Annotated in this window: 55 protein-coding genes and 1 tRNA gene (2 of these 56 cut by a window edge); 34 read left to right on the forward strand and 22 right to left on the reverse strand. The window is 37.1% G+C overall.

Annotated elements, in window-relative coordinates; all coding sequences use genetic code 11:
• From ygiD to FNW07_RS08015, 4 genes are all read right to left on the reverse strand, one after another.
• Positions 1 to 739 carry the 5' portion of a 4,5-DOPA dioxygenase extradiol gene (gene ygiD, locus FNW07_RS08000; RefSeq protein WP_126742967.1) on the reverse strand. Its footprint begins 92 nt before the window's first position, so the window shows 739 of its 831 coding nt (coding positions 1-739); it begins with the start codon at positions 737 to 739; its stop codon lies beyond the left edge, outside the window.
• A 14-nt stretch (positions 740 to 753) separates the two neighbouring features.
• Positions 754 to 1,611 carry a S1 RNA-binding domain-containing protein gene (locus tag FNW07_RS08005; protein WP_126742968.1) on the reverse strand — a complete coding sequence of 286 codons (858 nt, stop codon included), beginning with the start codon at positions 1,609 to 1,611 and terminating at the stop codon, positions 754 to 756.
• A 54-nt stretch (positions 1,612 to 1,665) separates the two neighbouring features.
• Entirely contained in the window at positions 1,666 to 3,327 is a 1,662-nt protein-coding gene (gene menD, locus FNW07_RS08010) for a 2-succinyl-5-enolpyruvyl-6-hydroxy-3-cyclohexene-1-carboxylic-acid synthase (protein WP_126742969.1), read from the reverse strand.
• A gap of 104 nt (positions 3,328 to 3,431) precedes the next feature.
• Positions 3,432 to 4,106, reverse strand: a complete 675-nt coding sequence (locus FNW07_RS08015) for a hypothetical protein (RefSeq protein ID WP_126742970.1) — start codon at positions 4,104 to 4,106, stop codon at positions 3,432 to 3,434.
• 240 nt (positions 4,107 to 4,346) lie between these two features.
• Here FNW07_RS08015 and FNW07_RS08020 point away from each other — a divergent pair, with 240 nt between their 5' ends.
• Positions 4,347 to 4,844: a GNAT family N-acetyltransferase gene (locus FNW07_RS08020; protein WP_126742971.1), complete on the forward strand. Its 498-nt coding sequence runs from the start codon at positions 4,347 to 4,349 to the stop codon at positions 4,842 to 4,844.
• Between the two features lie 55 nt (positions 4,845 to 4,899).
• Here FNW07_RS08020 and FNW07_RS08025 read toward each other — a convergent pair whose 3' ends face one another.
• From FNW07_RS08025 to FNW07_RS08045, 5 genes are all read right to left on the reverse strand, one after another.
• Positions 4,900 to 5,487 carry a glutathione peroxidase gene (locus FNW07_RS08025; protein WP_126742972.1) on the reverse strand — a complete coding sequence of 196 codons (588 nt, stop codon included), beginning with the start codon at positions 5,485 to 5,487 and terminating at the stop codon, positions 4,900 to 4,902.
• 46 nt (positions 5,488 to 5,533) lie between these two features.
• Positions 5,534 to 7,747: a TonB-dependent receptor gene (locus FNW07_RS08030; protein WP_126742973.1), complete on the reverse strand. Its 2,214-nt coding sequence runs from the start codon at positions 7,745 to 7,747 to the stop codon at positions 5,534 to 5,536.
• 7 nt (positions 7,748 to 7,754) lie between these two features.
• On the reverse strand, positions 7,755 to 9,050 hold the full coding sequence (locus FNW07_RS08035; RefSeq protein ID WP_126742974.1) for a lipopolysaccharide assembly protein LapB: 1,296 nt from the start codon (positions 9,048 to 9,050) through the stop codon (positions 7,755 to 7,757).
• Between the two features lie 71 nt (positions 9,051 to 9,121).
• The gene (locus FNW07_RS08040) at positions 9,122 to 9,667 is read right to left on the reverse strand and encodes a DUF4331 family protein (protein WP_255512738.1); all 546 of its coding nucleotides are present in this window, start codon (positions 9,665 to 9,667) and stop codon (positions 9,122 to 9,124) included.
• 73 nt (positions 9,668 to 9,740) lie between these two features.
• Positions 9,741 to 10,388 carry a DUF4331 family protein gene (locus FNW07_RS08045; protein ID WP_126742976.1) on the reverse strand — a complete coding sequence of 216 codons (648 nt, stop codon included), beginning with the start codon at positions 10,386 to 10,388 and terminating at the stop codon, positions 9,741 to 9,743.
• Positions 10,389 to 10,608: 220 nt separating this feature from the next.
• Here FNW07_RS08045 and FNW07_RS08050 point away from each other — a divergent pair, with 220 nt between their 5' ends.
• Positions 10,609 to 11,139, forward strand: coding sequence for an RNA polymerase sigma factor (locus FNW07_RS08050; RefSeq protein ID WP_126742977.1), 531 nt, complete (start codon positions 10,609 to 10,611; stop codon positions 11,137 to 11,139).
• Positions 11,140 to 11,925: an anti-sigma factor domain-containing protein gene (locus FNW07_RS08055; protein ID WP_126742978.1), complete on the forward strand. Its 786-nt coding sequence runs from the start codon at positions 11,140 to 11,142 to the stop codon at positions 11,923 to 11,925.
• A gap of 73 nt (positions 11,926 to 11,998) precedes the next feature.
• Here FNW07_RS08055 and ccsA read toward each other — a convergent pair whose 3' ends face one another.
• Positions 11,999 to 15,193, reverse strand: a complete 3,195-nt coding sequence (ccsA, locus tag FNW07_RS08060; protein WP_126742979.1) for a cytochrome c biogenesis protein CcsA — start codon at positions 15,191 to 15,193, stop codon at positions 11,999 to 12,001.
• Positions 15,194 to 15,382: 189 nt separating this feature from the next.
• Here ccsA and FNW07_RS08065 point away from each other — a divergent pair, with 189 nt between their 5' ends.
• The 17 genes from FNW07_RS08065 (at position 15,383) to FNW07_RS08145 (ending at position 32,644) form a co-directional block, all read left to right on the forward strand.
• Positions 15,383 to 16,153 carry a Rossmann-like and DUF2520 domain-containing protein gene (locus tag FNW07_RS08065; protein WP_126742980.1) on the forward strand — a complete coding sequence of 257 codons (771 nt, stop codon included), beginning with the start codon at positions 15,383 to 15,385 and terminating at the stop codon, positions 16,151 to 16,153.
• Entirely contained in the window at positions 16,137 to 16,664 is a 528-nt protein-coding gene (locus FNW07_RS08070) for an HAD family hydrolase (RefSeq protein WP_126742981.1), read from the forward strand. The genes FNW07_RS08065 and FNW07_RS08070 overlap by 17 nt, the downstream gene beginning before the upstream one ends.
• 27 nt (positions 16,665 to 16,691) lie before the next feature.
• Positions 16,692 to 17,624: a geranylgeranylglycerol-phosphate geranylgeranyltransferase gene (locus FNW07_RS08075; protein ID WP_126742982.1), complete on the forward strand. Its 933-nt coding sequence runs from the start codon at positions 16,692 to 16,694 to the stop codon at positions 17,622 to 17,624.
• Positions 17,614 to 18,198: a Maf-like protein gene (locus FNW07_RS08080; RefSeq protein ID WP_126742983.1), complete on the forward strand. Its 585-nt coding sequence runs from the start codon at positions 17,614 to 17,616 to the stop codon at positions 18,196 to 18,198. Before FNW07_RS08075 ends, FNW07_RS08080 begins: the two co-directional genes overlap by 11 nt.
• Before the next feature lie 10 nt (positions 18,199 to 18,208).
• Positions 18,209 to 18,742 (forward strand): mechanosensitive ion channel family protein, encoded by a 534-nt coding sequence (locus FNW07_RS08085; RefSeq protein ID WP_126742984.1) that lies wholly within the window; start codon positions 18,209 to 18,211, stop codon positions 18,740 to 18,742.
• A 186-nt stretch (positions 18,743 to 18,928) separates the two neighbouring features.
• A complete protein-coding gene (locus FNW07_RS08090; RefSeq protein WP_126742985.1) occupies positions 18,929 to 20,134 on the forward strand; it encodes an AI-2E family transporter in 1,206 nt (401 codons plus the stop codon).
• 10 nt (positions 20,135 to 20,144) lie between these two features.
• Positions 20,145 to 20,981 (forward strand): ABC transporter permease, encoded by an 837-nt coding sequence (locus FNW07_RS08095; RefSeq protein WP_126742986.1) that lies wholly within the window; start codon positions 20,145 to 20,147, stop codon positions 20,979 to 20,981.
• Positions 20,978 to 21,763, forward strand: a complete 786-nt coding sequence (locus FNW07_RS08100) for an ABC transporter ATP-binding protein (RefSeq protein ID WP_126742987.1) — start codon at positions 20,978 to 20,980, stop codon at positions 21,761 to 21,763. Before FNW07_RS08095 ends, FNW07_RS08100 begins: the two co-directional genes overlap by 4 nt.
• Before the next feature lies 1 nt (position 21,764).
• Entirely contained in the window at positions 21,765 to 22,520 is a 756-nt protein-coding gene (locus tag FNW07_RS08105) for an MlaD family protein (RefSeq protein ID WP_126742988.1), read from the forward strand.
• Positions 22,521 to 23,166: 646 nt separating this feature from the next.
• Positions 23,167 to 23,448: a YtxH domain-containing protein gene (locus FNW07_RS08110; RefSeq protein ID WP_126742989.1), complete on the forward strand. Its 282-nt coding sequence runs from the start codon at positions 23,167 to 23,169 to the stop codon at positions 23,446 to 23,448.
• A 9-nt stretch (positions 23,449 to 23,457) separates the two neighbouring features.
• Positions 23,458 to 23,820, forward strand: a complete 363-nt coding sequence (locus tag FNW07_RS08115; RefSeq protein ID WP_126742990.1) for a hypothetical protein — start codon at positions 23,458 to 23,460, stop codon at positions 23,818 to 23,820.
• Positions 23,807 to 24,199, forward strand: a complete 393-nt coding sequence (locus FNW07_RS08120; protein WP_126742991.1) for a hypothetical protein — start codon at positions 23,807 to 23,809, stop codon at positions 24,197 to 24,199. The genes FNW07_RS08115 and FNW07_RS08120 overlap by 14 nt, the downstream gene beginning before the upstream one ends.
• A 147-nt stretch (positions 24,200 to 24,346) precedes the next feature.
• Complete coding sequence (locus FNW07_RS08125) at positions 24,347 to 25,585, forward strand: AI-2E family transporter (protein ID WP_126742992.1); 1,239 nt, start codon at positions 24,347 to 24,349, stop codon at positions 25,583 to 25,585.
• Between the two features lie 23 nt (positions 25,586 to 25,608).
• On the forward strand, positions 25,609 to 27,438 hold the full coding sequence (locus FNW07_RS08130; protein WP_126742993.1) for a hypothetical protein: 1,830 nt from the start codon (positions 25,609 to 25,611) through the stop codon (positions 27,436 to 27,438).
• 224 nt (positions 27,439 to 27,662) lie between these two features.
• The gene (locus FNW07_RS08135) at positions 27,663 to 28,166 is read left to right on the forward strand and encodes a hypothetical protein (RefSeq protein WP_126742994.1); all 504 of its coding nucleotides are present in this window, start codon (positions 27,663 to 27,665) and stop codon (positions 28,164 to 28,166) included.
• 149 nt (positions 28,167 to 28,315) lie between these two features.
• A complete protein-coding gene (locus FNW07_RS08140) occupies positions 28,316 to 30,811 on the forward strand; it encodes a PIG-L family deacetylase (protein WP_126742995.1) in 2,496 nt (831 codons plus the stop codon).
• 135 nt (positions 30,812 to 30,946) lie between these two features.
• Positions 30,947 to 32,644: a sodium:solute symporter gene (locus FNW07_RS08145; protein WP_126742996.1), complete on the forward strand. Its 1,698-nt coding sequence runs from the start codon at positions 30,947 to 30,949 to the stop codon at positions 32,642 to 32,644.
• A 54-nt stretch (positions 32,645 to 32,698) separates the two neighbouring features.
• Here FNW07_RS08145 and FNW07_RS08150 read toward each other — a convergent pair whose 3' ends face one another.
• Positions 32,699 to 33,544: a DUF2911 domain-containing protein gene (locus tag FNW07_RS08150; protein WP_126742997.1), complete on the reverse strand. Its 846-nt coding sequence runs from the start codon at positions 33,542 to 33,544 to the stop codon at positions 32,699 to 32,701.
• A 138-nt stretch (positions 33,545 to 33,682) separates the two neighbouring features.
• Here FNW07_RS08150 and FNW07_RS08155 point away from each other — a divergent pair, with 138 nt between their 5' ends.
• Positions 33,683 to 34,165: an SRPBCC family protein gene (locus tag FNW07_RS08155; protein WP_126742998.1), complete on the forward strand. Its 483-nt coding sequence runs from the start codon at positions 33,683 to 33,685 to the stop codon at positions 34,163 to 34,165.
• Positions 34,162 to 35,448, forward strand: a complete 1,287-nt coding sequence (locus tag FNW07_RS08160) for a deoxyribodipyrimidine photo-lyase (protein ID WP_126742999.1) — start codon at positions 34,162 to 34,164, stop codon at positions 35,446 to 35,448. Before FNW07_RS08155 ends, FNW07_RS08160 begins: the two co-directional genes overlap by 4 nt.
• Positions 35,449 to 35,451: 3 nt before the next feature.
• Here the strand turns inward: FNW07_RS08160 and FNW07_RS08165 are convergent, their stop codons facing one another.
• The 4 genes from FNW07_RS08165 to FNW07_RS08180 are packed head-to-tail and all read right to left on the reverse strand — an operon-like array spanning position 35,452 to position 38,062.
• Positions 35,452 to 36,105 carry an HAD family phosphatase gene (locus FNW07_RS08165; RefSeq protein WP_126743000.1) on the reverse strand — a complete coding sequence of 218 codons (654 nt, stop codon included), beginning with the start codon at positions 36,103 to 36,105 and terminating at the stop codon, positions 35,452 to 35,454.
• Between the two features lies 1 nt (position 36,106).
• Complete coding sequence (locus FNW07_RS08170; RefSeq protein WP_126743001.1) at positions 36,107 to 36,817, reverse strand: ThiF family adenylyltransferase; 711 nt, start codon at positions 36,815 to 36,817, stop codon at positions 36,107 to 36,109.
• Complete coding sequence (locus FNW07_RS08175; RefSeq protein WP_126743002.1) at positions 36,801 to 37,460, reverse strand: TatD family hydrolase; 660 nt, start codon at positions 37,458 to 37,460, stop codon at positions 36,801 to 36,803. Before FNW07_RS08175 ends, FNW07_RS08170 begins: the two co-directional genes overlap by 17 nt.
• The gene (locus FNW07_RS08180; protein WP_126743003.1) at positions 37,460 to 38,062 is read right to left on the reverse strand and encodes a DUF1684 domain-containing protein; all 603 of its coding nucleotides are present in this window, start codon (positions 38,060 to 38,062) and stop codon (positions 37,460 to 37,462) included. The genes FNW07_RS08175 and FNW07_RS08180 overlap by 1 nt, the downstream gene beginning before the upstream one ends.
• A 115-nt stretch (positions 38,063 to 38,177) precedes the next feature.
• Between FNW07_RS08180 and FNW07_RS08185 the strand changes: the two genes are divergently transcribed.
• The 5 genes from FNW07_RS08185 to FNW07_RS08205 all read left to right on the forward strand — a co-directional run bounded on the left by FNW07_RS08185 (position 38,178) and on the right by FNW07_RS08205 (position 42,211).
• A complete protein-coding gene (locus FNW07_RS08185; protein ID WP_126743004.1) occupies positions 38,178 to 39,392 on the forward strand; it encodes an MFS transporter in 1,215 nt (404 codons plus the stop codon).
• 101 nt (positions 39,393 to 39,493) lie between these two features.
• Positions 39,494 to 39,850: a BlaI/MecI/CopY family transcriptional regulator gene (locus FNW07_RS08190; RefSeq protein WP_126743005.1), complete on the forward strand. Its 357-nt coding sequence runs from the start codon at positions 39,494 to 39,496 to the stop codon at positions 39,848 to 39,850.
• Positions 39,851 to 39,854: 4 nt separating this feature from the next.
• The gene (locus FNW07_RS13875; RefSeq protein WP_199745214.1) at positions 39,855 to 41,627 is read left to right on the forward strand and encodes a M56 family metallopeptidase; all 1,773 of its coding nucleotides are present in this window, start codon (positions 39,855 to 39,857) and stop codon (positions 41,625 to 41,627) included.
• Positions 41,628 to 41,754: 127 nt separating this feature from the next.
• Entirely contained in the window at positions 41,755 to 41,985 is a 231-nt protein-coding gene (locus tag FNW07_RS08200) for a hypothetical protein (protein ID WP_126743006.1), read from the forward strand.
• An 85-nt stretch (positions 41,986 to 42,070) separates the two neighbouring features.
• Positions 42,071 to 42,211, forward strand: coding sequence for an SsrA-binding protein (locus tag FNW07_RS08205; protein WP_126743007.1), 141 nt, complete (start codon positions 42,071 to 42,073; stop codon positions 42,209 to 42,211).
• Here the strand turns inward: FNW07_RS08205 and FNW07_RS08210 are convergent.
• The gene (locus FNW07_RS08210) at positions 42,208 to 42,720 is read right to left on the reverse strand and encodes an adenine phosphoribosyltransferase (protein ID WP_126743008.1); all 513 of its coding nucleotides are present in this window, start codon (positions 42,718 to 42,720) and stop codon (positions 42,208 to 42,210) included. The genes FNW07_RS08205 and FNW07_RS08210 overlap by 4 nt on opposite strands.
• A gap of 115 nt (positions 42,721 to 42,835) precedes the next feature.
• Here FNW07_RS08210 and FNW07_RS08215 point away from each other — a divergent pair.
• Both FNW07_RS08215 and FNW07_RS08220 read left to right on the forward strand, forming a co-directional pair.
• Positions 42,836 to 42,909, forward strand: a tRNA-Arg gene (locus tag FNW07_RS08215).
• A gap of 69 nt (positions 42,910 to 42,978) precedes the next feature.
• Positions 42,979 to 43,548 carry a pentapeptide repeat-containing protein gene (locus FNW07_RS08220; protein ID WP_126743009.1) on the forward strand — a complete coding sequence of 190 codons (570 nt, stop codon included), beginning with the start codon at positions 42,979 to 42,981 and terminating at the stop codon, positions 43,546 to 43,548.
• Positions 43,549 to 43,552: 4 nt separating this feature from the next.
• Here FNW07_RS08220 and FNW07_RS08225 read toward each other — a convergent pair whose 3' ends face one another.
• The 3 genes from FNW07_RS08225 to glyA form a co-directional block, all read right to left on the reverse strand.
• Positions 43,553 to 44,047 carry a GNAT family N-acetyltransferase gene (locus tag FNW07_RS08225; protein WP_126743010.1) on the reverse strand — a complete coding sequence of 165 codons (495 nt, stop codon included), beginning with the start codon at positions 44,045 to 44,047 and terminating at the stop codon, positions 43,553 to 43,555.
• Between the two features lie 24 nt (positions 44,048 to 44,071).
• Positions 44,072 to 44,665 (reverse strand): tRNA-(ms[2]io[6]A)-hydroxylase, encoded by a 594-nt coding sequence (locus FNW07_RS08230; RefSeq protein ID WP_126743011.1) that lies wholly within the window; start codon positions 44,663 to 44,665, stop codon positions 44,072 to 44,074.
• 115 nt (positions 44,666 to 44,780) lie between these two features.
• Positions 44,781 to 46,055, reverse strand: a complete 1,275-nt coding sequence (glyA, locus tag FNW07_RS08235) for a serine hydroxymethyltransferase (protein ID WP_126743012.1) — start codon at positions 46,053 to 46,055, stop codon at positions 44,781 to 44,783.
• Positions 46,056 to 46,166: 111 nt separating this feature from the next.
• Between glyA and fahA the strand changes: the two genes are divergently transcribed.
• The 4 genes from fahA (at position 46,167) to FNW07_RS08255 (ending at position 51,459) form a co-directional block, all read left to right on the forward strand.
• Positions 46,167 to 47,450 carry a fumarylacetoacetase gene (fahA, locus tag FNW07_RS08240; protein WP_126743013.1) on the forward strand — a complete coding sequence of 428 codons (1,284 nt, stop codon included), beginning with the start codon at positions 46,167 to 46,169 and terminating at the stop codon, positions 47,448 to 47,450.
• Between the two features lie 177 nt (positions 47,451 to 47,627).
• The gene (locus FNW07_RS08245) at positions 47,628 to 48,812 is read left to right on the forward strand and encodes a hypothetical protein (RefSeq protein ID WP_126743014.1); all 1,185 of its coding nucleotides are present in this window, start codon (positions 47,628 to 47,630) and stop codon (positions 48,810 to 48,812) included.
• 80 nt (positions 48,813 to 48,892) lie between these two features.
• Positions 48,893 to 49,738, forward strand: a complete 846-nt coding sequence (locus FNW07_RS08250) for a hypothetical protein (RefSeq protein WP_126743015.1) — start codon at positions 48,893 to 48,895, stop codon at positions 49,736 to 49,738.
• Positions 49,739 to 49,749: 11 nt separating this feature from the next.
• Positions 49,750 to 51,459, forward strand: a complete 1,710-nt coding sequence (locus tag FNW07_RS08255; protein ID WP_126743016.1) for an N-acetylmuramoyl-L-alanine amidase — start codon at positions 49,750 to 49,752, stop codon at positions 51,457 to 51,459.
• Positions 51,460 to 51,524: 65 nt separating this feature from the next.
• Here the strand turns inward: FNW07_RS08255 and ytxJ are convergent, their stop codons facing one another.
• Positions 51,525 to 51,914, reverse strand: a complete 390-nt coding sequence (gene ytxJ / locus FNW07_RS08260) for a bacillithiol system redox-active protein YtxJ (RefSeq protein WP_126743017.1) — start codon at positions 51,912 to 51,914, stop codon at positions 51,525 to 51,527.
• Positions 51,915 to 52,031: 117 nt separating this feature from the next.
• Between ytxJ and clpB the strand changes: the two genes are divergently transcribed.
• The gene (gene clpB, locus FNW07_RS08265) at positions 52,032 to 54,668 is read left to right on the forward strand and encodes an ATP-dependent chaperone ClpB (protein ID WP_126743018.1); all 2,637 of its coding nucleotides are present in this window, start codon (positions 52,032 to 52,034) and stop codon (positions 54,666 to 54,668) included.
• Positions 54,669 to 54,743: 75 nt separating this feature from the next.
• On the opposite strand, the gene FNW07_RS08270 is transcribed toward clpB, so the two are convergent.
• On the reverse strand, positions 54,744 to 55,277 hold the full coding sequence (locus FNW07_RS08270) for a hypothetical protein (RefSeq protein ID WP_126743019.1): 534 nt from the start codon (positions 55,275 to 55,277) through the stop codon (positions 54,744 to 54,746).
• A 322-nt stretch (positions 55,278 to 55,599) separates the two neighbouring features.
• A protein-coding gene (locus FNW07_RS08275) for a M1 family metallopeptidase (RefSeq protein WP_126743020.1) crosses the window boundary here: on the reverse strand, positions 55,600 to 57,671 show its 3' portion. The gene runs 199 nt beyond the window's last position; the window shows 2,072 of its 2,271 coding nt (coding positions 200-2,271); its start codon lies off the right edge, out of view; its stop codon occupies positions 55,600 to 55,602.

A 57,671-nucleotide genomic window follows, 5' to 3' on the forward strand; every position in this document is an offset into this window, starting at 1 on the left:
AAGAATATAACAGCGGATAATAGTGATCAGGAGTGGGAATCGCCAATTTTGCTGCCGCTCCCAGTTTTTCATAATTAATCAATGGCTGAAAATCCCCATTTGCTATTTTTTCCTTAAAAAGAGTGTTCATTTCAATGGCCCAATCAAATCCATAATCAGAATCCTGAAGTTTATCCCAGGCGATCATGCGCAGATTATGCACCATATTCCCACTTCCAATGATTAAAACTCCTTTTTTGCGAAGTTCTTTCAATTGTTTGGCCAAATCAAAATGGTATTGCGGTGGTTTGTTATAATCTATGCTCAATTGAAGAACAGGAATGTCGGCATTGGGATACATATGACGAACGACGGTCCATGTACCGTGATCCAATCCCCAATCGTGGTCCAGTCCCACATTTGTCGTATGGATTAGATTTGCCGTTTCCTGAGCAAGGGCCGGACTGCCTTCTGCCGGATATTGCACCGCGAACAACTCTTGCGGAAATCCTCCAAAATCGTGAATGGTTCTTGGGTTCTGCATGGCCGTAACATGGGTGCCGTTAGTAAGCCAATGCGCCGAAATCACCAAAACAGCTTTTGGTTTCGGAATTTCATTTCCGAATTTGGTCCAGGTTCTTGAAAATTCATTGTCTTCAATTCCATTCATTGGTGACCCGTGACCGATAAATAACACGGGATGCATCTGCTCCAGTGGTTTTAAATCGTCCGACCAATTTTTGAACTGATGTAAAGACATGATTTTTATATTAGTTATACCTCTTTTACCAGATGGATTCCGTCTTCCTTGATTTCAATCAGTTTCTCTCTATACAGGGCTCCAACGGCCTTTTTGAATGTTTTTTTACTCATTTTAAGCACCGTTTTGATATCTTCCGGATGACTGTTGTCATTCAGACGAAGAAATCCACGATTTGCTCTGAGTTCGTCCAGGATTTTCTCAGCATTAGGTTCAATGCTTTGATATCCCTGAATCTGAAGTGCTACATCTATCTTATTATCAGGTCGGATGGTTTTAATATAACCCCGTAAACGATCGCCGGTACGAATGGCATCATCATAAACCTCATCTTTGTACAACAGACCCTTATGACGTTCGTTAATAATAACATTAATCCCTAATTCGGTAATATGTGAAACAATTAAATCAACTTCCTCCCCTTTTTCAACGGTAAGTTCGTCATTCTTCAGGAACTGATTGGTTTTGCTAGATGCTACCAGACGATTGGTTTTCTCGTCCATATACAGGTAAACCAAATACCGTTTTCCTTTTTCCATCGGGCGTGCCTGTTCTTTGAATGGTACCAGGATATCTTTTTCCATACCCCAATCCATAAATGCTCCTACCTGATTGGTATAATTGACACGCAGAAGTGCAAATTCATTCAGTAATATATAGGGTTCCAATGTAGTGGCAACCGGGCGTTCTTCGTGATCCAAATATACGAAAACAATAAGCTCCTCGCCTATTTCAAATTCGTTGGGAACATATTTATTAGGTAAAAGTATATCATGGATTCCTTCAGAATCATTAACGGGGTCGCCCAAAAAGAGTCCGACTTTTGTATCACGTAAAATGGTAAGCGTATTGTATTTTCCTATTTCGATCATTTTCTTATTTTCTAAAGTGCAAAGGTACGAAGATTAAGAGAAGAATTAAAGGTACTAAACCAACTCGTTAAAATACTGCAATAAAATCTTATCGTTTGTCAGGGTCGGTGTAAAAATTTCCAGAATTTGCGGTTTATTATTCTCTTGATAAAAAGCACCCAGACTATTTTCGAGGCTTATTTCATCACTGGCAGTTGAATATTTGAAGCCGTACATTTTAGCCAATTGTTCCCCAGTAAGGCAATGGGAAGTTTCAAAAAATTTATTGAACACTATATTTTCTTCATGGCCGGGTAAAATCCTGAAAATGCCTCCACCGCCATTATTGATCAAAATAATCTTGAAATTCCTCGGAATGTATTCGTTCCATATGGCATTACTGTCGTATAAAAAACTAATATCACCTGTAATCAGTATCGTTTGTTTTTCTTTGGCCACAGCCGACCCTACCGCTGTAGAAGTACTTCCGTCAATACCGCTGGTCCCCCGGTTGCAAAACACTTCCACCGATGGATCAAGATTAAACAATTGCACATACCGAATGGCGGAACTGTTGCTTAAATGCAGGCTGCTTCCCTTTGGAATGGAAGGCATAATTTTTTCAAAAACCTTAAAATCCGAAAATGGGGCTTTCGCAGCATACACCTGATGTTTTTCTTTGCGAAGCTTTACAATTCGCTGTAAAGAGTTACGGTAATCACTTTCGATTTCGTTGGTGAAAGGTAAAAACTGACTGAAGAACGAATTGGGATTATCTTCAAAATGCTTCGTCAGGCAGCCAAAAGTATCATAGGCTCTCAAAGAATCAATATGCCAATGGTGTCTGGGTTTGTACTTTCGGAGAAATGCTTTTATTCTTTTGGAAACCACCATTCCACCGAAAGTTATCAGGATATCAGGATTTAATTGCTTAAAATCTTCATCAGAGAAAGGCGTAATTATCGTATCAATATTGTTTATAAAGGATGGATGATGCAAATTAGAAGTCGTTTCCGTCATCACGACAACCGAATTATCATTGGCTAATTTTTCAATAATTTCGGGGTTAACAGTATCCGGATCGTTTACACCAACCAACACCAATTTCTTTATCGACTTGTTCCAAATATTGGTGTGCGCAATGATTTCATCAGCAGACACAGTATCAAATGTTTTGTCGAAAGGTAAAATCAGCGGATCAACAGAAAGTTGTTCTGTTTTTTGATACAAAGGCTCTTCGAAAGGTGCATTGATATGTACAGGTCCTTTTTTGGCCACAGCCTTGTTTATTGCCTCATTGATTTTGACATCATTTTCTGGCGAAGCCTCTTCGGTCAGATTTGCATTGTACAAAGAATGGTTCACAAACACATTTTCCTGTCGAATCGTTTGTCCGTCGCCAATATCAATCTTATCATGCGGACGGTCAGCCGAAATTACAATCAAAGGAATCTGGCTGTAAAAAGCTTCAGCAAAAGCCGGATAATAATTCAATAATGCCGAACCTGAAGTACATACAACGGCTACCGGCTTTTTTACTTGTTGGGCTATTCCCAATGCAAAAAAAGCGGCACAACGCTCATCAGCAATACTATAACAGTGAAATTCGGGATTATTGACAAAACCAATGGTTAAGGGTGCGTTTCGGGAACCTGGGGAAATTACAATATGGTGGATTCCTTTTGTTAGGCAAATTTGGATTATGCTTTGCGCTAAAGGTATTTTCGGATAAATCATTTTCATCTTTTCAAAGTATCAAAGATACAAATATACTGAGTTGTAAAAGCGTAAAGTTGTTTTTTATAAGCCGAAATCCTTCCAATAAAACAACTGAAACCTTTCTATCTCTCTTCTTCATTCTTAATCATGAATTTATAAAACGTATAATGGGAAATTCCGTAAAAAATAATGCCGAGTTGTAAAAATAACTGTTGCCTTAAATAGAATTTATTAATTAAAAACATTCCTATTTGAATAACAAATAATAAGCAGCTTATTAATAACCAATAACTTTTTTTATCGTCCTTAAAATAATAGTTTCCTACAGATAGTCCACCCAAAAAAGCCGTTAAAAACCCATTGAGCAGCCAAGGATACAAATCATTTGAAAGAGAATCTTTAACTAGATCAACCAGATATAAATATGCCCACAGAAATGGCAAGGAGGCGATGATGATCATAACCCATTTTTTTTCTTCAATAGCTTTGTAAACTAACACAACCAATAAGAAACGAAATAACACCGAAGCTATAGCGCCATAAAACAAGCTGCTTCCGGCATCTTTGCTTAATAATAACGAAGCTATTTGATAAAAAAACAAAGCTAAAAAATAGATAAAATTTCGCTCTTTGGATGAATAGAAATAAAGAATCATTAAAACCGGGATTCTAATAAATCCTAAAGCAAATTTTAAAGGTTGATATCCTATAAAAACATCTATACTATAAAGTATAATAATTGTGAAGTATAAAATACTTAAACCAGCCGTGATTTTATTTAAACCTTGATAACCCATCCATTAAAGTTATAAATTATTTTATTATTATAATAGTTTTTTTATTTTTAAAGTGTCTGAATAGTTTTTCTAAGAAATTCTAGAAATTTAAACGGTGCAATAATAAAACACTTTTTAAAATTTAGACAGAAAAGGGAGATGTTTTTTGATAAAGTTGCGGTCATTTTTAGCACCTTTGAACTTAAAAACTGGTTAAAAATTTTTATCTTTGATAGATACTTCTAAGTAATATCTTCCGCCATGAATGTAAAAATAAGACCGGCCGTTTTTTCCGATTTGGATACCATATTGGAAATAATTAATCATGAGATACTTAACAGTACTTCCATTTATGATTATGAGCCGCGGGACTTTGAAACCCACAAATTATGGTTTGAAGAAAAGCAAGCTAAAAATTTACCGGTAATTGTAGCCGAGCACGACAACGCACCTATCGGATTTGCCACCTATGGTCCTTTTCGCCAAAAAGAAGCCTACCAATTTACAATAGAACATTCTGTATATGTATCGGAAGAATTTATCGGGAAAGGCGCCGGCAAATTGTTATTGTCGCACCTCATCCGTCTGGCAAAAGAACAGGGATATCATACGATGATTGGTGCTATTGATGCAGAGAATCTGGACAGCATCGAATTCCATAAAAAATTTGGCTTTGAAGAAACTGGCAGATGCAAGGAAGTCGGTTTCAAGTTTGAGAAATGGCTTGATTTGTCGTTTATGCAGTTGATGCTAAAATAGAAAAAGGACTTCCAGTTTTACTGAAAATCCCTTTTATGTAAAAATATGGTATACTTTATCCTTTAATCCAATTTACAACTTCTGGATCTGTCGGCAATGTTTTTGGAGAAATGACTTTTTCTAATTCCCCATTCTCATTAATCAGGTATTTTTGAAAATTCCATGTTACTTCACTATCCTGTAAACCATTTTTGCTCTTTTCTGTCAAGAATTGATATATCGCATGCATATCATCACCTTTTACCGATATTTTTTCCATCATTGGAAAAGTTACTCCGTAATTTCTTTGGCAGAAAGTAGCTATTTCCGCATTGGTTCCTGGTTCCTGTGCTCCAAAATTATTGGCTGGAAAACCTACAATCACAAAGTTTCTGTCTTTATACGTTTCATATATATTCTCTAAATCCTTGTATTGCGGTGTTAGTCCACATTCGGATGCCGTATTTACAATTAGTATTTTTTTTCCTTTCAAGGAAGCAAAATCAAATTCACTTCCTGATAAATCTTTTACCTTAAATTGGTGAATGCTTTGTTTTGTCATAACTGTCGATTTTGTATTTGAATTGCTTTTGCTTGTTTGAGCCTGGTTTTTACAACTAAAAAGTAATACCATACAACTCGCCAAAAATAAGAGATTTTTCATGATTATATTTTTATAAAACTTTACAAAATTAAACAATTTAAGGACACTAAAATTTATAACTGATTTTTGCTTTCATAAAAAAGGGAGTTCCAGGTGTAAAATGAATTTCTTCCACACCAGCCGATTCGTTTTGTAATCTGGATTCGGTGGCAAACTGGGTTTCGTTCCATTCGGTATTGAATATATTTTCTACTGCTATTCCAAAAGTAAAATTTTTAAAATCATAATTGATATTGAAATCCGACACAAAATAGCCTTTTGCTACAATCGAATTGTCTTCATTTGCCGGACGGTTTTTTAAATACCGATAACGCAATCCTCCTGAAAAACCTTTAAAATTCTGAAAACTCAATCCCCCGGTTGATGTGAAATCAGGTGCCAGAGGAATGTAATCCTGTCCTTTGGGTTCATCAATACTTCGGGCATACGTATAATTGACATCGGTATCAAAATACAACCAATCATTCAGCTGGTAACGCAATCCTAAGTCCATACCGATGCGTTTCGACTTTCCGCTGGGCTCGATAATTCCGGCATCTCCTACATAAACGAATTCCTGCTCAAGATACAAATACCATAAAGCCGTGTTCACAATTAGTTTCGGGAACGGTTTAAAAATCATCCCTAAATCGGTACCAATTGCTGTTGGCAGGGTCTGCTTCCCATTATTAGCAACAACAACCCTTGTATCATTGGAATGGAAACCAAATCCTGATTTCAGAAAGAACTGTAAGCTGTTATTCTGCGAATAGATGAAATTCAATTTTGGAGAGATTTTTACTTTATTTTCAGACTGTGTTTTATATTCCGGGGAAAGTTTGTCCTGGTAATTGAATTTAAAATAATCCAATCGAATTGCAGGATTGATAACTAATTTACCAAAAGAAAATTCCGAATTCAAATAGGTAAACAAGTTTGATTCATCAATATCACCCAGCTTTTTAAACTCTAAAACAGTATCTCGGTTCAGTGTATGGGAAAGTTCGGTATCCTTGGTGGCATCTGCGCGGAATCCTACTCCCCATTGGAAAGCCAAATCCAGATTGTTTTGTTTTATTTTTTTATTTAATTCGGCATTCATTCCGTAAATGTTTCTGTTTTCTTTCTGACGGATCTGATCGCCATTGATTGGATCATCCAGGAAAAAAGTGAAATTTGAATACAATTCAAATTGATAATGGGAATAAAAAGCATTGGCTTTCACGAACGTACTCTCGTTTATGGTTTTACTTAGCGTAGCATTTATATTATTTCGCGAAGTGTTTCCTCCTTCGGTATCGTCTACAGAACCAAAACGCGATATAGAACCATTATCCACCAATCGCTGCGGAATTTGTCCTGATGCATCCCATTTACTCGAAAAACGCGAGATCATCACAGAAAATTTACTGTTAACATCCAAAATGGCCGAATATTTACCCAACAAATTGATTCTGTTGAAATTTTGAGGAGAATCAAATGGCCCATCGGTTAGGATATATTCGGTAGCTAAGTAGGCGCTTTGTTTTTTCTGGTTACCCAAAAGATTAAACAATCCCACAGTTCTGATTGTATTAAATTGCCCGGCCTCAATAGTAATACTACTTTTTTCTATTCTGTCTTTGGTTTGAAAAGCAACATAACCTGCGGTGGCAAAATTACCTTTATTAGCATAATACGTTCCTTTCCCAAAATCTATTTTATCTACTGCTTCCGGAATCAGGAAATGCAAATCGGCATAACCCTGACCATGCGCATGCGAAACCATATTTACCGGCATGCCGTCAACAGAAATGGCAATATCAGTTCCGTGATCAATATCAAAACCTCTTAAAAAAATCTGTTCAGCCTTTCCTCCTCCTGCATGCTGACCAATGAATAATCCGGGTACTTTCCGTAAAATTTCCTGAGAAGAATTAACAGGTGTGGTTTGCAAATCTATTTTTGAAATCACATTCATAGCGTATAGTTTCGACTGTATTACGATTTCATCCAGCCTGAAAATGTCTTCATCTAATGAAATTGTTGTTTCTGATGAAGTAAGCGTATAATTGATTTTTTTATAACCGACGGCATTTATTTTCAACACGTTCCCTAATTCGGTTTTCTCTATGCTGAAAACCCCAAACTCGTCAGTATGTGCATGAGTCTCTGAATTCACATTATAGATATAGGCATTTTCTATTGGATTATCACTACTATCGACTACGGTTCCTTTGTGAATTTGACTGTGTGCAAGCAAACTTACGAAAGCGGTTAGTATTAGAAAAACACCTTTCATATTGTAATTATAATTGATTTACTTTCTTATCATAGTCTGGACCTAATTCATATATACTTGAAATCAGTTCTTCTTTGATAGGTTTTGCTTTTTCAGTAAGATTGTTTGCGTTGTAAATCATGGCCAAATGGTATTGTACCTTTGGTTCGAATGATTTTCCAATCACATGTTTTTGCGCAATTTCCAATGCCAGTTTATTTTGTCCCAAATTCAGGTACGACCAAGCTAATAAATCATAAGAATCCGGTGTGGGCCTATGTTCCACTTCTATTTCGGCAATTTCCAAAGCTTTTAAAGCCGTACTTTTATCATCTGCAAAAAGCAAAACATTGTATTTATTGTACATCGCTCCGTAATTGTTTTCGTTCAGCATTTTCAGATACGAATTCCTATTGGACTTTGCCTCCACTTTATTCCCCGCAAACTGTGCGATTTGTGATTTCAATAAATAAAAGTCCGGGGTGTTGTGTGTTTTTTCTATAGCTTCAATGATTCTTTTGGCCTCTGATATGTTTCTTTCATGTGAAAAAACAATCCATGCAATTCCTTTTAAGGCATACGAATAATTGGGATCGATGGCCAATGTTTTCAAATAACTATCGTAGGATTCCTGAATTCTTCCGGCATGACCGTAAAAATCTCCGAGATTCGAATACGACCATATTTTAAGTGTTTTATTGTCTTCTTTTTCGGCAATATCCCGTGCTTTCTCCATAAAAGTTATGGCTGTGGTTATATCGCCTTTGTGATCATTCCATTTCGCCAGGCGAATCAGATAATCATAATCATTCATGTTCTTTAATGACTTCAGATTGCTTTCCGCTTCAGCGTAGTTCCCTAGTTCCATCTGAACATCGAAAAGTAATTTTTGGGTTTCTGTCAATCCTTCACCAATTTCCAAAGCTTTATTGGCAAGGACCAAAGCTTCTTTAAAGCGGTGCTGCGCTATAAAATTTCTGGCCAAAGAGCGAATAGTGGACACTCTGGAATATTTTAACGCCTCATTGGATTGGATTAACAATTCCTCAGTTTTGTATAGATTTTTGATATCGCCGGTATATTCAAAAAGCGTGCTGTAATTGGCTGCCAATTGACCCAGATAGGTTATCTGGTTGGGTGCGGCATCAAATTTTTTTTGCCAAAAATCAATTTCATTATGAGCAAAATCCAAAGATTTGTTTTCCTTCAAATCCAAATATTTATTGTAGTCAGATGTACTTGTAATTTTATTGTTTTTTTGATCACAACTAAATAAGCATAGAATCGTAAAAAAGAAGGCCGGTATAAATTTTAAGGTTTTCATAATCTAAATTTATTTGTCTGTGAAAAATAAAACCAGAGTACAAAAAGAACTACTCTGGTTTTTATTGGGTTCTAGAACGGTGCGGCTAAATAAGGAAAAGCAGGTAAGAAAGCTTTATCATTAGCACCCACATTATCGGAAGTCAAGCTGGCGTTTGCCATTCCGTCTGACCCTCCAAAAATGAGCAGTAATTCGACATCAATTACATCATCTGCCAAAGCCCTTCCTGTCAGAACATTTGTTCCGTCGAAAAAAGTGGTCGTGCCGGTTTTAGCAACGTTTAATACATCAGTAGCCAAAAGGGTAGTCATATCCATTGCAGTCTGACCTAAAGCGTTTGTAGTAAATGCCGGATTTAAAGCTAACAATCTGGTTTGAAAAGTACTCTGATAACTGGCACCCATTGTAGAAGGAATAGTTAAGTTGAAAGCATCTTTCGGTGCTCCTGAAGCTATAAATACAGTATTTATTGCAGGTCTTGCCATTTGATCTTTTTGAGTATACGTTCCGCTGAAATCTACATTAGGTTCATTAGAATCATCAGTGTCACAGTTTACAGAAACCATTGCACATAACAAGGCAACAGTTATTATTTTGAATTTATTTGTTTTACTCATGGCTATTTTATTTAGATTTTTAAGGAATTCATGAATCTTTGAGTTCATAGTTTTATTCGTTTATATGATGTTATTATTTTTTCTTACTTTCTGCCCAAATGTTTATTGTACTGGAAGAACCCAACATTGTTTTAGGAACTTCTACTATTAGAGAAAGAACATTGGTCCCAGCAAAAGTGTCAGTTCCCGGATTGTTAAATCCTGATGCATTTCCCATTAAGATTGTTTTGAATTGATCTAAATCAAAAAAGAACGGATCATCTCTTGGTCCTGCAAAAAACTTCATTCCGTTTTGCTCAGCAGTAATTGCTGTTCCACCATAACTGGATATAGCTACACTTCCTGAAGCCGCAGTAGTCTTAATAGTGCTTGTTGTTCCGGTTGTTCCAGGAGCTACCGGACCAAAGAAATACATTCTGTCTCCTCTTCGGATGGCCTGGATTACTAAATCTTCTACATTATCGCCTGTATTGTCGATATTAATTTCAATTAATGTATTTTCTGCAAATGTTGCAGCGGCTGTAGCACCCGGACTTAAAAGTCCCTGAGTATTTACCGCAAATACTAAATTGCTGCTTGTTTGACCTTGAAAGACATAGACATCTGTAATGTCGGCAGCGTTACCCGTTACTGCGGGAGCATCAACGTGATCTGCAGCTACTAAAATTAAACCTGAAATCGCAACCAGCGACAGACCTAATATCATTTTTGTTTTTTTCATTGTATTATTATTTAAATGGTTATAACTCTACTTACGGGATTCTTTTCCTTTTGGTTTTAAAAAAAACACATAGATTTACCAAGTATTTGATAGCCAATATATTACAATTATAAAATTATTATTAATCCGATATTTAATGTGTTTTAACTTCGACATCCATATAATTCCTTATTTTTAAAATCAAAAAGTATAATTTTGCAATTGAAAAAATTACAAGTCTATGAGCCAGGAAGAATTACTAGTTTTAATCCATAAAAAAGATGAGCGTGCTTTTACCCATATATATGATATGTATTCGAAAAGCCTGTTCGCTGTTATCAGTAATTTAGTAAAAGGTCGTGAGGAAGCCGAAGATGTCTTACAGGAGGTTTTTGTAAAAATCTGGAAAAACATTGATAGTTATAATGAAAGTAAAGGCAGATTCTATACCTGGATCCTCAACATTGCACGCAATACATCCATTGATAAACTGCGTTCTAAAGATTTTAACAACAGTCAAAAAAACCTTTCTTCCGATAATTTCGTACATCTATTAGACGACAGTAACAAACTCACCAATAAAATTGATACCATTGGTATTCAAGAGTTTGTCAAAAAGTTAAAACCAAAATGCATTCAGATTATTAATCTGTTATTCTTTAAAGGATACACGCAACAGGAAGCATCTGATGAATTGGAAATACCGTTAGGGACGGTCAAAACCCAGAATAGAAATTGCATTAATGATTTAAGAAACTTTTTACAAGTATAAATGGAAACGAAAGCATATATAGAATCAGGGATTTTGGAACTATACGTTTATGGTTTGCTAAGCGACCATGAGAATGAGGAAGTGAGTCTAATGGCGAAAAATAATACCGAAGTGAATGATGAAATCATTGCCATTGAAAAAGCAATCGTTCATTTATCGACAAGTTTTTCCCCGTTTCTCTCTGCAGATAATTTTGAGAGAATAAAATCCAGGTTAGAAATAAAACACGGTAAAGTGATTAAAATGAAACCGAGAAGCAATTGGACCCAATATGTGGGTTGGGCTGCAGCTGTGGTATTATTGGCCGGTGTCGGTTATCAATACTACGAAATGGAGCAGACCAATACCGAAATTGTTACCATACAAAATGAAAAATTCAAATTAAATGAAGCGGTGGTTACCTTAGAACAGAAAAATAAACAGAGCGAATCCACTTTAGCGGTCATCCGTGATGGTAAGAATACCGTGGTAAATCTGGGAGGTCAAACCGTGGCGCCCGAAGCTTTCGCGAAAATATACTGGAACAAGGATACGCAGTCAGTCTATGTAGATGCGGCAGGATTGCCGGAACCACCGGAAGGAATGGTTTATCAGGTTTGGGCATTGAAACTGAACCCGCTTACCCCAACGAGCATTGGTTTATTGGATAATTTCAAGGGAGGTAATCAAAAAATATTTGAAGTAAGTGCCACTGCTGATGCAGAAGCCTTCGGAATCACACTGGAACCGGCAGGCGGAAGTATTTCTCCAACCATGGAACAGCTTTACACATTAGGAAAAGTATAACTCCAAATAGTATATAAAAAGAAAAAGGTTCAACTGTAAAGCTGAACCTTTTTTTTATGTTCCAATACCAGAACTATTTTTTATAATACTTTCTATATTTTGGATAAGTGATGGCGCCAATTACAGTTATTGCAGCCAAAGAATACTTAATCCAATCCAATGAATTTGCCTCCCCGCTCGCATACGAATGCAATCCCACCAAATGGAAGTTGACCCCATAATATGTAAACAGAATAGAAATAAACGCATACATACTCATCAGGTTGAAAATCCATTTTCCTCTCATTGCAGGGACAAATCGGGAGTGAATCACAAACGCATAGACCATAATACTGATTAAGGCCCAGGTTTCTTTTGGGTCCCAACCCCAGTAACGGCCCCAACTTTCATTGGCCCATTGCCCTCCAAGGAAATTTCCGATGGTCAGCATCACCAATCCGATGGTCAATGACATTTCGTTGATATAGGTTATCTCTTTAATATTAAGCGCCATTTTGGCTCTGTTTTTATCATTGGTACATAAAATCAATATCAGCGAAACCAATCCTAAAATCATTCCTAATGCAAACGGACCATAACTGGCCACAATTACCGCTACGTGAATCATTAACCAATACGAATTTAATACCGGCTGTAAGTTCGCTATTTCCGGATCAACCCAGTTCATATAGGCAGCCATTAATATCATGGACGTTACAAATGAAGAGGAAGCCACAGTCAATTTTGATTTTCTGTCGAAAGCCAAACCAAAAAACATCGTAGCCCAAGCTACATAAATAATGGATTCGTACGCATTACTCCATGGTGCATGCCCCGAAATATACCAACGTGCAATCAGGCCTAACGTATGGGCTGCGAAAAGCAAACCTATAATGATGTGCATTATATTTACAGAGACCGCCATGAATTTGTTTTCCTTGAAGATTTTCACCACTGTCAAAATCAACATCAGGATTCCGGCGAGCATATAGAGATAAAACAATCTTTTGAAGACGTCATATTTATTATACAGAACTTCAGAGGTGATCTTATCTTCGCTCGGAATGACTTTATCACCAAATTTGCGTTGAAATTTCTTGATGCCTTCCAGATAAAAATCTGATTCCTTGTAATTGCTTTTTACATTGGAAGTTTGTAAAGACTGTAAATACAATGGCAAAATCTGGGATGTAAAAGTAGAATCCATACCTTTTAAACCGGCATGATTCAATTCTAAATGAGAAACCCATTTGTTGTTGGCGTCATTCGGAATAGGGAAAATTTTTAGGATGCTTCCGCTTAAGGCCGAATTCATCAGATTGATTTTCTTGTCCGTTTCCACAAAATCCTTTTGGAACTGGTTCGGATTTGCTACTTTATAGGCTTCATCCAAATAAGGTGATAATTTGTAATTTCCTTTGCTATCAAAAAACGCAACAAACGGGGCCAACTTTTGCTCGGCAGGAATCCCAATAATCCTACGGATACTGTCATTCCCTTTGTTGATATAAATTAATGGAATTTCAAACCAGGCATTTGGGAACTGCGTCATCGACAGAAACACCTGATCGGAACTCATTCCGTTATAGGAATCCTTGTGGCTCACTTTTCTCAACAATTCAGAAGAGAATGTATTGACCGGTTTCATCCTTCCTCCATTATCTTGGACAATCAGTCTTCCAAATTTTTCAGCGTGTTCCGGAGAAACTTTGAACTTCTGGATCAAAGAGTCAATTTGTTTCGTGGAAATAGGTTTTTCAGTATGATTTTGACCCAAAGCATTGAAACTTAAAAATAAGATAATTAGGGAGATTAATTTTGATTTTTTTGTTTTCACTACTTCTAATTTTCTTTTCAGATCTGCAAATCGGGAATGCTTTGTAAACATGATTGCCATTAATCCGAAAAACAGCATGAAATAACCAACATACGTAACCCAGGTACCCCAGAAATCATGGTTAACCGATAATACGGTTCCTTTTTCATCCGGATCGAAAGAAGCCTGGAACAAACGGAATCCGCGATAATCTAATACATTATTCATGAATATTCGGGCATCAAAGGTTTTAGCCGAATCCTGAACGGTCACCTTACTTTCAAAGGCAGAATAACTTTTCTCGGTTCCGGGATATTTGGTAGCAATGAAATCATTCAATTTGATTTTAAAAGGCAGTGTATAAGCCTTGCTTCCATAGAAAAAAGTATAATCCAGTTTACCAATTTTAAAAACCTGAGGCTCCCCTATTTTTCCTTTAGAACCAAGAAGCGTAATTTCCTTTTCCTGCCCTTCCGCTTTAAGCGTTATCACTAAGGCATCGTCTTGGTTTTTGGCTTTGTAATCATTTTTGGATGTATAGGCTTTGACACCTTTTATGGCCGGTTCCGGAAAAACGAACTGCGTCCCGCCAACGTTATACAACGAACGCATCATTAACGGCTGAAGTGAATCTTTCACTACTTTGCCCTGCATTTTGTCTGCCATTCGCATAAACTGACCGTCAAAAGGAGTCTGAATGGTGTAACTTTCTCCTGTAGTGGTAATATTGGTAGCTCCTTTTGTATATTTATTCAGGGCAAAAAGCATGTTGTGGATATTTTGGACCTCACCTGCTTTTAAATAATGTTCATGACGGGTTCCATCACCGGATTCCACCATTTTTAGGTAAACAATACCGATTGCATCTTCTTTAACGGTTTCGGTCGCCCCCATAATAAAGTTTTTGTATTCTACTTCAAATGGTGTCTGATCAAAATTATCGGAGATCGAGAAATCATTCAATCTGAGTGTAAAATCTTTTGAAATTGAGAAAAAATAAAAATTTATAAATGCATTGCCTTTAACATCTGGAGCAAGCAGCACTGGTTTCTCAAAAACCCGGCGTTTCATTGCACCTTCATGTTCTCCGTCAACAAAAAATGTCAAATAGGATTTGTCTGAATAAATTTGGTTTTCTGCTGCGCCTTCACGGATCGGCATCATTCCTTCATAACTGATGTAGCGGGTAATGAAAGCACCGGTAATGATAAAAATGAATGAAAGATGAAGTATCAAGGTAGCCCATTTCTCTTTTCGGAGTAAATTATATCGTTTGATGTTTCCGATGAAATTGATGACAAAAAACAACATGATTCCTTCGAACCACCAGGCATTATACACTAAAATTCGAGCTGTATCCGTATTGTATTTACTTTCGATAAAGGTTCCTAAGGCCATTGCTGTTGCAAATGATAAAAACAAAAAAGCCATTAATCGGGTAGAAAATAAAAAGGAGTATATTTTTTTATCCATTGGGTTGGAATTATATTTTTTTAAGTGGCACAAAAGTAACTAAAAATGTTGATTCATATACAGGTTAAAATCGGGTTTTAAGCGTTAAATAATATATAATGTTTACGCTAAAAATTTGCTGACAAAATCACAAAATTTAAACCCTGATTCAGATTCCGAAATGAGTTTTTTTTTTAATAATTTAGCCGAATGATTAAAGTGAGTATTATTGGTTCCGGAAATGTGGCCCAGCATTTAATAAAAGCTTTCACAGAATCCCAAAATATGGGGAATGTGGAGTTGGTTCAGGTATTTTCCAGACAAAAAGACACTGTGACACATCTCATTGCTGAGGATAAAATCGTTACTGATTTTGACGCTTTGGCCGAAGCTGATTTGTATATTATTGCCGTTTCAGATAATGCCATTGCTGAGGTTTCTTCGCAGTTACCATTCAAAAACCGCTTGGTCGTGCATACTTCGGGAAGCGTCCCGATGACTGCCATAGATACTGATAACAGAAAAGGTGTTTTTTATCCATTACAGACTTTCAGCAAAAATAAAACCATTGACTACACTATCATTCCAATATGCCTTGAAAGTGAAAATGCAACTGATTTCCAATTATTGGAAACTGTGGCCAAAGGGATTTCGGATGCTGTTTTCGCCATCAATTCAGACCAGCGTCAGGCTTTGCATGTAGCTGCGGTATTTGTGAATAATTTTGTGAATCACCTGTACCAAATCGGAAGTGAGATTTGTAAGGAAAACCAGGTACTGTTTGATATCCTAAAACCTTTAATCCAGGAAACTGCAGAAAAAATTCTTACCCTTACCCCGGGAGAAGCCCAAACCGGCCCTGCCAAACGCAATGACAGCTCCACTATTGATACGCATCTGGCTTTTTTAACAGATGATAACCATAAAGCTATCTATCAATTACTAACACAATCCATCCAAAATAATGGCCAAGAGTTATAAAGAAGTAATGAATAACATTTCTACGTTTATTTTTGACGTAGATGGCGTTTTGACTGACAGTTCAGTTCATATTACTCCTACGGGAGAAATGCTCCGAATTATGAATATCCGCGATGGGTATGCCATGAAAGCAGCTGTGGAAAGCGGCTACCATGTATGTATCATTTCAGGAGGAAGCAACGAGGGAGTACGAATCCGATTGAGAAATCTGGGTATTACTGATATTTTTCTCGCTACGCCCGATAAAGTGGAAACTTTTAAAGAATACACCGAATTGTACAATATAAAACCCGAACAGGTGTTGTATATGGGAGATGATATTCCCGATTATCATGTGATGCAGTTAGTGGGATTGCCTTCTTGTCCGCAGGATTCAAGCCCGGAAATTAAAGCAATTTCAACCTACATCTCCCATAAAAACGGAGGCCGTGGTGCCGTTCGGGATGTTATTGAACAAGTGATGAAAGTTCAGGGCAAATGGCACTTATATTACGATGGAAAACACGATTAAATTTACCTTTAAAACTGAACACTTCTAATGCTTCACATTTTTAAACTCATTCGGTACCAGAACCTTTTGATGCTTGCTTTTATGCAGCTAATCTTTAGATATGGGTTTCTCAAATTACAAAATGTTCCCCTCGCCCTTGCAGACTGGCAATATATTTTGTTTGTATTATCTACTGTTTGCATAGCAGCGGGCGGTTATATCATTAATAATATTTTTGACCAGGAAACTGATAGCGACAATAAACCCAATAAAATCATCGTCGGAAAACATATTTCTGAAAGTATGGCCTATAATTATTATGCCGGATTTACAGTAATTGGTGTGGCATTAGGTTTTTATTTGTCGAATGTCATCCTGAAGCCCGGTTTCTCGGCAATATTTATTATTATGGCCGCCACGTTGTATCTGTATGCGACCAGCATGAAACAAAGCTTATTGATTGGAAACGTCATCGTTGCTTTATTACTTGCGTTCAGTGTGGTACTTATTGGTATTTTTGACTTGTTTCCTGCCACCTATGAAGAAAACCGTCCCCGAATGGGAGTGTTGTTTGGGATTCTTCTGGATTACGGGATTTTTACCTTTCTCATTAATTTCATACGCGAAATCGTCAAGGACCTCGAAGATGTAAATGGCGATTATAATCAGGGAATGAGTACTCTCCCTATTGTTATGGGCATACAACGGACAACGATGATTGTTTTTGCCTTGAGTTTTATTCCGATTCTGGCCATTATTTACTATCTGAAATTTTACGTTTTTACGGCCGATTTAATGTTCAGTGCGATATTTGCGATAATTTTTATCCTGGCACCTTTATTTTATTTTTCTGTAAAAATCTGGTCCGCAAAAAAGCAAAATGATTTTAAACACCTGAGTACGGTTTTAAAATGGATTATGTTTTTTGGAATTCTCTCCATATTAGTAATCAGCCTAAATATGAAACACAATGCTGGGTAAAACTTTAAATAAATACAATATAATTCTGGCATCAGGCTCACCGAGAAGACAACAGTTTTTCAAAGATCTGGATCTGGATTTTGAAATTCGTCTAAAAGAAATCGAAGAAGTTTATCCTCCGAATCTCATTGAAGAAGATATTACCGATTATTTGGCTGTACTGAAAAGTGACGCTTTTGAAGGGGAACTGAATGAAAATGATTTGCTTATCACCAGCGACACAATAGTCTGGCATCAAAACAAGGCATTAGGAAAACCGAAGGATTATGATGATGCCTTTGCGATGTTAAAGTCTCTTTCCGATAACACCCATAAGGTGATTACTTCGGTTTGTTTCAAAACCAAAACCAATGTTGAGGTGATTTCTGAAACTACTTTTGTTACTTTCAATGAACTCAGCGATGAAGCAATCCGGTATTATCTTGAAAAATACGAGCCTTACGACAAAGCCGGCTCCTATGGAATTCAGGAATGGATTGGTTTTATCGGGGTCTCCAAAATTAATGGTTCGTATGCTAATGTTATGGGAATGCCAGTGGACAAAGTATATGATTATTTGAGTAAATTAGCTTAAAACTAGAAATATGACGCTTTCACACGATTATATAGCGGAGATTATAAATACCGGGATACTCCTTATTTTATTTGTTATACTGCGAATTATAGTTACAAAATTGGTAAGACGCTATGCCAAAACGGCGCATATAGTGGAGCATCGTACCAATTTAGTGATAAAGTACATTCATCTACTGATTAACATTCTGGCTGCAACAGCCTTGATTGTGATTTGGGGCTTTCAGACGAAAGACATTATAGTAGCGCTTTCCTCTATAACTACTGTTGTGGGGGTTGCCATGTTTGCCCAATGGTCCATTTTGAGTAATATTACTTCGGGCATCATTTTATTCTTTTCGTTTCCCTTTAAAATCGGCGATATTATCCGGATACACGACAAGGATTTCCCAATCGAAGGGGAAATCGAAGACATTCGGGCGTTTCATATGTATCTGAAAACCAGGAACGGAGAAATGGTCACCTACCCCAATAATTTGCTTTTACAGAAAGGAATCTCTATTCTGAAAAACCACTCTTTTGATGATACAGAATTCGTAGATTAATACTTTTTAATATTTATTTTTTCTTTATTTTTTATTAAAAATCTTATTTTTCTTGCATTATAAGTGTGAATTATGTAAATTTAAATAAATTTCATATAACATTTCTGTGTTATGAAGATCGCATCTTTGTACTACGTTTATAATTTTCCTTAGACGATTAATTTATTTTCTAAATGACAAATTCATATGAACGAAATTCTCAAATTACCATTTTACGCAAAACTTACATTCATAATTATAGGTTTAATTGGTATCAGTTATATCTTTTATGTTGGTCAGGATATATTAAATCCCATCATGCTGGCGTTTTTATTTGCAGTATTACTCCGACCGGTTGTAATTTTTTTTAAAACTAAACTACATTTTCCACATGTACTTGCAGCTATTACCAGCGTGACGCTTTTTGTGCTGGTTATTTTAGCTATAGTGACATTTATTTCAGTACAAATCAGCGATATGGCTGACGATTATAATAAAATAGAACGGAATTTCTCTGCTCATGCACGTAATGTCCAGCATTATATCAGAGATAATTTTCACATAAGCTCAAGAGATCAAAAAGAATATCTTGACGCTGCAACGGATGATTCAATGTTAGAAGGCAAAAAAATTATCGGGGTTACCCTCGTCTCTTTTACAGATACGCTCTTAAATATTATCCTGGTACCCATTTACATGTTTCTAATCTTACTATACCGGACCCATTTCATGCTCTTTGTAGCCAAATTATTTAAGAAAGAGCACCATTATCAATTAAAAGAAATATTGACAGATATTAAAATGGCCGTGAAAAGTTATATTGCCGGACTTATTCTGGAAATGATAGCCGTCTCGGTGCTGACATCGGTAGGATTAATGATAATTGGGGTGGAATATGCCATTTTAATGGGCGTTATAACCGGAATTTTGAATCTGATTCCCTATATCGGAATCCTTTTTGCAGGTATTTTAACCATTATCGCGTCGCTGACCGGCTCATCTGATTTATCAATCGTAATTGGGGTTATTGTGGTAAACGTTATTGTACAATTAATCGATAATAATGTTCTGGTGCCACTGATTGTTAATTCAAAAGTCGAAATCAATGCGTTTGTTTCCATTATAGGAATAATCATTGGTAATTCTCTTTGCGGGATTACCGGAATGTTTTTAGCCATTCCCATCATTGCTATCCTCAAAGTTATTTTTGATAAAATTGACGGCCTGCAAGCGTGGGGATATTTAATGGGAGACGACCTGCCTAAAACCTATGTATGGAGAAAAATTAAATTTCCGCTCTATGACTATGATTCTGAAAAACCAACTGATACCTTTACGGTAACCACTGAAATTCCTGCCCCTATTTTTACGGAAACAAATACCAATAAGGAAGAGAATATTAATCGGAACTGATCCTGTAAATATGAAAAAAACAGTCCCTATATCGAAGATTAAAAATTATGCCAGAAAGAAAACTATCGATCTGACTGATGAAACGCTGCATAGAAAAAATAAATTTAGGCTGTTTGCTCATAATGTTGCAGATGTTGTCTTATTCCTTTTGGATGTTTTCAAAAATACATTTGCAAAAGGTTTCGAATTCAGGGAATTTCTTCGTCAGTGTTTCCAAATTGGTAATAAGTCCCTGCCATTAATATCTGTTACCGGTGTCATCATCGGATTGGTATTAACGATACAATCCCGACCGGTACTGATTAATTTCGGCGCCGTCACAATGTTACCTGGGATGGTCGCCATCTCTATCATCAGAGAAATGGGACCCGTTATTACTGCTTTAATTTGTGCAGGAAAAATAGGTTCGAGTATGGGGGCCGAATTAGGTTCGATGCGGGTAACCGAACAAATTGATGCGATGGAAGTTTCCTCGACCAATCCTGTAAAGTTTTTGATCGTACCGAGAATATTAGCCGCTACCTTGATGATTCCAATATTAATATTATATGCAGATGCGTGGGGTATATTTGGAAGTTGGGCAGGAGCCAATATTAAAGGAGATGTTAGTTTTGTATTATTCATTTCACAGGCTTTTGGCGATGTTGAATTCATGGATTTCCTTCCGGCAGTGATCAAGTCTTTCTTTTTCGGAGCGGTAATCGGCTTGGTAGGTTGTTATAAAGGATTTAATGCCGGACGAGGAACAGAAAGCGTGGGTATAGCAGCAAATTCCGCCGTCGTAATGGCGTCTTTACTGGTGATAATTGTAGATTTAATCGCAGTTCAAATAACAGATTTATTATGAGTTCGGAACAAAAAAATAAAGAAAAGGAAGCAGTCATCACTGTTGAAGACCTTCAGATCCGATTTGGTGATTTGGAAGTACTCAAAGGTGTCAGTTTGGAACTTTTTACAGGAGAAAATCTGGTGGTGTTGGGGAAATCCGGTACCGGGAAATCAGTTTTAATCAAATGTATAATTCGTTTATTGAATGCAGATGCAGGCAAAATTGATGTTCTTGGACAGGAAGTCAATCAATTGAAAAGCAAGGAACTCGGTGAAATGAGAGAGAAAGTTGGGTTTCTGTTTCAAAGTGGTGCCTTATACGATTCAATGACAGTAAGGGAGAATCTTGAATTTCCACTGAGAAGAATAAAAAAAGATATGACCGAAGAGCAAATCAATGAGAAAGTCAAAGAAGTGCTTGAAAATGTCGGCCTTCCCGATGCGGTAGACAAAATGCCGTCGGAACTGTCAGGAGGAATGAAAAAAAGAATCAGCCTGGCCAGAACCATTATTGTCGATCCGTCTATTATATTGTACGATGAACCTACTACAGGTCTGGATCCTGTGACATCACATGAAATCAGCTTGCTCATTAATGACATTCAAAAAAAATATAAGACGTCTTCCATCATTATTACGCATGATATCGAATGTGCCCGTACAGTGGCGAATCGGATTGTCATGCTTCAGGATGGAACCGTTTATAAAGAAGGAAAGTTGAAGGACTTTGAAAACACTTCAGATGAACTGGTCAATTCTTATTTTCAAAATCAAAATACTATCAATTTAAATAAAATATAAAATGGAAGCACATACACCCGCATTCAAATTCCGACTTGGATTGTTTATCATTATCGGAATCATACTGTTTATCTTGGGTATTTTCGTCATAGGAAAACAAAAAAATCTTTTTGATCCGGTTTTCAAGTTAAAGGCTGATTTTCGAAATGTAAGTGGCTTACAAGTTGGAAATACCGTTCGTTTTTCCGGTATCAACATTGGAACGGTGGATAATATTGCCATTGTTAATGATTCCACAGTCAAGGTTGAAATGCTGATTAAAAAAGAAGTTCAGAAATTTATTAAATCCGATAGCAAGGCCGGTATAGGCGCCGAAGGAATCATTGGCGATAAAGTCATTGTATTGTCACCGGGTGATTCGTCCACAGTGATGGTAAAAGACGGCCAGATGATTGCCTCTTCCGAACCGGTAGAAACTGACGAAATCATGAAAAGCCTTCAGATGACAGCCGATAATGCTGCTGTTGCCACTAATGAAATTTCGGAAATTTTAATTAAAATTAATAAAGGTGAAGGAACATTGGGAAGATTAATTCAAGACAAAACCATGGCTGATAATATTGACCAGACCATCAAAAACCTTAAACAAGGAACGAATAAACTGGATGAAAATATGGAAGCGGCTAAACATAATTTTCTGCTGAAGGGTTTTTTCAAAAAGAAACAAAAAGCAGCTGATAAGGCTAAGAAGGAAGCAGAAAAGAAAGCAGCGGAGGCAAAAGAGCAAAAAGAAAAAGCAGCTGAAAAAGCAAAATAATTCTACTGTGCGAAATCTTAAATTGTGTTAAATAAGCTACATTTTTTTATTCTGTAAAATAAATCTTATTCCTATCCGTTTTCATCTATATCATTTTTACTAGTCATTATTCTGTTTTTAAAAAAGGGAAATATTAAACCCAGAGTTAACAAAAAAAATTGAAAAATTGAAAAAAAAATTAAAGTCAATTACAATATTTTTCGTTATCTTAGCTAAAGCTAACGAGTTAGCTTATAAAACACACAAAACAGCACTCTATATAAAGTGAAATTTAAAGTTCGACAACGTCAAATTTTTGAAAACCGAACGTCTTTTTTTAATAATAAAATGTTTTGGTGCAAACAATAAGTTGGTTTTTTAGTCTGAATATTTTTTACTGACTCTTTAAAAAAAATTTCGAAGCTCTGACATAAATTTTATGTAATAACTATCGAAAATTCAGTAAAAAATTGGCAAACAGGAAACTATTCAGACCCCCAAATGATTTTGTTTCCGAAATTATCTACAGGCAATAACCTGTAATTAATAAGCATACCACTCATAAAATTCCTACCTATGAGAATTCAGAAAAAATTTAAGAATTGTTTACTTTAAATTTTAATATTCAAGTTTTAAAAATAATTAATTAATCTAATACATAAATATCATGAGTACAGGAAAAGTAGTTTTAGGAGCTTTAGCAGGAGTAGCGGCAGGTGCAATTTTAGGAGTATTATTTGCCCCGGAAAAAGGTACAGAAACCCGTAAAAAAATTGCTGAGAAAGGAAAAGATGCAGCTGGTGACTTAAAAACCAAATACAATGATTTAATTGACAAACTCACTTCCAAATTGGAAACAGTGAAAGATGAGGGTTTAGGGTATTTGGAAAATGAAAAAAACAACTTAGTGAAAACCGCTAAAAGTAGTTACGAAAGTTCATCAAAATAATTTGAAATCATGAAAGATAAAGTAATATTAATAGAGATGCTTATCGACAAAATAGAACAATATAGTAAAACTACTATTGAACTCTATAAGCTAAAGGCCATAGACAAATCTACTGATGTGTTTGCATCCTTGGGGTCCCGGATTATCATTTTTATTATTATTGCTTTATTTTTCATTGTTTTATCTATGGGTGTCGCCTTATATCTAGGCGAAGTATTGGGAAAATCCTATTATGGGTTCTTCGCAGTGGCAAGCTTTTACGGATTGACAGCTATTATATTGTTTATGATCCGAAAATCACACATTGAGAAAAGCTTTAATGATTATATCGTTAATCAAATTTTTAAAGAAAAGAAAGATGCAGGTAATTAAAGATAATCAATCGCTCGGCGAAGCAATAGCACATCTGGAAAATGTGCGCCGGTCTGAAGGCATTCTCCTGAAAGAACACTTTCAGCATACTGTTCACAATCTGAACCCAATAACAATGTTAAAGGATAAATTGGGGGACACTTTTTCATCACCCATGTTTAGACATGAAATTGTGCAAGGTGCATTAGGAGTCGCTGGCGGGTTACTTACCAATAAACTGGTAATGGCCTTACCATTTGGCGGTATGTTAAAAAAGGTACTTTCGTCCGTGGTCCAAACGGGTCTTGGTAAAGTAGCTTTAAAAAAACCCAGTAACATCAAAAAATCCGGTGTTTCTTTTTTAAAAAATGTTCTACATAAGATGAAAATAGAAGCTTAACACCTCCCAAGCAACATTCATTAAGCATTTTTTTGGTTTGAAAATTGAACCCTACAACCGGTTTACACTCTCTTCGTTAGTCAGTTTGCATTAAAATACACTATATTTATAACTTGTAAAGTAGTGGCTTTTTATAAATCTGTTTTTATGAACGATACCGTGAGATTACCTTTTTATGCTAAACTGGCACTTACCTTATTGAGTTTGGTTGCTATATTTACTATTTTGTATTTTGGCCAAAATATTATCATCCCACTTCTTCTTGCCTTACTTTTTGCCATTTTACTACGACCAGTATCCCATTTCTTAAAATCAAAACTGCGGTTTCCGCATGTAATAGCCGTTATGTTTTCGGTATTTCTATTTGTCATTGTAGTGGCCGGGATTATTACTTTTATCTCCTGGCAAATCAGCGGTATTGCGAATGATTGGAATACGATAAAAAACAACCTCTCCCTACATATTGATAATCTTCAGGAAATTGTCCGCGATAATTTTAATCTTAGCAAAAGAGAACAAAAAAAATTACTTAATGAAGCTACCGAAAGCTCTTTAAATACAGGTAAGGACATTCTTGGAAGTACCTTAATGTCTTTTACTGCGACTTTATTAAATTTGTTGATAATTCCTATCTACACATTCCTAATTCTGTTATACAGAACCCATTTTATCAAATTTCTTTGTCAATTATTTAAACCGGAATACCACAATACTCTCAATGATATATTATGTCAGGTAAAAGTTTCTGTGCAGAGTTATATCACCGGGCTGATGATTCAGATGGTTACCGTATCTACATTAACTGCTGTCGGATTTATGATTATAGGAGTAAAATACGCCATTGTATTAGGGCTGATTACAGGCATCCTCAACCTAATTCCCTACATTGGAATTTTATTTGCAGGATTCTTGAGTGTTATTGCAACGCTAACTGGTTCACCGGATTTATCCATGATTTTAAGTGTTGTTATCGTTATCGTTATTGTTCAGTTGATAGACAACAACCTCATTGTAACGATGATTGTGAGTTCTAAAGTAAAAATAAATGCATTGGCATCTATCGTGGGAATCGTAATTGGTGGAGCGATGTGTGGAGTTCCGGGTATGTTTTTGGCCATACCGATACTAGCCATCCTGAAGGTTATATTCGACAGGATTGAGTCATTGAAACCCTGGGGATATTTAATAAGTGATGATTTGCCCAAAACCTATACATGGCGCAATATTACCCTACCTTTGTTTGATTCTGAAACAGCCAAAGAAATTACCCAAACCATTACCGAAAGCAAACCACCGGTTTTTACCAAAACTACCACTGGCGAACCACTTACTAATGATGATTGTGCTGAAAATGAAACAGGAAAGGGAAATGATAATAAACCATAATTCGTAATCAGACATTATTTCAAATGCTTCAAAATAGACAATTTATATTTTTACTCTTCGTGATTTTTAGTTTTCAGAATTCCTTTGCACAGGTAACTGAACCTAAGAAGGACAGTGCCAAGGTGTATAAAGACATTCAGAAGTATTCCAAAAAAAATAAATTTACACGGGTACTACATGGATTGGTTTTTGAACCGATTAAATCGAAAAAGAAAGTCATCAAAGTTAAGAAGGTAAAAAAGAGATTCCTGAATTATGAAGGGAAGATTGTTCGTAATATCGATGTTGTTACATTAGATCCATTTGGTTTTTCGGAAACGGACACTACTGCCTATCCAAAGAAATTTATGTCAAAAGCTGGTAATAGCCTGCATGCCAAATCCAAAAAACTGACGATAAAAAACCTGTTGCTTTTTAAGAGGAACCGACCTTTAGATTCGTTAATTGTAAAAGAATCGGAACGTTTGATCAGAAGTCAGAGATATATCCGAGGTGTAATCATTACACCAAAATTAGTTTCCAAAGACTCAGATTCGGTTGATGTTTACATCCGCGTTCTGGACTCGTGGAGTTTAGTCCCTGAAATTGCAGCTTCGAATAGTAAAATGGCTGTCGATATTACGGAGAGGAACTTTTTAGGAACGGGTCACCAATTCGAAAATGTCTATAAAAAAAGATATAATGACGGCGCTACAGCTTTTGATTCAAAATACGTGATACCAAACGTCCTCAACACGTATATCAGGACCACTTTAAATTATTATCAGGATTTGGATGACAACTATGGTAAAAGTATTAATATTGAGCGCCCTTTCTTCTCCTCATTCGCACAATGGGCAGCAGGAATTTATGTAGACCGACAATTCAGGACTGAAATGCTTCCAGATATCAATAACTTACTGGCCAGTCAAAATTTCAAATTCAATACCGGCGATTATTGGGCAGGTAATGCCATTACACTCTTCAAGGGAAATGCGGTGGATGAGCGAACCACGAATCTAATAACGACAGGGCGATACCTGCAAATTGATTATTTGGAAAGTCCCACTGACGCATATGACAGCTTACATGTCTTTTCAAGTGAAAAATTCTACTTAATGGGACTGGCCATATCTTCCAGACAGTATGTGGAAGATAAATATATATTCAATTACCGTATTGTGGAAGATGTACCGGTTGGAAAAGTATTTGGATTGACCGGAGGAATCCAGAACAAAAACAATGCGGATAGATTCTATCTCGGTGCCCGGGTCGCCTTGGGCAGATATTACAAATGGGGTTACCTGAGTTCTAATTTTGAATATGGTACTTTCTTTAATGAAAAAACTTCCGAGCAAAGTGTCTTTTCTGCACAATCCAATTATTTTACCAATCTAATTGAAAAAGGCAATTGGAAATTTCGACAATTTATTAAGGCTCAAGCCGTAATAGGAAACCGAAGACTGGCATCAGATGCAGACAGACTTACCTTAAATGACGCCAATGGGATTTCCGGGTTTAACTCCACTACCCTTTTCGGTACCAAAAAAGTGCTTCTGACTTTTCAGACCCAATCCTATTCTCCTCATAACATTTGGGGATTTCGCTTTAATCCGTATGTGAATTATAGTATTGGCATGCTCGGAAATAGTGAAACCGGATTTAGGAAAAGTAAAGCTTATTCTCAAATAGGAGCTGGGGTTATCATCCGAAATGACTACCTGGTATTTAATTCTTTTCAATTGTCCCTTGCTTTTTATCCAGTTATCCCAGGAAGCGGCGAAGATATATTTAAAACCAATGCACTCAATAGTGAAGATTTTGGTTTTCAAAATTTCGAAATATCTAAACCCCAAACGGTTATGTATAAATAATTTTTAAAGTGTGAATTATACAACTTATAGCAATAAATGTATAACTTCATCAAAATAATTATTATTCATCTTTGCATCACTGTTATGTAAGTAAAATAAAAAAAGTACTTTTATCGTTCTTATAACCAAAACGCCTTTGATGGATACTGGCACAGTTATTGGCTATTACTTAACAAGTATTGAATTATTAAAAAGTATTAAATAATTAATTAAAATTATAAACGATGAAAACATTAAAACTAATTGCCGTAGGAATAATACTTTTTGCATCAAGCATGATGCAAGCTCAGGTAGCTGTAAATGTAAATATAGGCAAACCTCCTGTATGGGGACCTGTTGGTTATTCTGAGGTGGAATACTACTATTTACCAGATGTGGAATCTTATTATGATGTAAGAGAAAATCAGTTTATTTATTTTGGCGACGGCAGATGGGTTCGCTCAAGAAATTTACCGAGACAATATAGAAACTATGATTTGTACAGCGGTTATAAAGTTGTACTACATGATTACCATGGTCGCACGCCTTACACCTATTATAAAAAGCATAAAGTAAAATATTATAAAGGTTACAAGGGTGCCCCTCAGAGAACCATCGGGGTACGAGGTGAAAGTCACGGTAACAATGGTCACCACGGAAATAATGATAATCATGGAAATAGCGGACACCATGACAACCACGGAAATAAAGGCGAAAAAGGCCATGGAAAAGGAAAAGGTAAACACTAGTCCGATAACAATTAAATTAAAAAGAGAGCGTCATCTGATGCTCTCTTTTTTGTTTTAAAGAATTTTAGTCTGTTAAAGAAAACCAAAAAATCCGACAAAATTTATATAATTACTATATTTGGGGTAATTGCAAAATCAAACTCCAAATAATGCAAAAAAAGTACTTTCTTTCCTTTTTTCTATTGCTCTTATCATCCATAATAGTTTTGGCACAACAGCCTGTAAAACCCAACGCAGTCCAAATCTACAACCAGATTCAAAAGCTGAACTTCTTGGGCTCGGTTCTCTATATTGCAGCGCACCCGGACGATGAAAATACCCGTCTGATTTCGTATTTATCAAATGAAAAAAAAGCACGAACCGCCTATTTATCCTTAACTCGTGGCGATGGTGGACAAAATCTTATAGGACCGGAATTACGGGAATTATTAGGTGTCATCAGAACACAGGAACTTATTGAAGCCCGCAAAATTGATGGAGGCGAGCAGCTTTTCTCCCGTGCAAATGATTTTGGCTATTCCAAAAATCCTGAAGAAACATTACGCATTTGGGATAAGGAACAAGTTTTGAGTGATGTGATTTGGGCTATTCGAAAATTCAAACCGGATGTGATTATTAACAGATTCGATCACCGTTCTCCCGGAACAACACACGGACATCATACTGCTTCCGCAATACTGAGTACAGAGGCTTTCGATCTCGCTAATAATCCTCAGGCTTATCCCAATCAGTTAGCTTTAGCGGAAACCTGGCAGCCTAGGCGAATGTTATTCAATACCTCATGGTGGTTTTACGGAAGCAAAGAAAAATTTGATAAAGCCGATAAATCCAATCTAATCCAACTGCAAACCGGTGTCTATTACCCATCTATCGGAAAATCCAATCAGGAAATTGCCGCCTTAAGTCGCAGCAGTCATCAATCGCAAGGATTTGGAAATACCGGTACAAGGGGTGAGGAAATGGAATATCTCGAATTCATTAAAGGAGAAATTCCGCAAGATAAAAGCAACTTATTTGAAGGCATTGATACGACTTGGAACCGGGTGAAGGGCGGAAATGAAGTTGGAGAATTGTTAGCTGATATTCAAAGAGATTTTGATTTCAAAAATCCCTCTTTGAGTGTCCCGAATTTAGTGAGAGCGTACACGATGATCCAGTCTTTGGAAGAGGAGCATTGGAAATTCATCAAATCTGAAGAGATTAAAAAAATCATTGCTGCCTGTACCGGATTATATCTTGAAGCTGTGGCCGAGAATCAAACGGCAAATCCCAATAGCGAAGTCAGACTAAAAGTGGAAGCCATTAACAGAAGCGCTGTTCCAATGAAATTTGCGGAGATTACAGTTTTGCCACAACAGCAAAGAACTACGCAAAATATCGAGCTGAAAAACAATATTTTGCAAATCATCAATCTGGATGTACGGCTTCCGGCAACTTTGGAGTATACCAATCCCTATTGGTTGAAAGAAAGAGGAACAATAGGAATGTATCGTGTGGATAACCAAAACCACATTGGAATTCCTGATGTTATCCATGACACAAAAGCAATATTTGCAATAGTTATCAATGGGGTTTCAATTCCTTTTGAACGAAACGTCGTTTACAAATACAATGATGATGTAAAGGGCGAAGTTTATAATCCATTTGATATTGTACCGGATGTCACATCTAGCATTTTAAATAAGGTAACCATTTTTAATAATGGTAGAACTAAAACCATTGGCGTCAAAATAAAAGCCGGAAAAGACAGTTTAGAAGGTGATTTGCAACTAGAAGCAACACCTAACTGGAAAATTGACCCAACAGGAATTCATTTTAATTTGGCTAAAAAAGGCGATGAACAAACGGTTTACTTCGAAGTTACTCCTCCAAAAATGGCCGATGAAATTACTGCTAAAAGCGTAATCACAATCAGTGGAAACCAATTTAACAAAGAGCTTACCAACATAAATTACGAACATATTTCGAAGCAGCAGGTGCTGAAACCTTCGGAAGGTAAGTTCATCAAATTGGACATTAAAACCGGTAACGAAAAAATTGCCTACATTATGGGTGCCGGTGATGAAGTGCCAACGAGTTTGTCTCAAATGGGTTATGAAATTATTATCCTGAAATCGGAAGAAATTACCAAAGAACGCCTGGTTGATTTTGATGTAGTGATGACCGGCGTACGTGCTTACAATACTATTAAAGCATTGGCCATTAAACAGGATATCCTTTTTGACTTTGTAAAGGAAGGTAAAACGATGATTGTCCAATACAATACTACAGATGAGTTGGTCACCAAAAATATAGCGCCATTTCCTCTTAAAATATCACGGGATCGGGTTACTGAAGAAAATGCGGAAATGCGATTTTTGGTTCCAAAACATTCTATATTAAATTATCCGAATAAAATTACGGCAAAAGATTTTGAAAACTGGAAACAAGAACAGGGTTTGAATTATCCAAGTGAATGGGATCCCGCCTTCACGCCTATCTTATCGTCTAATGACAAAGGTGAGTCCCCAAAAAATGGTGCCGTGCTTGTCGCAAAATATGGAAAAGGGCACTATATTTATACCGGATTGAGTTTCTTCAGGGAATTACCTGAAGGAGTCTCAGGTGCATTCAGGCTATTGGCCAATATGATTTCAATCAAGTAGTATTTCAACCCTAAACCATTCAAAATGAACAATGATAAATTAACAAAATGGAAAAAAAGTTACACTTGGGTGCTTCTCTCCAATGCCATTTATATTTCTATTTTTTATTTAATCATGCAAATTTTCTCCTAAACTATGCAGCAACTTGATTGGATTGTTTTAGGGGTTACACTTCTTTCCATCGTTACATACGGCGTGTGGAAGACTAGAAAAAGTGCGGCCAATGTCGAAGATTACATCCTGGGCAATAATGAAACGCCATGGTGGACCGTCGGCCTGTCAGTAATGGCAACCCAGGCCAGTGCAATTACTTTCCTTTCAACTCCCGGTCAGGCCTATCATGACGGAATGGGATTCGTGCAGTTCTACTTCGGTTTACCGCTTGCTATGGTAGTAATCTGTATCACATTTATTCCAATTTATCATAAACTAAAAGTCTTCACAGCGTATGAATATCTCGAACAGCGCTTTGATGTAAAAACACGTTCCCTAGCGGCCATTCTTTTTTTGGTGCAAAGAGGGTTAGGTACGGGATTAACGATTTATGCACCTGCAATCATACTTTCGTCTTTGTTAGGATGGAATTTAACACATTTAAATATTATCATCGGAACCCTAGTAGTAATATATACCTTTTCTGGTGGAACAAAAGCTGTAAACGTCACTCAGAAACAACAGATGTTTGTGATTATGGTTGGGATGTTTATCACTTTCTTCCTGATTCTGCATTTGCTACCCAATGATATGACTTTTGGAAACGCCATGCATATTGCAGGTGCCAATGACAAAATGAATATTGTTGATTTCTCATTTGACCCCGAAACCCGGTATACTTTTTGGAGCGGAATTACGGGTGGTTTTTTCCTGGCGCTATCCTATTTTGGAACTGACCAATCACAGGTGGGCCGTTATTTATCCGGAAAATCAATACGTGAAAGCCAAATGGGATTAATCATGAACGGATTCCTGAAAGTCCCAATGCAGTTTTTCATTTTGCTGACTGGGGTTATGGTATTTGTTTTTTTTCAATTCAATACCGTACCCTTGAATTTCAATCCCAATAACAAAATTGCTATTGAAAAATCTCCTTATAGAACAGAATATCATAAACTTGAAAAACAATTAAGTGCTTTATCCGAGGAGAAAAAAGAATTCAATCTGTTGTATATCGACCATTTAAATCAGAATTATGACAATCCGATTCTGCGTAAAAAATTGATTGCTCTTTCCGGTAAAGAAAAAGATTTACGTGATCAGGCAAAAGAACTCATCGCAAAAGCGGATAAAAAATCGGAAACCAACGACAAAGATTATGTTTTCATTCATTTTATCCTTAATTATTTACCTAAAGGATTGATCGGATTATTGCTTGCTGTAATCTTATCAGCTGCCATGTCTTCAACTGCTTCGGGTCTAAATGCCTTAGCATCGACTACCGCAATTGACATCTACAAGAGAAATGTTTCCGGGTATAAAAGTGAAAAGCATTTTGTAAATGCCACCAAATTCTTCACTTTGTTATGGGGAATTGTTGCTATCCTATTTGCATGCATCGGAACATTATTCGAAAATTTGATTCAATTGGTAAATATCGTAGGTTCAATTTTCTACGGAACAGTTCTGGGAATTTTTCTGGTCGGTTTTTATTTGAAATTTGTAAAGGCTAAAGCTATTTTTTGGGCAGCCGTGGTATCACAATCAGCCATATTTTATATTTATTACTTAGATGTGGTAAGCTTTTTGTGGTTAAACTTTATTGGAGCATTGCTGACCATAATACTGTCTTCCTTATTACAAGTCATTATTTTTAGGAATAAACCCGAATTAGTTTAAAATAAAAATCCCGTTCGCAATGCCAACGGGATTTTTATAAATATATTAAAGTAACTATTTCTTACTCCATTCTGAAATACTGTCTTCATTCATTTTAATATAATCAGCATTTTTTGCTTCTTTTGCAGCAGCAAGAGATAACTTCGCAGTTTCTACAGCTCCTTTTTTATCTCCTAATTTAGCTTGAATCAACGATTTCAGTCTATTGTACCAGAATGGTTTGTCTTTGCTCATTTCCAATGCTTTATTTACATAGGTCAAAGCCTTATTCATATCTCCATTGGATTGAAAGAAATATTGCGACGAAGCAAAATAATCGTTTGCCGTTGGTCCTGCTAAAGCTTTTTCTATGCTTGCAATGGCAGTTTTTTGCGTTGGAACTTCAAATTTTACCGCTACAATAGTTCGCTCCCAAATAAATTCAAGATGCGCAAAATTATTATCCACATTATTCACATTAATGGTGAAAGTTTCAAAATTCCTGTTCAACATTTCCGCTTTTGCGGTAGTTCTTAAAGCAACATCCGATTCGTTCCAGGTTTCAGGAGTTCCCCAATTGTCAGCTTTTGAATAAAATATTATTTCCCAATTATCAGCTTTTGGTATAGTATACAGAGCATATTTTCCTTTCTTTAGTGATTTACCTGCTATAATTACATCTTCACTAAACGAAATTGTGGTGTTCTCATTGGCACCTGTTCTCCATACTTTTCCAAAAGGAACCAGATCCCCAAAAATGGCACGGCCTCTTGCGCTAGGTCGTGAATATACGATTTCCACTTCTGTTAAACCCACAGTCTGATTGACCACTGCTTTTGGACTCGCCTGTGGTGTTTTTACCTGTGCCTCCGAAACATAAGTGGCCATAAAAAATGTTAATGCAAAAATTATTTTTTTCATAATGGATAAATTAGTTTATTCTTCAAATTTACAAATTCAACCCGCGGCAAAATGTTAATTATTCCTTAATTTGAAATTTATGTTGCTAATTATTTATTGTAAAAAATAAACAATGTAATTTTACATAAATCGATTCTGATGAAATTATATACATTGCACAACAAGCAAAATTTGCCAATAACTCTTGATAAAGCTTGGGATTTTATTTCCAATCCCAAAAACCTAACAGTTATTACACCAACTGAAATGCGTTTTACGACCATATCGGGGGATGAAAAAGCAATGTTTCCTGGACAGATTATCCATTATTCGTTAAAACCCATATTAGGAATTCCGATGCAATGGGTTACCGAAATCACAAACATGAAGCATAAAGAACATTTTGTAGATGAGCAGCGTTTTGGTCCGTACGCCTTCTGGCATCATAAACATTTTTTAAGAGAAATTCCCGGCGGGGTTGAAATGGAAGATATTATCCATTATAAAATTCCAATGGGTATATTGGGTCAGATGGTTCATCCTTTTCTGGTCAAGCCAAATCTGGACAAAATTTTTGCTTATAGACAAAAGAAATTAATTGAACTTTTTGGAGAATATTCCCTTAAACAAGTAAACAAATGAATATATTTTGGTTTAGACGGGATTTGAGAATCGATGATAACAACGGTTTTTATGAAGCACTTAACAGCGGACAAGAGATCCTGCCGGTTTTCATTTTTGATCCCATTATTTTGGATGAACTGCCAAAAGACGATGCCCGCGTCAGTTTCATTCATGAATTAGTGGATAAAATTGATGCCGAACTGCAAAAATATGGCAAAACATTAGCTGTTTTTTACGGAGAAGCTATTGCAATCTTTGAATCTTTGATTCGAGAAAATAATATCCAAGCCATATACACCAATCACGATTATGAGCCTTATGCCCGAAAAAGGGATGAAGCGATTGCTGTTTTTTTAGAATCCAAAAATATCAATTTTTATACGTTTAAAGACCAGGTTATCTTCGAAAAAAGTGACGTGGTTAAAGATGATCAGACTCCGTACGTTGTATTTACGCCTTACTCGAATAAATGGAAAGTAAATTTCCAAAAAACCAAACTGGAACACTATAATTCAGAAGAGTTGCTTTCCAATATTGCCTATCATTCGTATCCTTTTTTGAATCTGAATGACATTGGATTTAAACAGTCCAGAATCAAAATCCCACATTTTGATGTTTCAACAAATTTAATCCATCATTATGAGGAAACCCGCAATTTCCCTGCTATTGCACGAACTTCTATGTTGGGACCTTATCTTCGATTTGGTGCCGTAAGCATTCGGAAAATAGTTGCAAAAGCAATTCAGGATGACAATAGCACCTTTTTGAATGAGTTGATTTGGCGGGAGTTTTTTATGCAGATTCTTTGGCATTTTCCACATACCACTACCAAAAGCTTCCGACCTAAATACGATTCCATCAAATGGCATAACAACGAATCTGAATTCCAACAATGGTGTGATGGCAAAACCGGCTATCCTTTTGTAGATGCGGGAATGCGGGAATTAAATGCGACGGGGCACATGCACAACCGCGTTCGTATGATTGTCGCCAGTTTTCTTTGTAAACATTTGTTGATTGACTGGCGCTGGGGCGAAACGTATTTCGCAACAAAACTACTTGATTACGAGCAATCCAGTAATGTTGGCAATTGGCAATGGGCTGCAGGATGCGGAGTCGATGCCGCTCCTTATTTCCGGATTTTTAATCCGTCGGAGCAGGTTAAAAAATTTGACAAGGAGTTGATTTACATCAAAAAATGGGTTCCCGAACTTCAGGAATTCTCGTATCCAAAACCCATCGTGGATCATAAGGAAGCCCGGGAACGTTGTTTGAGAGTGTATAAAGAAGCGGTTGGTTAAATTTTATAATTTTGTAATTGTCTGAAAATTCACTTCTTCAAAATCACTGATAATCTTATCTGCTTCGGATAAATCCTGCGCTTTCGAATGATGGCTGTCGTAACCGATACAGAATAATCCGGCTGCTTTTGCTGCACGTACTCCATTAGTACTGTCTTCAATCACTAAACATTCGTCTTTTGGCGCGACCGATAAAGAAGCCGCATGTTCAAATATGGCAGGATGCGGTTTTGATTTTGGAAAATCCTCTCCACTGACGATATGCGTAAAATACTGATGCAATCCGAATCTTCTGAAAACCCGGTCAATAGTAACTTTAGAAGCCGAAGATGCCAATATCAACTGTATTCCGTTCTGATGCAAATCCTTAATTAATTTCTCAACGCCATCAAGCAATTGCAAATCTTCTTTGGTATCAAAAGCATCATTGAATATGTTTCTTTTTCTTTGGATTAAATCTTCCACATCATGATCTAATTCGAAAAGATCTTTTATCCGTTGGAATACATTACGGGTAGAGTTTCCCGTAAAAGAAGTATACATATCTTCGGTTATCAGAATGTCCAATTCATCAAAATGCTGAAAATACGCATAACGGTGAACCGGTTCTGTGTCCACAATTACACCATCCATATCAAAAATTACTGTCTTTTTCATATTATTTCAATAAGTGTCTGATTACGGCTTCGGCAGCATACAATCCGAATAATCCCGGCATATAACTGTTTGTTCCGTAAAATGATTTTTTATAATTAGATCCGTCGGTCATTCTTAAACTCGATTCAGCCTGTATTTCTGATGAAAAAACAACTTTCAATTTATCAATTTTCGCTTCCTTCAGACGTCTGCGAATGGTTTTAGCCAAAAAGCAATTGACTGTATTAGTGATATCAGCCACTTTCACTTTAGAAGCTTCCATCTTTCCGCCTGCGCCCATACTCGAAATTATTTTCACTCTTTTCCTTTTAGCGGCAATAATCAGGTTCAATTTTGGGGTAACGCTGTCAATACAATCTAAAACATAATCAAATTCCTCGGTTACAATTTCGAAAGCACGTTCTGGGGAAAGAAATTCCTGTACGCGGGTTAGTTTCAATTCCGGATTGATATCCATCAGACGATCACCTACTATGGTAACTTTTGGCTGCCCAACTGTAGAATGCAAAGCTGGCAATTGTCGGTTAATGTTGGTTATATCCACCACATCTCCGTCAACGATAGTCATGGACCCTACTCCTGCTCTTGCCAAAAACTCGGCAGCAAACGAGCCCACTCCGCCTAAGCCAACTACCATTACATTCGCGTTTTGTAATTTTTGCAAGCCTTCTGCTTTAAATAAAAGTTCCGCTCTTTCAGTCCACTCTGCCATTTTTGAAAATTGTATTAAAATTATGTTGTATTATATTTTGCAATTTCTTTAAATCAATGTTTTTATATTTTGCTGCCAAAGCGTACACTTCTTGAATTCCTTCTTCAACAGTATCGGTTTCCAATAGAAATTTATCATTCGAAATACTTTGAAATACCGTTTCCAACTCAGGATTCCGAAGTAAATATTTACCAAATGAAAGATAAAATCCATTCGCAATCAGCTGCTGTGCAATCTGTTCATTTTTCGAAAACCCATGAATAATCATCGGAACCGAAATATTTAATTTCTTCTTGGTATCCATAACTTCCTGAAAAGCAGCCACACAATGAATGACGACAGGTTTTCGATATTTTTCCGCCAAAACCAATTGCTTTTCAAAAACGGATTGCTGTAACTCCATCGGAATTTCAATACGCTTATCCAAACCACACTCGCCAATCGCAAGGCAATTTTTCTGTTGCAATTTGCTTTCAATAATCTTCAAATCCGCCTCAATCCTGTCTTCAGTTATATACCACGGATGAATTCCAATGGAAAAAACAGGTATAATTTCGTCAAAATCCTGTGGATATTGATTCACCAGTTCCAGTATTTCAGGTTGGTTTGTAGATCGGTGCGTATGAAAATTAAAATAGTCCATTAGTCTTGAAACTTCTTCACTCCGGCCTTAATCTCAATATCCAGATCATTTTCCAATGGGACAACCGGACACGAATAAATGTGATTATAGGCACAATAGGGATTATAAGCCTGATTAAAATCAATGGTCATGGTATTTCCGGTCGGGACTTTTAAATCGATGTATCTTCCTCCGATGTACGTTTCTTTTCCGGAAGTTAAATCCGAAAACGGTAAAAACAGATGGTCTTCAAATCCTTTCTTTTTGGATAACTCGATATTACGGTACACATTCAATTGAAAAGTTTTTCCTTTCAGGTTAAAAACCAATTTACCATATTTTACATACATCGGTTTCCTGTCCGTAGAGGTTTTCATTTCAAAAGGCTTTTCATTCTCGGCTTTAGAAAACTGGGCCATCACATAATATTGGGAATCAACAGGAAAGAAATCCAAAGTTTTAAAATGAGATAAATCTTCAGCAGTCAGCGGGCTTTCATTGGGATTGGCGAACTCGGCATTCAGTTGTTTTTGAAATGCCACGGCAGCCACAGAGTCAAATTTTCCCTGGCTAAAGCCAAAAAAAGAAACGAGCAGAATGAATATATTAATACAGGATTTCATTTGGATATCTTTCTGCAAAAATAACGAAAACCCGTAGACAAAACACGCATTTTAGTTCAATTTATCTGTTATACTTTGTAACTTTGCTTCTTCCTAACTCCGCAACTCCACATCAATGCTCAGAACTGCTTTTCAACGCTATATCAATAATTTTAAAGGGTTTTCGAGGGAAATTTGGATTCTGACCATCATCACATTTATCAATCGTGCCGGAACCATGGTACTCCCTTTTTTATCCAAATACCTAAAGGAAGATTTGCAATTTACCTATGGAGAAGTAGGTTGGATTATGGTGTCTTTTGGTTGTGGATCTATGTTAGGCTCCTGGCTTGGAGGCAAACTATCCGATAAGATAGGTTTCTACAAAGTCATGATTTTCAGCTTATTCACCAGCGGATTATTCTTTTTTATTATTCAGTTTATAACTTCGTTTTGGGGACTTTGTTTAGGAATGTTCTCCATTATGGTTATTGCCGATATGTTCCGCCCCGCAATGTTTGTTTCCCTTGGTGCCTACGCAAAACCAGAAAACCGGACCCGCGCTCTGACTTTAGTTCGATTAGCTGTAAATCTGGGCTTTGCAGCCGGACCAGCATTGGGTGGACTAATTATTATGGGGATTGGGTATAAGGGATTGTTTTGGGTCGATGGCTCTTCGTGTATTGTGGCCATTCTTATTTTTGCATTATTAGTTAAAGAGAAAAAGAAAACTGACCATAAAGATACGTATCATGAAGAAGTGCCTGTTACTTCCGTCTTTAAGGATAAAATATTCTGGATTTTTCTTTTTGTCAGTTTTGTGACTGCGATGATTTTCTTCCAGCTTTTTACCGCCTTGCCTTTATACCACCATGAAATGTTTGGTATGACCGAATTCCAGACCGGATTATTAATGACGCTTAATGGTTTATTGATTTTTTTATTGGAAATGCCTATCGTAAGTTATCTGGAAAGAAAAAAGGTAGCCAAACTAAAAATCATCCTCTGGGGTTCCTTATTAATGGCTGTCAGTTTTTATTCGTTGATGATTAACATCTGGTCCGGAATTTTAGTGATTAGTATGATACTGATTTCGGTTGGTGAAATGTTCGCGTTTCCTTTCTCCAATAGTTTTGCCATGAATAGGGCGCCTCGCGGTCATGAAGGCCGATACATGGCTATCTATACGATGAGTTTCAGTATGGCGCATATAGTCAGTTCTAAAATGGGAATGGAAATCATTGGGCATTTTGGATACCAGGTCAACTGGTTCGTTATGGGAAGCTTTGGTATTCTTGCACTGATATGCTGTATCTGGCTGCAGAAATTAATCAAATTGGAAACTTCGTAAACACTGCATTTTTCTTTAAAACTTAAAATTTAGTTAAAGAACTACTTTTTTAGTTGTGTAACTATAAATATAGTTGTAGCTTTGTTTCAAATATCAGAGCTATGCAAAAGTTAACCAATAAAGAAGAAGAAATCATGCACATATTATGGAAGCTTGAAAAAGCATTCGTAAAGGAAATCATGGCTGAAATAACGGAGGAACAACCTCATTACAACACCCTTTCCACGATTGTGCGTAATCTCGAAGAGAAAGGTTATGTTTCACATAATGCTTTCGGGAACACACATCAGTACTTTCCTAAAATCTCCAAAGAAAGTTACAGAAAGCGTTTCATGAACACGGCAATTGACAATTATTTTAATAGTTCCTATAAAAATATGGTGTCCTTTTTTGCCAAAGAAGAAAAAATCACCGCAGAAGAGTTACGAGAGATTTTAGCCATGATCGAAAAAAAATAAAGCTATGGAAACACTGTTTATTTACCTTATCAAATCCAGTGGCCTGGTTGCCATGTTTTTTTTGGCTTACTATTTTCTGTTGCGAAAAGAAACCTTTTTTACCACTAACCGTTGGTTTTTAATGGCCGGTTTAGTGACTTCCGTCATTTTACCTTTGGTAGAGTTAAAAAAAATAATTTGGGTCAACCCTACTCCTACTAATCTGGACTGGACAAAAGTTCAAGGAAGTGCTCCCGTTGGAAATGAGTCTTTCGAAATCAATTGGTATTTCGTTCTTGCAGTTGTATATGCTATTGGAATGATCACTTTCCTGCTCAAGTTTGTTTTCGATTTTTACAGTCTGACCAAAGTTTTAAAGAACAAATCTATCACGCAGCAGGCTGATTATAAATTTATTGATGTTTCCGAAAATGTTTCGCCTTTCTCCTATTTCAATTATATCGTTTACAATTCGTCTTTGTACAGCCAGAGTGAATTGGAGAATATCCTGGAGCATGAAAAAGTGCACAGCGCACAGAATCACACCATAGACGTTTTGATACTGCGTTTCTTCTGTATCGCCTTTTGGTACAACCCGTTTATCTGGCTCTACAAGAAAGCCATCCTTCAAAATCTGGAATTCATCGCCGATAGTGAAGCTTCAAAAAATATAGACGATAAGAAAGCCTATCAAATCACCTTATTAAAAGTAACAACGCACGACAACTGCGTTGCGATCACCAATCATTTTTATCAATCATTAATCAAAAAACGAATCGTTATGTTAAACAAAAATCAATCAAACAAAAGGAATTCCTGGAAGTATGCCATTATGCTTCCTATTTTGGCCGCATTTGTAATTTTCTTTCAGGTAAAAGTTATAGCCCAGGAGAAAGCGATGGCTAAAACAGAAACCATTACAGTTCCTCAGGAAATAATTCAGGTAGTTATCAAGAAGAACTCTACTGACGCAGAAATGAAAAATGATGCTGAATTACTAAAAAAAGAACATGGCATCACTTTGAAATATTCCAAAATCAAGCGAAATGCTAAAGGAGAAATCACCTCCATCAAAATGGAATACAAAGATAAAAATGGCAGTAAAGGCGTTTGGCAGATAGCCGGAGACGATCCTATTAAGCCTATCCAATTTTATAAAGACGGAGATAAAATAGGCTTTGGTTCCCCATCAAAAATGAAAATCATCCATAAGAAAGAAGATATTGGCGACAGTGAGGACGAGGACTTCGAGCTTTCATTTAATGGTGATGATATCGCTGTTCTTGATGCTCCGGAAGCGCCAGATGCGCCAGATGCACCAAATGCACCAGATATGACCGATGCTCCTTCTTTGCCACGTCATGCAGCAGCGCCGGGAGCTCCGCATGGACTGATGGAAAAAAACAGGGTCATTAGACATCCCAGAACTCCCGGCAAACCAGTAATTATTGTCAACGGAAAAAAAATGGATGTTGATGTAGCGGACTTTTCCGATGAAGACGAGGAACAAATCGAAAGCATGAACGTAATGCGAAGCAGAAAAACCGGTGACGATGATGATATGGTAATCGAAATCGTTACAAAGGATAGAAAAGAAATGACTAAATTAGGTTCCAAAGTAAGAAAAGTGGAAATGGAAAAAGCCAAAAAGGAAATAAGAAAGGCCCAAATGGAAATGGATGCCAGCAGACCGGAAATGGAGAAAGCCATTGAGGAAATGGTTAAAGCCAAAGTAGAGATGGAAAAGGCCAAGATCGAACTGGAGCAAGCAAAAGAAGAGCTGAAAAAACAAAAATAATCAATCAGAAACTGCCTCTAACCGGGGCAGTTTTTTTATGCAGACAATTTCTATAGCATTAGAATTTTGGATGAAATGCCGTTATACAAGAAGAATTGATTAATTTTACATCTTAAAACAGAATAAAATGTCAAAAGGGATTTATACAGGAATTATAGAAAAGGATGAAAACGGGAATTACTTTTGCGGAGAATATCTTTTAGATTACCAAATGGTTTCGAAGGGTTTCAACCTGGGAGATACAATTACGATTAAGACCGTTATTGTCAATCCAAGTGATAAATCGTATGCCGTTTACGAAAAGAAATCAAGAAATTTCGCGATAGCAAACAATAAACCGGATCCGGATGCACACTAAAACCATGCACAACCGATAAAAAACGAAAGACTGTTTCTTTCTGAAATAGTCTTTTTTTATATTTGTTTAAAAAAATAACAAACTTATGTTCAGAATACTGGCTAAAATAAACAAACTCATTCTGCCTAGTTTTACCAAACAACGTTTGGATGTAACCAAAGCCAAGAAATGGCAGTTGGTTCTCATGGCCTGGAGATATTATGTGACGTCCCGTGCTTTAGATTAATACACTAATGCAGCGTAAACTTCATATTGGCTGATTTTTTCTTTTCCGTTTAAAAAGGACAACTCCATCAGGAAATTGCACTGCACAATTTCACCTCCCAATTGTTCCACTAATTCGCAAACTGCTTTCGCCGTTCCTCCCGTAGCCAAGACATCATCATGAATAAGTATTTTTTCGCCTTTTTGAATGGCATCAGTGTGGATTTCTAACGTATCGTTTCCATATTCCAGTGCATATGATGCAGAAATGGTCTTGTAAGGCAATTTTTTGGGTTTTCGAACAGGAACAAAACCAACATTTAATTCCTGCGCTAAAAGCATTCCAAATAGGAATCCCCTGCTCTCTACCCCGACTACTTTGTCTATTTTTTTACCTTTTAAACTCTTCACTAACAGTTCCAAACAGTCCTTCCGTGCTTCCGGATTGTTCAATAGTGGAGTAATATCTTTAAAATTAATTCCGGGCTTAGGGAAATCGTTAACCTCCCGAATGTAATTGGTTATTGACATTTTTTTAAGTTTTAAAGTGATTTTGATTTGCAAGTTAAACATTAATTCTTATATTTGCACCCGCAAAGAAGTTCTCTTAACACCTACTAACATAAGAGTTTGGTGAATTAATTTCGGCCTCGTGGCGCAACTGAATAGCGCACTTGATTACGGCTCAAGAGGTTACTGGTTTGAATCCAGTCGAGGTCACAAAAAACGCAATTATTCTATTTTTAGATAATTGCGTTTTTGTTTTTTATCCCATTTCACAATTTATCCATGACAGATTATTTACTTGATATTGAGTATAATGGAATCACATACAGTGACCAGGAAGTCAATTTCAAGGAATTTGAAAATTGCACCTTTAACCATTGTAATTTCTCACAATGTGCTTTCACGGCGGTTACGTTTATCGATTGCACCTTCAATTATTGCATTTTCAATAATACCAAAATAAATCATGTCGCTTTCCGCACTGCCTTTTTTAACGGTTGCCAGATAAAGGAGGTGAATTTTGCGATGGTTGATAAATTGATATTTGAAATTCATTTTACCAATTGTGTGCTGGATTTTTCGAAGTTTTATGCGTTGAAGATGAAACGCACTTCATTTACCAACTGCAGTCTGATTGCCGTAGATTTTATGGCTACCGATTTAACGGAAGTTATTTTTGATACCTGTGATTTATACCGTGCTGAATTTGATAAGGCGATTGCCAATAAAACTGATTTCAGAACCAGCACTAATTACACGATCGATCCTGAAAAAACCAAACTCAAAAAGGCTGTGTTTTCGCTAAATGGTTTAAAAGGATTATTGTCCAAACATGACATTATTGTGGAATGATAAACTATTGCTTTTCCATTACAAAGTCTTCCATCAGATATCCGTGTCCGATTTCGATATCTTCATCGGCAACGATTTCAAAACCTATTTTTTGATAGAAAGTCAATGCCTTATTCATTCGGTTTACATTTAACGACAATGTTGTAGAATTGTTTTCTTTGGCCAAAGCCTCAATTTTATACAATAATAATTTCCCGATACCCTTGCCCTGTGTTTCCGGTAAAACGTAAATCTTATGGATCCGCGTTACCTTCCTTTGATTGTAATTATGCTCATAAGAGACAAAACCCAGTGCAACGCCATTTTCTATAGCCAATAAAAAATGATGGTGCTTATTGACCATATTATCGCGCAAGGTTTCTTCCGAGTAGAAACTGTCCAACATATAGACCAACTGCACTTTCGAAAGAATCTTTCCGTATGTGTCGGGCCAGGTTTGATAAGCAATCTGCTGAATTGTATGTATGTCGGCTGTTGTGGCCTCAGTTATTGTAATCATAGTAATTATTTTTTGGAATAAAATCTAACCGTGAATGGTTTCATTCTTGCCATAATTCTCGATTATGGAAGCTTCAAATTCTATCCATTCCCTCCAACGCTTCTCTACATCAATACCCGTGCCGTATTTTCGGGCATAGGTAATAAAAGTAGTATAATGTCCGGCTTCACTTTCCATCAGGTTTCTGTAAAAAACAGCCAATTCCTCATCCTGAATATTTTCTGAAAGCACTTTAAAACGCTCACAGCTTCTGGCTTCAATCATTGCGGAAAAAAGTAATCGCTCCACCAATCCGGAAACCCGGCTTCCATCACCGCTTTTTCTCATGTATTGGTACAATTCATTTACATAATCGTCTTTGCGTTCCCGCCCAAGTTTTAATCCTCTTTTGATAATGATATTATGAACCTGCTCAAAATGATCGATTTCCTCTTTGGCCAAAGCCAATAAATCCTGAACCAAATCCTGATGTTCGGAGTTATTGGTGATGATGGTAATGGCGTTTGTAGCCGCTTTTTGTTCACACCAGGCATGATCCGTCAGGATTTCCTCAATGTTCTTTTCCACTATGTTTACCCATCTGGGATCGGTTGGCAATTTTAATCTCAATACAGACATAATTTTAGTCTTAAAGTTTGAAAGTCAAAAGCTGTAAAGTCAAAAAAAGAAAGAACTTATAAATTCTGATTTCCTTCATTCGACAGTACGACTTTTGACTTTGGACTTATTTTTATTAAAAAACGAAAATAGCTCTTTCGCTCATCATTTCGTTCACCTGGTCCGCTACCTCTTCGATAACTGCCTCGTTGGTGTGATCCATTAAGACCTTATCAATCAGGGCAACTATCGCTTCCATATCCGCTTCAACCAAACCACGGGTGGTGATGGCAGGTGTACCAATACGGATACCTGAAGTTACAAATGGTGATTTATCGTCAAAAGGAACCATATTTTTATTGACCGTGATTTCGGCTTTCACCAAAGCATTTTCGGCTTCTTTACCGGTAATGTTTTTGTTTCGCAAATCAATCAACATCATGTGATTGTCTGTTCCGCCTGAAATCAGATTATAGTCTCTTTTCATGAAAGCTTCGGCCATTGCTTTGGCATTTTTTTGAACCTGCATTGAATAATGGAAAAACTCATCAGTTAATGCTTCGCCAAATGCCACCGCTTTTGCAGCAATAATGTGCATTAAAGGTCCACCTTGGTTTCCTGGGAAAACAGACAAATCCAATAACGAAGACATCATTCTGATTTCCCCTTTTGGAGTAGTCAGGCCCCATGGGTTTTCAAAATCTTTACCCATCATGATCATTCCACCTCTTGGGCCTCTCAAAGTCTTGTGAGTGGTAGTAGTCACGATATGGCAATGTGGCATTGGATCATTCATTAATCCTTTGGCAATTAAACCGGCAGGATGCGAGATATCGGCTAATAAAAGAGCACCCACACTGTCGGCTATTTTTCGGAAACGTTCAAAATCCATATCGCGGCAATATGCAGAAGCACCGGCAATAATCATTTTTGGCATTTCCCTTGTAGCCACTTCCTGAATCTTATCGTAATCAAACTGTCCTGTTTCTCTTTCTACACCGTAAAAAACAGGATTATATAATTTCCCTGAAAAATTTACAGGAGAACCGTGCGTTAAATGTCCACCGTGAGATAAATCAAAACCAAGAATTTTATCGCCCGGTTTCAGACATGCCGCATAAACAGCGGTGTTTGCCTGTGAACCCGAATGTGGCTGAACGTTAGCATATTCAGCACCAAATAAAGCTTTGGCTCTATCGATGGCAATCTGTTCCACTACGTCCACTACTTCACAACCGCCATAATATCTTTTTCCGGGATATCCTTCAGCATATTTGTTGGTTAGTACAGAACCGGCAGCTTCCATTACCTGATCACTCACAAAGTTCTCAGAAGCAATCAATTCCAATCCGTGAATCTGTCGCTCTTGTTCTTCAAGAATAAGGTCAAAAATTTGTTCGTCGTGTTGCATTTGATAATTTTTCGTTAATTTGGTTACAAAAATACGAAAATCGTTTGGTAAAATGAATGATGGGGCTATATTTGATAACTGAATTTTCAATAAACAAATCAACACACACAAATGCCAATAACTGCCAATAGACCCGAGAGAAAATCCTGGTTGGATGTACCGACAGACAGTGACTTCCCAATTCAGAATATTCCTTTTGGAGTATTTCTGACCAAAGAAAATATAGTAACAGTAGGTACCCGTATTGGGGATTTCGCTATAGATTTAGGTGCGCTGCAACAATTGGATTACTTTGACGGAATTGATCTGACAGACGATATGTTCATGCAGGATACGCTGAATGACTTTATATCTGACGGCCACAAAACATGGCGTTTGGTCAGAAACCGCATCGCAGATATTTTTGATGCTGAAAATCCAAAATTAAGAGACAATACCGAACATAGAAATATTGTGATCTTCAAAATGGAGGATGTTGAAATGCAGCTTCCGGTTTTGATTGGTGACTATACTGATTTTTATTCCAGCAAGGAACATGCAACGAATGTCGGAATGATGTTCCGTGATCCAGAAAATGCATTATTACCAAACTGGCTTCATATTCCGGTAGGATATCACGGAAGAAGTTCTACGATTATTCCTTCAGGGATTCCGGTTCACAGACCGATGGGACAGACTTTGCCAAACGGTGAAACTTCTCCGGTATTTGGTCCCTCCCGATTGGTTGATTTCGAATTGGAAACCGCTTTTATTACTACGGATGTAAATATTATGGGTGAAAACATTTCCATAAGCGAAGCTGAAGGTTATATTTTCGGAATGGTTTTACTGAATGACTGGAGTGCACGCGACATACAGAAATGGGAATATGTGCCATTAGGGCCATTCCTGTCAAAGAACTTTGCTTCATCGATTTCCCCCTGGATTGTAACCATGGATGCTTTGGAACCTTTCCGTACCAAAGGACCTAAACAGGAACCAACGCCACTACCCTATTTACAGCAAAAAGGGAAACACTCCTTCGATATTAATCTTGAAGTTGCTTTGCAGCCGGAAGATGCCGAAGCCACAGTAATTTCACGTTCAAATTTTAAATACATGTATTGGAGCATGTGCCAGCAATTAACGCACCATACTTCTAACGGTTGTCGCGTAAATTCGGGTGACATGATGGGGTCAGGAACCATTTCAGGGCCAACTCCGGACAGTTATGGTTCGATGTTGGAATTAACGTGGGGCGGAAAAAACCCAATTACGATGAGCGATGGCACCGAACGTAAATTCATCAATGATTATGATACTGTTATCATGAAAGGATATTGCCAAAACGGACAAGTGCGAATTGGTTTTGGAGAAGTCTCCAGCAAACTTTTGCCTCCATTTGTCAGAAAATAAAAGATTAAAAATATCTTAAACAAACTCCGAAAATTGTCGGAGTTTTTTGTACCCAAATAACTGATTAGGCCCTAGCCCCGATGGAAACGGCATCCCACGCTTTTTTTGCGTGGATATAGTGGACAGCGGGAATAGCTTCAGAAAAAAAAATTATATTTGTCAAAATTTCGATTCCATATGAAGAAAATTACTTTACTGCTGTCTTTATTTATCATTGTTGCCTCCTGTGGCGTAAAAAGAACCCAAAGCATGTTGAGCGATGGGGATTATGATGGTGCGATTAACCGCGCTGTCGAAGGTTTGCGGACCAACAAAAATGCGAAAGGCAAGCAGAATTATGTGTATTTGCTGGAGGAAGCTTTTGCTAAGGCTAAAGAACGCGATTTGAGCGCCATTGCCATGATGACGAAGGATGCGAATCCTGCCAAATTAGAACTTATATACAATACATACTTGCAATTGAATACCCGTCAGGAGCGAATTAGACCTTTGCTGCCGTTGCAATTGATTAAGGAAGGCCGAAATGCTTATTTCCCTTTCGATAATTATTCGGATCAGTTGATTAACAGTAAAAATGATTTGTCTAAATATTTATATAATAATTCGAAGGCGCTTTTGCTGACAAAAGATAAATTGAGTATCCGACGGGCATATGATGATTTGGCCTACCTGGAAAACCTAAATCCGGGTTATAAAGATGTCCACAAACTGATGGATGAGGCTTTGTCCAAAGGAACGGATTATGTGAGCGTTTTTACGAAAAATGAGACCAATATGGTGATTCCGGCGCGTCTTCAAAATGACTTACTGGATTTCAGCACTATGGGGTTGAATGATAAATGGACCGTATATCACAGTAACAAGCAAAAAGGAATTGCGTATGATTATGGGCTGATTGTTAACTTTCGCCAGATTAGCATTTCGCCGGAACAGGTAAAAGAGAAAGAATTCATTAAGGAAAAGCAAGTTAAAGACGGGACAAAAACACTTTTGGATGCTAATGGAAATGCCGTAAAAGACAGTTTGGGACATCCGATTAAAGTGGATAATTTTAAAACCATCCGTGTGAACATCTATGAATTCAGACAATTTAAAGCGTGTCAAATTTCGGCAAAAGTAGATTATATTGATTTTAAAACGAATCAACTGATTGACACTTTCCCCATTTCAAGTGAATTTGTTTTTGAGAATATCTATGCCAATTACCAGGGCGATAAACGGGCTTCTGACGATAATTATCTGACCTATTTCGATAAACGCGCCGTTCCGTTCCCAAGTAATGAGCAGATGGTTTATGACACCGGCGAAGACCTGAAAGCCAAATTGAAAGACATTATTACCCGCAACAGATTTAGACGCTAGTTTTTCCTTTAAATATTTTTTTATTAAAAAGTAGGAAATTTATTATATTTTAATAGCTTTGTATAAATAACTTTTATACGATGAAAAAATATATTGTCTTAATCGCACTGTGCGTGAACAGTTTAGTTGGGTTTACCCAAAATTTGTCCAACATCAAAAAAATTCCGCTTCGGAGTTTTTATACCAATCCAATAGTTTCCCCCACCGGAACCCATGCCCTATTGACGGGACTGAATTTCCATGGTGTTTATTTGTTGGATCTGAAAGCCAATAAAATCAGTACTATTTCTAAAGTCAGCGGAACTGGCTATGGCTACAGCTGGTCAAAGGATGGCGCATCGGTTTATTTCAAAGAGAAAAAGGAAAAGGGATATGTCAGTGATTCCGAAGTGATCCGTTACATTCTGAAAACCAAACAGAAAATCAAACTTCCAGATTTTAACCACAATTACCTTCCCTCCTACATTGGTGAAAAAGGAATCGTGATCTATACCAATTTAGCCACACTTAAAATTGAAGCTAAGGATTTAAACACCTCCAAAACCTGGGTTGTAACCAAATCTGAAGGCCAGTTCTACAATGCAATTTTATCAAATGACAGCAAAAAAGTGGCTGTTCATAGCGGTTCGGACATTTACATATACAACACGGACGGTTCTGGATTAATTCAAAAATTGGGTCGTGGAATCGCCACTTCCTGGTCGAAGGACGATAAACACATAATCGGGTTTCTGGATGAAAGTACGGATGGACATTCCATCAGTAATTCTGAACTGTATTTATTTGATGTGACTTCTGCAAAGGCACAAAAAATTACCACCACTAAACAAACATTCGAAATGTTTCCCAGTTTTTATGGTGTCAATAAAATCATTTATTCGGATGATAAAACGGGGCAGATCTTCACTTCAGAAATTAAACTGTAATTTAAAGTCTTATGCAAAAAATTTACACTCTTATAATTGCAGTATTGTTTTCGTTTACTGCTTTTTCTCAAATAATAGTAATTGATCCGGGCCATGGGTATGGTGCAACAGTTAGTGACAATCCTGACGGAAGAACGGCCATCGAAATCGAAACCACCTTGGAAGTGGGATTACGAACAAAAGCATTAATTCAAACCAGTTGCATCTGGACCGTTCAAATGACACGTAGCACGAATGTCAACGGTTGGATATCAGTAAACCAACGGGCGCTAATGGCCAACAATTGGAATGCCGACAGATTATTGAGTATTCATTGCAATGCCGGCGGCGGAACGGGAACTGAAACCTTTTACTGTACTGATGGTGATACTAATACAGCACCCGATATTGCTTTTGCTTCCAAAATCCAAACGGATATGGTTTCGAACGGGCAATGGTCCAACAGAAGGTGCGTTGAGGATATGAGCTTTTTGGCGTACCATCTGGGTGTACTAAAGTATTCATCGGCAACAGCCTGCTTAAATGAAATCGGATTTGTCGATTCAGCCGATGCTACCAAACTTACAAGTTCGACCTGGAGGGATCAATTTGCCCTAGCTTACTTCAATGCCTTCAAATCCATTTTAAACCTGACTTGTAACGCTTTGCCAGCTCCGGGAACCTTTAGTTTAACTGTTACTCCGGAATGTAATGGCACCACTAGTAGAAATAATCTTACGTGGACTGCCTCTACCAATGCGACTTCGTATGACATTTATAGGAATGGGATTCTCTACGCCAATAATATTACCGCATCACCGTACTTAAATACGGCTACAGCTGGAACAACTTATACATATTCAGTAAAAGCCAAAAATACTACAGGCCAGACCTCCAATTCCAATGGAGATGTTTCTGTCACTGCCTTAAATTGTGCTACTCCGGGTACGTTCACTCTTACTGTAACCCCAGAATGCGTCAATTCAGCCAGCAGATTAAATCTTACCTGGACAGCTTCTGCTAATGCAACAGTTTATGATATCTTTAGAAATGGAGCATTATATGCGAGTGACATTGTTGGAACGCAATTCCTGAATACCTACTTGATTACTCCAGGTACGGTGTATACGTATTCAGTCAAAGCAAAAAATACAATTGGCCAGTTAACGAACTCCAATGGTACCCTTTCGGTAACGGCTGTTGGGTGCGGCCCGGGAGCTTTTACGCTGAGCGCAACCGCGACTTGCAGTGGATTCGCAAGCGCAATTAACCTGTCTTGGAGCGTTTCCGCGAATGCGACTAGTTATGATATTTATCGCAATGGCAACCTGTATGCTTCGGATATAACCGGAACCACATTTTTAAATACCTATCTGATAACTGCAGGGACTTCTTATACCTATTTTGTAAAGGCAAAAAACAGTATCGGGACATTGAATAATTCGAACGGTAGTATCGCCGTAACGGCAGTAAGCTGTGGAAAAATAGCAGCGCAGGATGAAAATGCCGAAATCACTTTGTATCCTAATCCCACATCTGGTATTTTTAATCTGAATATTAGTAATGTATCGGATGAGACAATAACCTACCGCCTATTTGATTCAACAGGAAAAGTAGTTTATGAATCGAAAGTAGAATCAGCCAGCACTTCGATTGATATCAATCAATTGCCAGGTGGAATTTACTTCATAAGCATACTGATTGGTAATAAGGAAGTCGTAAAACGTGTTGTTAAAAGATAATCCGGATATAAACACTATAAAAAAAGCGCTTTTGAGAAAATCAGAAGCGCTTTTTTTATCAAAAATTAAATGTTATTGGTCAAATCAGCGGCGTCAATATCACTATGCGACACATGGTAAACTGCAATTCCCTTTTTTAATAGGATCAATTGCGGGGATTGATGGAAAACCTGAAAACGGGAAGCAATTTCATTAGAAATCTCCCGATATGATAACAAATCCAGAAAATATGTCGTAACTTCTTCCTCCTTTAAAATGAATTCTTTTTCGAATTGTTTTAAAGCCATACGGCTGATGCTGCAACGGGTACTGTGCTTGAAAATGATTATCGGTTTTTCATAGGAATCAATACTCATTTTATTCAGCTGCTGTATTTTTGTTAAGGGCAACCAATTTATTTTGGAAGAAGTAATTTCTTCATCAGAACTACCGAAAAAAGTTTTAAAAATGCTCATTTGTCTTCTTTTAGGACATTTTGTCGTTGTAAACTATTTACGAACAGACTTTTAGTCATATTTAATGCGTTGGAATATAATTTGAATAACCGTCAGCAAAGTTAAACCATTACAGCTATGAACTTAAACAATTTTACGATAAAATCACAAGAAGCTATTCAGCAGGCCCAACAAATTACGCAGGGCTTTGGACAGCAACAAATTGAAAACGAGCATCTTTTTAAAGGCATTTTAGAAGTCGATGAAAATGTCGCGCCTTTCATTTTGAAGAAACTGAATGTGAATGTGGATCTTTTCAAACAGATTTTAGACAGTACCATACAAAGTTTTCCAAAGGTGAGCGGCGGAGATTTGATGTTATCCCGCGATGCTAAAAACGTCTTACTGGAAGCCAATAACATTGCAAAAAAAATGAACGATGAATTTGTTTCCATCGAACATCTAATCCTATCCATATTCAAATCCAAAAGCAAAGCTGCTCAAATTTTGAAAGATCAGGGGGTTACCGAAAAGACTTTGCAAATGGCCATAGAAGAATTACGCAAAGGCGAAAGAGTGACATCAGCATCAGCCGAGGAAACCTATAATGCGCTAAACAAATATGCTAATAACCTCAATGAACTGGCAAAGAACGGCAAACTTGATCCAGTTATTGGGCGAGATGAGGAAATTCGGCGTGTGCTACAAATCTTGACGCGAAGAACCAAAAATAACCCCATGCTGGTTGGTGAACCCGGTGTTGGGAAGACAGCTATTGCCGAAGGATTGGCCCATCGAATTGTGGATGGTGATGTACCCGATAATTTGAAGGACAAAATAATTTTCTCCCTGGATATGGGAGCATTGATTGCCGGGGCGAAATACAAAGGAGAATTCGAGGAACGCCTGAAATCGGTGGTAAAGGAGGTGACCTCTGCAGAAGGTGATATCGTTTTATTCATTGATGAAATCCATACTCTGGTGGGGGCTGGTGGCGGTGAAGGTGCTATGGATGCCGCAAACATCCTTAAACCTGCTTTGGCACGTGGTGAATTGCGCGCCATTGGTGCCACCACATTGGACGAATATCAAAAATATTTTGAAAAAGACAAGGCATTGGAACGTCGTTTCCAGAAAATTATTGTCGATGAGCCTGATACTGAAAGCGCCATTTCCATTCTTCGGGGAATCAAGGAAAAATATGAAACCCATCATAAGGTACAGATTAAAGATGAGGCTATAATTGCTTCCGTCGAATTATCGCAACGTTATATCACCAATCGTTTCTTACCGGATAAAGCCATTGATTTGATGGATGAAGCCGCTTCAAAATTGCGTATGGAGATTAATTCCAAACCGGAAGAACTGGATGTTCTGGATAGAAAGGTAATGCAATTGGAAATCGAAATAGAAGCCATTAAGCGGGAGAATGACGAAAACAAATTGAAAATTTTAGGATTAGACCTGGCCAATTTAAAAGAAGAGCGTAACGATTTATATGCTAAATGGAAATCTGAAAAAGATGTTGTCGACAATATTCAGACAGTAAAAACCGAAATCGAAAATTTCAAATATGAAGCTGAACGTGCCGAACGGGATGGCGATTATGGTAAAGTAGCCGAAATCCGTTATGGCAAAATTAAAGAAGCTCAGGAACGTTTGGATGTTCTGCAAAAACAACTTCAGGAAAATCAATCTGGCTCTTCACTAATAAAAGAAGAAGTCACGCGGGAAGATATTGCTGAAGTGGTTGCCAAATGGACTGGTATTCCGGTTATGAAAATGCTGCAGGGAGAACGTGAGAAACTACTGAAATTGGAAGATGATTTACATAACCGGGTTGTTGGTCAGGAAGAGGCCATTCAGGCAATTAGTGATGCTGTTCGCAGAAGTCGTGCCGGTTTACAGGATATGAAAAAACCAATCGGGACGTTTCTGTTTTTGGGAACAACAGGTGTCGGTAAGACCGAATTGGCGAAAGCCTTGGCTGAGTATTTATTTGATGACGAAAATGCGATAACGCGTATTGACATGAGCGAATATCAGGAACGACACAGTGTTAGCCGTTTGGTTGGTGCACCTCCGGGCTATGTAGGATATGACGAGGGCGGACAACTGACCGAAGCGGTTCGACGAAAACCGTATTCTGTAATTCTGCTTGACGAAATCGAGAAGGCACATCCCGATACATTCAACATCTTATTACAGGTTTTAGATGAAGGGCGTCTGACAGATAACAAAGGCCGTTTAGCCGATTTTAAAAACTCAATTATCATTATGACTTCCAATATGGGAAGTACGATTATCCAGGAGAAATTTGAGAACCTCACCCAAGGCAAAGCCGAACGGAGCGGAGCTAAAGGAGGTGTGGAAGCGGCAACAGAAGTAGCGAAAATCGAAGTCTTAGGATTATTGAAGCAAACGGTTCGCCCCGAGTTTATCAATAGAATCGATGAGATTATAATGTTTACACCGTTAACCAGTGAAAATATCACGAAAATTGTGGGACTACAACTGAAATCAGTTATTAAAATGCTTGCACAACAGCAAATTACTATGGATGCTACACCTGAAGCTATTGAATATTTAGCTCAAAAAGGATATGATCCCCAATTTGGGGCACGTCCTGTAAAAAGGGTGATACAACGGGAAGTAATGAATCAGCTTTCGAAAGAGATTCTTTCGGGGAAAATTGCAACCGACAGCATTATTTTATTGGATGCATTTGATGGCCAACTGGTTTTTCGAAACCAAAAGGATTTGGCATCAGAATAAAAAATAAAAAGGGTTTAGCTGAACACTAAACCCTTTTATTTTGATTTATATGATAATCGAAACTCCATTTTTCAGTTAACGATATCCTTTTAATATTTCCCCTTTTGGATTGACGAGTAATTCGCGGACTTCTTTATCTTTTTTTATTTTAAGATTATATTCTTTTTTCTTAATGTCCCCGTCTTCCTGAGAATACAGAAATTTATCATTTACGATAGTCCAACCTGGAAAGGTTTTATAAACAGAGTAAACAACTGCTTGGGGTAATTTCACATTTTTATAATTTTCAACAACACTTGTTAATTTTCCATTTTCATTATATGTTGCTGCCAATAAACCATTTTTAACTTCCATGGTCACTAAATAGCTTTCATATCCTTCATAATCTTTTCCAAGATCATAAGAAATGAATTTATCTTGTAAACGCCTTACCGTTTTATCAGGATTCTTATCTGGTAAATATAGAGAAAAATCCTTTCCTGCGCTTTTAATTACAACTTCAGGCAATTCTTCCGTTTTAATATTTCCTTCATTTTCCACTTTCCCATCTACCTGGGCATAAAAAGTGGTCATTCCTAAAAAAAACATAACAATAATAAATGATTTCATGATATTTTTTCTTAATTTATAATATTGCCTGAGATAATTGATGAATAATTACAAGGCTTGTTTAGTTTCTCCCCCTTTTATTATGATTTAATTAATCAGTCCTTTTTTCCCAAGCATTTAACTGCTTTATTTCAAATTATTAAAGGTGTCGATTTATTCCACAGTAAAATTACCACAATAATGAAAATGGTGCTGTTAATACTATCACTAACTTGTGTTATATTTTAAATTTATTTTTGGCAGGAATACCTTTAAGACTAAGGATTTATACAAAAAAAAACACCAACTTCACAGCTGGTGTTTTTATATAATCAAAAACAGTTTATTTGTCTCTCGTAAACAAGAAGTTTTGTCCGTTTACAGCTAAAGTAAATTCAGTTTTACTCTCGTTGAATTGAATCACAAGACCTGCCCCTTGATAAGTAAACTTATCTTTACCTGCTAATTCTAACATAAGTTCAGGCTGTCCGGTAGCGTTCGCAATTAACATCCCATTATCTTGTGTGATATTGATTTTTACAGGAATTGCTTTACTTGAAAAGCTTCCAATATAAGCGTCCAGAATTACATCTTTTTCTACCTCACTTTTTCCGGAAGTCCACACATTGTTTTCCGCATTGACATCAGGGAAAGCGTGATCAGGGTCAATGGTAATGGTTTCTATTTCTTCCTTCGAATTGTGTTTGAAAGTCCAGATATTATTGCGTTGCCAGATTTCTACAGGAAGTTTCACACGATTTACTGCACCACTTTTATATTTAATATCCATTACCACTGGCATGGGCATTTTTTCTTTGTTTTCAATAGAAATAACTGCACCTAGTTTAGGGTCATTTTTAATATATTTGATTTTATTTACTGCCTGATCCAAGCGCCAATTATTTACAAACCATCCTCTCCAGAACCAATTCAAATCTTCTCCTGAGGCATTTTCCATTGTTCTGAAGAAATCATCAGGAGTAGGATGTTTAAAAGCCCAGCGCTCCACGTAGGTACGCAGTGCCGCATCAAATCGTTTTTCTCCCAATACCTGCTCTCTTAGCATTATCAGTCCCATAGAAGGTTTGTAGTAAGCTAAAACACCTAGATTTCCCTCTTTAAGACCATCAGGAGCTGTTACAATGGGTTCGATTTTCTGGTTTGTAAATTCTTCTGACATCTGATGCATGTCTGTCACCGGTGATTTGTACTCTCCTTTATTAAAGTCAACTGAACTTAATGAATTAATAAAAGTATTGAATCCTTCGTCCATCCATGCAAACAATCGCTCATTTGAACCCACAATCATAGGAAACCAAATATGACCAAACTCATGGTCTGTAACTCCCCACAGATCCTGCCCTTTGGTTCCCCATCCACAGAAAACGATTCCCGGATACTCCATTCCGCCTTCATTACCGGCTACATTCGTTGCTGCAGGATAAGGATATTCAAACCATCTTTTTGAATAATTTTCAATAGAAGATTTCGTATATTCTGTAGAACGTTCCCATCCATTGTCACCATTACTTTCAACCGGATAGGCAGATATTGCCATAGCTTTTTTTCCGCTTGGCAAATTAATTTTTGCTGCGTCAATTATAAAGGCCGGTGAAGAAGCCCAAGACATGTCACGTGAATTCTTAATTTTAAATTTCCAGGTTAGTGTTGATTTACCTGAAGGACGCGAAGAAGCATTTGTAACTTCATCCGCTGATCTGATAATAACTGTTTTATCGCTTTGCGAAGCTGCTGCCCAGCGTTTCTGTTGTTCTGCCGTGTAAACTTCCGAAGGATTCAAAAGCTCTCCCGACCCTACTACAATATGGTTTGCGGGAGCTGTAATACTTACGTCGAAATCACCATATTCCAAATAAAACTCTCCTGCACCCAAATATGGAAGCGTATTCCATCCTTTCACATCGTCATAAACGCACATTCTTGGGTACCATTGTGCGATTGTGAATATTTTTCCGTTTTTGGTATCTAAAACCCCAGTTCGGTCTGAACCATATTTTGGGGAAATATAAGAAAAGTCAATTTTTATTTTAACAGAAGCCCCGTTCGCGCTTAGTTCCTGAGGAAGCATAATCTTCATACGGGTATCGATAATCTCGAATTGTACTTCTCTTTCTGTCGGTTTGCCGGCTACTGTTGAAATTATTTTAATGGACTTTATTTTATGACCACCGTCAAAAACTTCTCCTTTTGCTCCATTACGACTTCCTGTAATCGGAATAATGGCATTTCCACGAGAATCCGCTTTAAATAAATTCTGATCTACGTTCATCCATAAGAATGACAACTTATCCGGGCTATTGTTGGTGTAGGTTAAAGTTTCTGTTCCAATGATTTCACTGGTTTGATCATTTAATTTGGCAGTTAATTGGTAATCGGCCCTATTCTGCCAGTATT

Source organism: Flavobacterium sp. GT3R68 (assembly GCF_007109225.1).
In the GTDB taxonomy this organism is placed as follows: Bacteria; Bacteroidota; Bacteroidia; order Flavobacteriales; family Flavobacteriaceae; genus Flavobacterium.

What these genes read in the sequence shown, in the direction of transcription:
- FNW07_RS08005 (WP_126742968.1), bottom strand. Translation starts at nt 1,611, where the DNA reads ATGATCGAAATAGGAAAATACAATACGCTTACCATTTTACGTGATACA.
- menD (WP_126742969.1), bottom strand. Translation starts at nt 3,327, where the DNA reads ATGATTTATCCGAAAATACCTTTAGCGCAAAGCATAATCCAAATTTGC.
- FNW07_RS08015 (WP_126742970.1), bottom strand. Translation starts at nt 4,106, where the DNA reads ATGGGTTATCAAGGTTTAAATAAAATCACGGCTGGTTTAAGTATTTTA.
- FNW07_RS08020 (WP_126742971.1), top strand. Translation starts at nt 4,347, where the DNA reads ATGAATGTAAAAATAAGACCGGCCGTTTTTTCCGATTTGGATACCATA.
- FNW07_RS08025 (WP_126742972.1), bottom strand. Translation starts at nt 5,487, where the DNA reads ATGAAAAATCTCTTATTTTTGGCGAGTTGTATGGTATTACTTTTTAGT.
- FNW07_RS08030 (WP_126742973.1), bottom strand. Translation starts at nt 7,747, where the DNA reads ATGAAAGGTGTTTTTCTAATACTAACCGCTTTCGTAAGTTTGCTTGCA.
- FNW07_RS08035 (WP_126742974.1), bottom strand. Translation starts at nt 9,050, where the DNA reads ATGAAAACCTTAAAATTTATACCGGCCTTCTTTTTTACGATTCTATGC.
- FNW07_RS08040 (WP_255512738.1), bottom strand. Translation starts at nt 9,667, where the DNA reads ATGAGTAAAACAAATAAATTCAAAATAATAACTGTTGCCTTGTTATGT.
- FNW07_RS08045 (WP_126742976.1), bottom strand. Translation starts at nt 10,388, where the DNA reads ATGAAAAAAACAAAAATGATATTAGGTCTGTCGCTGGTTGCGATTTCA.
- FNW07_RS08050 (WP_126742977.1), top strand. Translation starts at nt 10,609, where the DNA reads ATGAGCCAGGAAGAATTACTAGTTTTAATCCATAAAAAAGATGAGCGT.
- FNW07_RS08055 (WP_126742978.1), top strand. Translation starts at nt 11,140, where the DNA reads ATGGAAACGAAAGCATATATAGAATCAGGGATTTTGGAACTATACGTT.
- ccsA (WP_126742979.1), bottom strand. Translation starts at nt 15,193, where the DNA reads ATGGATAAAAAAATATACTCCTTTTTATTTTCTACCCGATTAATGGCT.
- FNW07_RS08065 (WP_126742980.1), top strand. Translation starts at nt 15,383, where the DNA reads ATGATTAAAGTGAGTATTATTGGTTCCGGAAATGTGGCCCAGCATTTA.
- FNW07_RS08070 (WP_126742981.1), top strand. Translation starts at nt 16,137, where the DNA reads ATGGCCAAGAGTTATAAAGAAGTAATGAATAACATTTCTACGTTTATT.
- FNW07_RS08075 (WP_126742982.1), top strand. Translation starts at nt 16,692, where the DNA reads ATGCTTCACATTTTTAAACTCATTCGGTACCAGAACCTTTTGATGCTT.
- FNW07_RS08080 (WP_126742983.1), top strand. Translation starts at nt 17,614, where the DNA reads ATGCTGGGTAAAACTTTAAATAAATACAATATAATTCTGGCATCAGGC.
- FNW07_RS08085 (WP_126742984.1), top strand. Translation starts at nt 18,209, where the DNA reads ATGACGCTTTCACACGATTATATAGCGGAGATTATAAATACCGGGATA.
- FNW07_RS08090 (WP_126742985.1), top strand. Translation starts at nt 18,929, where the DNA reads ATGAACGAAATTCTCAAATTACCATTTTACGCAAAACTTACATTCATA.
- FNW07_RS08095 (WP_126742986.1), top strand. Translation starts at nt 20,145, where the DNA reads ATGAAAAAAACAGTCCCTATATCGAAGATTAAAAATTATGCCAGAAAG.
- FNW07_RS08100 (WP_126742987.1), top strand. Translation starts at nt 20,978, where the DNA reads ATGAGTTCGGAACAAAAAAATAAAGAAAAGGAAGCAGTCATCACTGTT.
- FNW07_RS08105 (WP_126742988.1), top strand. Translation starts at nt 21,765, where the DNA reads ATGGAAGCACATACACCCGCATTCAAATTCCGACTTGGATTGTTTATC.
- FNW07_RS08110 (WP_126742989.1), top strand. Translation starts at nt 23,167, where the DNA reads ATGAGTACAGGAAAAGTAGTTTTAGGAGCTTTAGCAGGAGTAGCGGCA.
- FNW07_RS08115 (WP_126742990.1), top strand. Translation starts at nt 23,458, where the DNA reads ATGAAAGATAAAGTAATATTAATAGAGATGCTTATCGACAAAATAGAA.
- FNW07_RS08120 (WP_126742991.1), top strand. Translation starts at nt 23,807, where the DNA reads ATGCAGGTAATTAAAGATAATCAATCGCTCGGCGAAGCAATAGCACAT.
- FNW07_RS08125 (WP_126742992.1), top strand. Translation starts at nt 24,347, where the DNA reads ATGAACGATACCGTGAGATTACCTTTTTATGCTAAACTGGCACTTACC.
- FNW07_RS08130 (WP_126742993.1), top strand. Translation starts at nt 25,609, where the DNA reads ATGCTTCAAAATAGACAATTTATATTTTTACTCTTCGTGATTTTTAGT.
- FNW07_RS08135 (WP_126742994.1), top strand. Translation starts at nt 27,663, where the DNA reads ATGAAAACATTAAAACTAATTGCCGTAGGAATAATACTTTTTGCATCA.
- FNW07_RS08140 (WP_126742995.1), top strand. Translation starts at nt 28,316, where the DNA reads ATGCAAAAAAAGTACTTTCTTTCCTTTTTTCTATTGCTCTTATCATCC.
- FNW07_RS08145 (WP_126742996.1), top strand. Translation starts at nt 30,947, where the DNA reads ATGCAGCAACTTGATTGGATTGTTTTAGGGGTTACACTTCTTTCCATC.
- FNW07_RS08150 (WP_126742997.1), bottom strand. Translation starts at nt 33,544, where the DNA reads ATGAAAAAAATAATTTTTGCATTAACATTTTTTATGGCCACTTATGTT.
- FNW07_RS08155 (WP_126742998.1), top strand. Translation starts at nt 33,683, where the DNA reads ATGAAATTATATACATTGCACAACAAGCAAAATTTGCCAATAACTCTT.
- FNW07_RS08160 (WP_126742999.1), top strand. Translation starts at nt 34,162, where the DNA reads ATGAATATATTTTGGTTTAGACGGGATTTGAGAATCGATGATAACAAC.
- FNW07_RS08165 (WP_126743000.1), bottom strand. Translation starts at nt 36,105, where the DNA reads ATGAAAAAGACAGTAATTTTTGATATGGATGGTGTAATTGTGGACACA.
- FNW07_RS08170 (WP_126743001.1), bottom strand. Translation starts at nt 36,817, where the DNA reads ATGGCAGAGTGGACTGAAAGAGCGGAACTTTTATTTAAAGCAGAAGGC.
- FNW07_RS08175 (WP_126743002.1), bottom strand. Translation starts at nt 37,460, where the DNA reads ATGGACTATTTTAATTTTCATACGCACCGATCTACAAACCAACCTGAA.
- FNW07_RS08180 (WP_126743003.1), bottom strand. Translation starts at nt 38,062, where the DNA reads ATGAAATCCTGTATTAATATATTCATTCTGCTCGTTTCTTTTTTTGGC.
- FNW07_RS08185 (WP_126743004.1), top strand. Translation starts at nt 38,178, where the DNA reads ATGCTCAGAACTGCTTTTCAACGCTATATCAATAATTTTAAAGGGTTT.
- FNW07_RS08190 (WP_126743005.1), top strand. Translation starts at nt 39,494, where the DNA reads ATGCAAAAGTTAACCAATAAAGAAGAAGAAATCATGCACATATTATGG.
- FNW07_RS13875 (WP_199745214.1), top strand. Translation starts at nt 39,855, where the DNA reads ATGGAAACACTGTTTATTTACCTTATCAAATCCAGTGGCCTGGTTGCC.
- FNW07_RS08200 (WP_126743006.1), top strand. Translation starts at nt 41,755, where the DNA reads ATGTCAAAAGGGATTTATACAGGAATTATAGAAAAGGATGAAAACGGG.
- FNW07_RS08205 (WP_126743007.1), top strand. Translation starts at nt 42,071, where the DNA reads ATGTTCAGAATACTGGCTAAAATAAACAAACTCATTCTGCCTAGTTTT.
- FNW07_RS08210 (WP_126743008.1), bottom strand. Translation starts at nt 42,720, where the DNA reads ATGTCAATAACCAATTACATTCGGGAGGTTAACGATTTCCCTAAGCCC.
- FNW07_RS08220 (WP_126743009.1), top strand. Translation starts at nt 42,979, where the DNA reads ATGACAGATTATTTACTTGATATTGAGTATAATGGAATCACATACAGT.
- FNW07_RS08225 (WP_126743010.1), bottom strand. Translation starts at nt 44,047, where the DNA reads ATGATTACAATAACTGAGGCCACAACAGCCGACATACATACAATTCAG.
- FNW07_RS08230 (WP_126743011.1), bottom strand. Translation starts at nt 44,665, where the DNA reads ATGTCTGTATTGAGATTAAAATTGCCAACCGATCCCAGATGGGTAAAC.
- glyA (WP_126743012.1), bottom strand. Translation starts at nt 46,055, where the DNA reads ATGCAACACGACGAACAAATTTTTGACCTTATTCTTGAAGAACAAGAG.
- fahA (WP_126743013.1), top strand. Translation starts at nt 46,167, where the DNA reads ATGCCAATAACTGCCAATAGACCCGAGAGAAAATCCTGGTTGGATGTA.
- FNW07_RS08245 (WP_126743014.1), top strand. Translation starts at nt 47,628, where the DNA reads ATGAAGAAAATTACTTTACTGCTGTCTTTATTTATCATTGTTGCCTCC.
- FNW07_RS08250 (WP_126743015.1), top strand. Translation starts at nt 48,893, where the DNA reads ATGAAAAAATATATTGTCTTAATCGCACTGTGCGTGAACAGTTTAGTT.
- FNW07_RS08255 (WP_126743016.1), top strand. Translation starts at nt 49,750, where the DNA reads ATGCAAAAAATTTACACTCTTATAATTGCAGTATTGTTTTCGTTTACT.
- ytxJ (WP_126743017.1), bottom strand. Translation starts at nt 51,914, where the DNA reads ATGAGCATTTTTAAAACTTTTTTCGGTAGTTCTGATGAAGAAATTACT.
- clpB (WP_126743018.1), top strand. Translation starts at nt 52,032, where the DNA reads ATGAACTTAAACAATTTTACGATAAAATCACAAGAAGCTATTCAGCAG.
- FNW07_RS08270 (WP_126743019.1), bottom strand. Translation starts at nt 55,277, where the DNA reads ATGAAATCATTTATTATTGTTATGTTTTTTTTAGGAATGACCACTTTT.